The sequence below is a fragment of the Chryseobacterium sp. CFS15 genome (assembly GCF_031118795.1).
In the GTDB taxonomy this organism is placed as follows: Bacteria; Bacteroidota; Bacteroidia; order Flavobacteriales; family Weeksellaceae; genus Chryseobacterium; species Chryseobacterium indoltheticum.
This window is the reverse complement of sequence record NZ_JAVHYL010000002.1, coordinates 519,041-566,796: the sequence shown is the minus strand read 5'-3', so window position 1 is coordinate 566,796 and position 47,756 is coordinate 519,041. Positions and strand designations below refer to the sequence as shown.

At 33.8% G+C, this 47,756-nt stretch carries 48 protein-coding genes (1 of these 48 cut by a window edge); 18 read left to right on the top strand and 30 right to left on the bottom strand.

Features of this window, described 5'->3' with window-relative positions; genetic code table 11:
* Positions 1-82: 82 nt before the first annotated feature.
* The 4 genes from OH814_RS05170 to dnaA form a co-directional block, all read right to left on the bottom strand.
* On the bottom strand, positions 83-460 hold the full coding sequence (locus OH814_RS05170) for a hypothetical protein (RefSeq protein WP_279195540.1): 378 nt from the start codon (positions 458-460) through the stop codon (positions 83-85).
* Between the two features lie 187 nt (positions 461-647).
* Positions 648-1,346, bottom strand: a complete 699-nt coding sequence (locus tag OH814_RS05165; protein ID WP_076559672.1) for an SAM-dependent methyltransferase — start codon at positions 1,344-1,346, stop codon at positions 648-650.
* Positions 1,347-1,370: 24 nt separating this feature from the next.
* The gene (locus OH814_RS05160; RefSeq protein WP_308827374.1) at positions 1,371-1,841 is read right to left on the bottom strand and encodes a low molecular weight protein-tyrosine-phosphatase; all 471 of its coding nucleotides are present in this window, start codon (positions 1,839-1,841) and stop codon (positions 1,371-1,373) included.
* Positions 1,842-1,941: 100 nt separating this feature from the next.
* Complete coding sequence (dnaA, locus tag OH814_RS05155; protein WP_076559668.1) at positions 1,942-3,396, bottom strand: chromosomal replication initiator protein DnaA; 1,455 nt, start codon at positions 3,394-3,396, stop codon at positions 1,942-1,944.
* A 134-nt stretch (positions 3,397-3,530) separates the two neighbouring features.
* Between dnaA and OH814_RS05150 the strand changes: the two genes are divergently transcribed.
* From OH814_RS05150 to OH814_RS05135, 4 genes are all read left to right on the top strand, one after another.
* Positions 3,531-3,941 carry a thioesterase family protein gene (locus OH814_RS05150; RefSeq protein ID WP_308827373.1) on the top strand — a complete coding sequence of 137 codons (411 nt, stop codon included), beginning with the start codon at positions 3,531-3,533 and terminating at the stop codon, positions 3,939-3,941.
* Between the two features lie 190 nt (positions 3,942-4,131).
* Positions 4,132-4,827, top strand: a complete 696-nt coding sequence (locus OH814_RS05145) for a hypothetical protein (protein ID WP_308827372.1) — start codon at positions 4,132-4,134, stop codon at positions 4,825-4,827.
* A 170-nt stretch (positions 4,828-4,997) separates the two neighbouring features.
* Complete coding sequence (locus OH814_RS05140) at positions 4,998-7,124, top strand: DUF2339 domain-containing protein (RefSeq protein ID WP_308827371.1); 2,127 nt, start codon at positions 4,998-5,000, stop codon at positions 7,122-7,124.
* Between the two features lie 113 nt (positions 7,125-7,237).
* Positions 7,238-7,672 carry a hypothetical protein gene (locus OH814_RS05135; RefSeq protein WP_076559660.1) on the top strand — a complete coding sequence of 145 codons (435 nt, stop codon included), beginning with the start codon at positions 7,238-7,240 and terminating at the stop codon, positions 7,670-7,672.
* Between the two features lie 54 nt (positions 7,673-7,726).
* On the opposite strand, the gene OH814_RS05130 is transcribed toward OH814_RS05135, so the two are convergent.
* The gene (locus OH814_RS05130) at positions 7,727-9,004 is read right to left on the bottom strand and encodes a replication-associated recombination protein A (RefSeq protein WP_123884781.1); all 1,278 of its coding nucleotides are present in this window, start codon (positions 9,002-9,004) and stop codon (positions 7,727-7,729) included.
* Between the two features lie 148 nt (positions 9,005-9,152).
* Between OH814_RS05130 and yidD the strand changes: the two genes are divergently transcribed.
* Both yidD and lgt read left to right on the top strand, forming a co-directional pair.
* The gene (gene yidD / locus OH814_RS05125; protein ID WP_308827370.1) at positions 9,153-9,395 is read left to right on the top strand and encodes a membrane protein insertion efficiency factor YidD; all 243 of its coding nucleotides are present in this window, start codon (positions 9,153-9,155) and stop codon (positions 9,393-9,395) included.
* A gap of 430 nt (positions 9,396-9,825) precedes the next feature.
* The gene (lgt, locus tag OH814_RS05120) at positions 9,826-10,692 is read left to right on the top strand and encodes a prolipoprotein diacylglyceryl transferase (RefSeq protein WP_374990553.1); all 867 of its coding nucleotides are present in this window, start codon (positions 9,826-9,828) and stop codon (positions 10,690-10,692) included.
* A gap of 30 nt (positions 10,693-10,722) precedes the next feature.
* Here the strand turns inward: lgt and OH814_RS05115 are convergent, their stop codons facing one another.
* Positions 10,723-12,240 carry an NAD(P)H-hydrate dehydratase gene (locus OH814_RS05115; RefSeq protein WP_308827369.1) on the bottom strand — a complete coding sequence of 506 codons (1,518 nt, stop codon included), beginning with the start codon at positions 12,238-12,240 and terminating at the stop codon, positions 10,723-10,725.
* Between the two features lie 126 nt (positions 12,241-12,366).
* On the opposite strand from OH814_RS05115, the gene mscL reads away from it, so the two are divergent.
* Positions 12,367-12,753, top strand: a complete 387-nt coding sequence (gene mscL / locus OH814_RS05110; protein ID WP_308827368.1) for a large conductance mechanosensitive channel protein MscL — start codon at positions 12,367-12,369, stop codon at positions 12,751-12,753.
* Between the two features lie 58 nt (positions 12,754-12,811).
* Here the strand turns inward: mscL and OH814_RS05105 are convergent, their stop codons facing one another.
* Entirely contained in the window at positions 12,812-13,771 is a 960-nt protein-coding gene (locus OH814_RS05105; RefSeq protein WP_308827367.1) for a D-2-hydroxyacid dehydrogenase, read from the bottom strand.
* Between the two features lie 95 nt (positions 13,772-13,866).
* Complete coding sequence (locus OH814_RS05100) at positions 13,867-14,271, bottom strand: phosphoheptose isomerase (RefSeq protein WP_076559648.1); 405 nt, start codon at positions 14,269-14,271, stop codon at positions 13,867-13,869.
* Positions 14,272-14,511: 240 nt separating this feature from the next.
* Here OH814_RS05100 and idi point away from each other — a divergent pair, with 240 nt between their 5' ends.
* From idi to gcvT, 3 genes are read left to right on the top strand one after another with little or no spacing between them, the layout of a single operon-like run.
* On the top strand, positions 14,512-15,021 hold the full coding sequence (gene idi, locus OH814_RS05095) for an isopentenyl-diphosphate Delta-isomerase (protein ID WP_115621997.1): 510 nt from the start codon (positions 14,512-14,514) through the stop codon (positions 15,019-15,021).
* A gap of 8 nt (positions 15,022-15,029) precedes the next feature.
* On the top strand, positions 15,030-15,506 hold the full coding sequence (locus OH814_RS05090) for a hypothetical protein (RefSeq protein WP_308827366.1): 477 nt from the start codon (positions 15,030-15,032) through the stop codon (positions 15,504-15,506).
* A 14-nt stretch (positions 15,507-15,520) separates the two neighbouring features.
* Positions 15,521-16,597, top strand: coding sequence for a glycine cleavage system aminomethyltransferase GcvT (gcvT, locus tag OH814_RS05085; RefSeq protein WP_308827365.1), 1,077 nt, complete (start codon positions 15,521-15,523; stop codon positions 16,595-16,597).
* 251 nt (positions 16,598-16,848) lie between these two features.
* On the opposite strand, the gene OH814_RS05080 is transcribed toward gcvT, so the two are convergent.
* A complete protein-coding gene (locus OH814_RS05080; protein ID WP_115621994.1) occupies positions 16,849-17,202 on the bottom strand; it encodes an arsenate reductase family protein in 354 nt (117 codons plus the stop codon).
* A 166-nt stretch (positions 17,203-17,368) separates the two neighbouring features.
* Here OH814_RS05080 and OH814_RS05075 point away from each other — a divergent pair, with 166 nt between their 5' ends.
* Positions 17,369-17,836: an acyl-CoA thioesterase gene (locus OH814_RS05075; RefSeq protein ID WP_076559639.1), complete on the top strand. Its 468-nt coding sequence runs from the start codon at positions 17,369-17,371 to the stop codon at positions 17,834-17,836.
* 52 nt (positions 17,837-17,888) lie between these two features.
* Here the strand turns inward: OH814_RS05075 and OH814_RS05070 are convergent, their stop codons facing one another.
* From OH814_RS05070 to OH814_RS05035, 8 genes are all read right to left on the bottom strand, one after another.
* A complete protein-coding gene (locus OH814_RS05070) occupies positions 17,889-18,080 on the bottom strand; it encodes a hypothetical protein (RefSeq protein WP_115621993.1) in 192 nt (63 codons plus the stop codon).
* A 246-nt stretch (positions 18,081-18,326) separates the two neighbouring features.
* Positions 18,327-18,515 carry a hypothetical protein gene (locus OH814_RS05065; protein WP_308827364.1) on the bottom strand — a complete coding sequence of 63 codons (189 nt, stop codon included), beginning with the start codon at positions 18,513-18,515 and terminating at the stop codon, positions 18,327-18,329.
* A gap of 216 nt (positions 18,516-18,731) precedes the next feature.
* The gene (rny, locus tag OH814_RS05060) at positions 18,732-20,303 is read right to left on the bottom strand and encodes a ribonuclease Y (RefSeq protein ID WP_076559633.1); all 1,572 of its coding nucleotides are present in this window, start codon (positions 20,301-20,303) and stop codon (positions 18,732-18,734) included.
* A gap of 224 nt (positions 20,304-20,527) precedes the next feature.
* Positions 20,528-20,815, bottom strand: a complete 288-nt coding sequence (locus tag OH814_RS05055; protein WP_076559631.1) for a cell division protein ZapA — start codon at positions 20,813-20,815, stop codon at positions 20,528-20,530.
* The gene (locus tag OH814_RS05050) at positions 20,815-21,117 is read right to left on the bottom strand and encodes a hypothetical protein (RefSeq protein WP_076559629.1); all 303 of its coding nucleotides are present in this window, start codon (positions 21,115-21,117) and stop codon (positions 20,815-20,817) included. Before OH814_RS05050 ends, OH814_RS05055 begins: the two co-directional genes overlap by 1 nt.
* A gap of 137 nt (positions 21,118-21,254) precedes the next feature.
* A complete protein-coding gene (locus OH814_RS05045) occupies positions 21,255-22,037 on the bottom strand; it encodes a porin family protein (RefSeq protein ID WP_115621992.1) in 783 nt (260 codons plus the stop codon).
* A 3-nt stretch (positions 22,038-22,040) separates the two neighbouring features.
* Positions 22,041-22,772, bottom strand: coding sequence for a bifunctional demethylmenaquinone methyltransferase/2-methoxy-6-polyprenyl-1,4-benzoquinol methylase UbiE (gene ubiE / locus OH814_RS05040; RefSeq protein ID WP_308827363.1), 732 nt, complete (start codon positions 22,770-22,772; stop codon positions 22,041-22,043).
* A 3-nt stretch (positions 22,773-22,775) separates the two neighbouring features.
* On the bottom strand, positions 22,776-23,345 hold the full coding sequence (locus OH814_RS05035) for a hypothetical protein (protein WP_076559623.1): 570 nt from the start codon (positions 23,343-23,345) through the stop codon (positions 22,776-22,778).
* 100 nt (positions 23,346-23,445) lie between these two features.
* Between OH814_RS05035 and OH814_RS05030 the strand changes: the two genes are divergently transcribed.
* A complete protein-coding gene (locus tag OH814_RS05030) occupies positions 23,446-24,513 on the top strand; it encodes a 3-oxoacyl-ACP synthase III family protein (protein ID WP_123884770.1) in 1,068 nt (355 codons plus the stop codon).
* A gap of 64 nt (positions 24,514-24,577) precedes the next feature.
* Positions 24,578-25,786 carry a metallophosphoesterase gene (locus OH814_RS05025; RefSeq protein ID WP_279195548.1) on the top strand — a complete coding sequence of 403 codons (1,209 nt, stop codon included), beginning with the start codon at positions 24,578-24,580 and terminating at the stop codon, positions 25,784-25,786.
* Between the two features lie 64 nt (positions 25,787-25,850).
* Here the strand turns inward: OH814_RS05025 and OH814_RS05020 are convergent, their stop codons facing one another.
* Positions 25,851-26,603 carry a polysaccharide deacetylase family protein gene (locus OH814_RS05020; protein ID WP_308827362.1) on the bottom strand — a complete coding sequence of 251 codons (753 nt, stop codon included), beginning with the start codon at positions 26,601-26,603 and terminating at the stop codon, positions 25,851-25,853.
* 210 nt (positions 26,604-26,813) lie between these two features.
* Complete coding sequence (locus tag OH814_RS05015) at positions 26,814-27,779, bottom strand: NAD-dependent epimerase/dehydratase family protein (RefSeq protein ID WP_308827361.1); 966 nt, start codon at positions 27,777-27,779, stop codon at positions 26,814-26,816.
* A gap of 90 nt (positions 27,780-27,869) precedes the next feature.
* Between OH814_RS05015 and ggt the strand changes: the two genes are divergently transcribed.
* Positions 27,870-29,555, top strand: a complete 1,686-nt coding sequence (gene ggt / locus OH814_RS05010; protein WP_308827360.1) for a gamma-glutamyltransferase — start codon at positions 27,870-27,872, stop codon at positions 29,553-29,555.
* A gap of 164 nt (positions 29,556-29,719) precedes the next feature.
* Positions 29,720-31,000, top strand: a complete 1,281-nt coding sequence (locus tag OH814_RS05005; RefSeq protein ID WP_201133900.1) for a dicarboxylate/amino acid:cation symporter — start codon at positions 29,720-29,722, stop codon at positions 30,998-31,000.
* 136 nt (positions 31,001-31,136) lie between these two features.
* On the opposite strand, the gene OH814_RS05000 is transcribed toward OH814_RS05005, so the two are convergent.
* The 5 genes from OH814_RS05000 to gyrB form a co-directional block, all read right to left on the bottom strand.
* The gene (locus tag OH814_RS05000) at positions 31,137-31,988 is read right to left on the bottom strand and encodes a diacylglycerol kinase family protein (protein ID WP_076560000.1); all 852 of its coding nucleotides are present in this window, start codon (positions 31,986-31,988) and stop codon (positions 31,137-31,139) included.
* A gap of 44 nt (positions 31,989-32,032) precedes the next feature.
* The gene (locus OH814_RS04995) at positions 32,033-32,857 is read right to left on the bottom strand and encodes an RsiV family protein (protein ID WP_308827359.1); all 825 of its coding nucleotides are present in this window, start codon (positions 32,855-32,857) and stop codon (positions 32,033-32,035) included.
* Positions 32,858-32,933: 76 nt separating this feature from the next.
* Complete coding sequence (locus tag OH814_RS04990; RefSeq protein ID WP_308827358.1) at positions 32,934-34,871, bottom strand: transglutaminase domain-containing protein; 1,938 nt, start codon at positions 34,869-34,871, stop codon at positions 32,934-32,936.
* Positions 34,872-36,767, bottom strand: coding sequence for a DUF3857 domain-containing protein (locus OH814_RS04985; protein ID WP_308827357.1), 1,896 nt, complete (start codon positions 36,765-36,767; stop codon positions 34,872-34,874).
* A 153-nt stretch (positions 36,768-36,920) separates the two neighbouring features.
* The gene (gene gyrB / locus OH814_RS04980; RefSeq protein ID WP_076559603.1) at positions 36,921-38,855 is read right to left on the bottom strand and encodes a DNA topoisomerase (ATP-hydrolyzing) subunit B; all 1,935 of its coding nucleotides are present in this window, start codon (positions 38,853-38,855) and stop codon (positions 36,921-36,923) included.
* A 230-nt stretch (positions 38,856-39,085) separates the two neighbouring features.
* Here gyrB and OH814_RS04975 point away from each other — a divergent pair, with 230 nt between their 5' ends.
* Both OH814_RS04975 and OH814_RS04970 read left to right on the top strand, forming a co-directional pair.
* The gene (locus OH814_RS04975; RefSeq protein WP_308827356.1) at positions 39,086-40,429 is read left to right on the top strand and encodes a cytochrome ubiquinol oxidase subunit I; all 1,344 of its coding nucleotides are present in this window, start codon (positions 39,086-39,088) and stop codon (positions 40,427-40,429) included.
* A complete protein-coding gene (locus OH814_RS04970; protein WP_308827355.1) occupies positions 40,426-41,433 on the top strand; it encodes a cytochrome d ubiquinol oxidase subunit II in 1,008 nt (335 codons plus the stop codon). Before OH814_RS04975 ends, OH814_RS04970 begins: the two co-directional genes overlap by 4 nt.
* 40 nt (positions 41,434-41,473) lie before the next feature.
* Here OH814_RS04970 and OH814_RS04965 read toward each other — a convergent pair whose 3' ends face one another.
* From OH814_RS04965 to OH814_RS04940, 6 genes are all read right to left on the bottom strand, one after another.
* Entirely contained in the window at positions 41,474-42,334 is an 861-nt protein-coding gene (locus tag OH814_RS04965; RefSeq protein ID WP_308827354.1) for a mechanosensitive ion channel family protein, read from the bottom strand.
* A gap of 96 nt (positions 42,335-42,430) precedes the next feature.
* Positions 42,431-43,249 carry an OmpA family protein gene (locus OH814_RS04960; RefSeq protein ID WP_308827353.1) on the bottom strand — a complete coding sequence of 273 codons (819 nt, stop codon included), beginning with the start codon at positions 43,247-43,249 and terminating at the stop codon, positions 42,431-42,433.
* Between the two features lie 113 nt (positions 43,250-43,362).
* Entirely contained in the window at positions 43,363-45,060 is a 1,698-nt protein-coding gene (gene lysS / locus OH814_RS04955; RefSeq protein WP_308827352.1) for a lysine--tRNA ligase, read from the bottom strand.
* A 244-nt stretch (positions 45,061-45,304) separates the two neighbouring features.
* On the bottom strand, positions 45,305-46,234 hold the full coding sequence (gene rlmF, locus OH814_RS04950) for a 23S rRNA (adenine(1618)-N(6))-methyltransferase RlmF (protein WP_308827351.1): 930 nt from the start codon (positions 46,232-46,234) through the stop codon (positions 45,305-45,307).
* On the bottom strand, positions 46,235-46,597 hold the full coding sequence (locus OH814_RS04945) for a c-type cytochrome (protein ID WP_308827350.1): 363 nt from the start codon (positions 46,595-46,597) through the stop codon (positions 46,235-46,237).
* Positions 46,597-46,809 carry a hypothetical protein gene (locus OH814_RS04940; protein WP_308827349.1) on the bottom strand — a complete coding sequence of 71 codons (213 nt, stop codon included), beginning with the start codon at positions 46,807-46,809 and terminating at the stop codon, positions 46,597-46,599. The genes OH814_RS04945 and OH814_RS04940 overlap by 1 nt, the downstream gene beginning before the upstream one ends.
* 334 nt (positions 46,810-47,143) lie before the next feature.
* Here OH814_RS04940 and OH814_RS04935 point away from each other — a divergent pair, with 334 nt between their 5' ends.
* Positions 47,144-47,756, top strand: the 5' portion of a protein-coding gene (locus OH814_RS04935) for an anthranilate synthase component I family protein (RefSeq protein WP_308827348.1). The gene runs 803 nt beyond the window's last position; the window shows 613 of its 1,416 coding nt (coding positions 1-613); it begins with the start codon at positions 47,144-47,146; its stop codon lies beyond the right edge, outside the window.

Sequence of the window (47,756 nt, the reverse complement as noted above, 5' to 3'; positions counted from 1 at the left end):
GAATAATTTGAACCTAATTCAACATCATAAAAAATCCGAATATCAAATGATATTCGGATCTTTTTATTTAGATGAAACCGTATTAAGCATTAAAATGCGATTTTACAGTTTCTAAAACCTGTTCGTCAGACATTTGCTGAGACGTTTCTAAAGTTATTTTTAAATTTTTAAATTGAGCAGTATCATGAAGATAATGTTTTAATTCTTCCTGAATATTTCCCGGTCCGGTAATCAAAACTTCTTCAGAATTCGTAAGAAGATTTTCTACTTCTTTAAAGAATTTAATCTTATTGGTTTGCTCAGCATTGTTACCTGCATTTTCACTTGAATTACCGTGCTGGATAACGGCTTTCACCGGACTGCAAAGAAAAAATTTGAATGCATTCTGTGCATCGTGATTTTTTACAACTACCGCTTTTTGAGAATCGATCCATAAACCAGCTAATTTTTTTTCAGACATAATATGATTTTTTAAAAGTTATATATCTGAATAGACAAGAATGATGCTAAGGATGTGTTAATGGCTGTTAAATTATTATTTTAGCAAAGAAAAAGCACATTACACAATTCTTGCTGATTACGCAGATCTTTTAATAAATAGAAATCTGCTCAATTTGCTTAATCTGCGAGAGATTATAGAACATCAATTATTTCCCTAAAACAAACACTGCAGGAATTTTATGCAATTCCGGTTTAGCTTTTTGCCAGTCTTTAATAGTCTTTGTTTTGATGAATTCATGGTCAGGATCGTTGATATTTGCTGCGATACAAAGCTTTGTGTTGGGTGATAAAAATTTGGTTAAATCTTCAAAAAGCACATTATTTCTATAAGGTGTTTCCATGAAAATCTGAGAATAGCCTGTTTTCTGAAGCTCACTTTCCAAAAATTGAATCTTTTTCTTCTTTTCACCTTTATCAATCGGTAAATATCCATTAAAAGTAAATTCCTGACCATTGAATCCGCTCGAAATTAAAGCTAATATAATAGATGAAGGGCCAGAAATAGGAATGACTCTAATGTTTTTTTCGTGACACCATTTTACAATTAAATTCCCAGGATCTGCGATGCATGGAAGCCCTGCTTCAGAAAGAAGACCAAAATCCTGACCATTCAGCATTCTATCCTGAGCTTCTTTGATATCGGCATTTTCCGTGTATTTATCCAACAAAAAAAGTTTCAAATCTGACTGCTTTTTTTCAGGTGCAAAAAACTTCACAACCTTTCTTGCGGTTTTTTCATTTTCAACAAAAAAATAATCGGTCTGCATGATATAATCTTTAATCACAGGCGAAAAATGGCTGATTGAAGTATTTTCTGAAAGATAAGCGGGAAGTAGGAAAAGCATTTGTAATAAGTTATGAGTTGTAAATTATGAGTTTTGAGTTTTGGAAATGCGAAGTTTTTGGGCAATTTTTTCGCAGGCTTCATCCAACTGATGATAGACTTTTTCAAAACCGTCGAGCTCGCTCCAGTAAGGATCGGGAACTTCACCTGAAGCATGATTAAGATCTGCTGCTTTCATTAATAATGAAATTTTGCTTCGCTGTTCCTCATTTTGAGCTAAAGAAATTACATTTTCAAAATTGCTCAGATCCATGCAATAAATTTTATCGAAATGATTTAAATCTTCAGTCGTAATGGGGCGGGAACATTGCTTTGAAATATCAATGCCGTATTTGGCAGCAGTTTTCACCGATCTTTTATCGGGATTGCTTCCTTTGTGCATATCAATGGTTCCGGCAGAATCTACAAAAAAGCTATCTGGTAATTTTGATCGCATAATCCCTTCTGCCAAAGGACTTCTGCAAATATTTCCGAGACAGACCATTAAGATTTTCATGTTAATATATTTAAAAAATTTTTAAAAAAACTCGTTAACAAAACTAAATAAAAAAAGGAGAATAAGCTTATTCTCCTTTCTATAATATCGTTGTACAGAATTAATGTTTTATTTTTTCTGTCAATTCTTTTACATATTTTTTTATTTCCTTATCAATTTTAGAAACGTCTTTGATCGTTTCACAGGCGTACATTACCGTTGAGTGATCTTTACCTCCCATTTCTTCACCTATTTTTGTGAAAGTAGCGTTGGTAAACTCTTTTGCAAAATACATTGCCAATTGTCTCGGAAGTGCAATTTCTCTTTTTCTAGTTTTAGATAAAAGCTGCTCTCTTTTAATTCCGAAATAATCACAAACCACATCCTGAATATAAGGAATATTGATGATCTTTTTCTGATTAGCCGCAATTTTATTAATAGTTTCCTTTAATAATTCAAGGCTTAAATCTGATTTATAAATCGTTGAATAAGCAATTACAGAATTAATAACACCAATCAATTCTCTTACATTGGTTTTTGCTTCTGCAGCAAGGAAATCGAGCATATCATCTGTAAGAACGATACCGTCTCTGCTCAATTTATCAACAATAATCTGTCTACGGGTATCGAGATCCGGAGATTTTATTTCTGCAGAAAGTCCCCATTTGAAACGGGAAACAATTCTGTCCTGAATATCCATAATATCAACAGGAGCTTTATCTGAAGTCAGGATGATCTGCTTTCCGTTTTGATGCAAATAATCAAAAATATGGAAGAAGCTGTCCTGAGTTGCAGATTTCCCGGAAAGGAACTGAATATCATCAATAATCAACACATCTACCATTTGATAAAAATTGGCAAATTCTGTTTGTTTATGAGCTTTAGCAGCCGAAATAAACTGTTGGATAAATTTCTCAGATGATAAATAAAGCACTACTTTATCAGGAAATTGGCTTTTCACTTCCAGACCTACAGCCTGACCCAAGTGTGTTTTACCAACCCCATAACCTCCATACAAAAACAAAGGGTTAAAAGCAGTTGCTCCCGGTCTTTTAGCAATTGATCGTGCAACGGTAGAAGCAAATTTGTTGCTTTCACCTTCCACATAATTATCAAAAGAAAAATCTGCTTTAAGATTAGAATCGATGTTTACTTTTTTGATTCCTGGAACTACAAAAGGATTTACAATATTACCGGAAAACCCCTGAGGCATTGTTTCCTGAATTTTTGGTGTGGGAACAGACTTCCCTTTCATATTCATGGTAACCGGTTTTTCTAAGCCGCTTGGCTTGTTTTCCATTACCGAATACCAAAGTTTAACGCCTTTACCAATATTTTTCTTTAGGGCAGCAGAAAGCAATGACAGATAGTTATCTTCAATATATTCTTTGTAAAAATCACTCGGAACCATCAACGTAAGGTTATTGTCAACCAATGAAATTGGCTGTACTTTGTCGAATAGTAAATCGAAAGATTTTTCAAGTTTTTTAAGATCAGAATTATCTTCAGCTGCGTTAAGATTATCTCGCATAAACTGAAGGCACTTCTGCCATATCATCATTAAATTTTCATCCATTTTTATGCCCTGATTAATGCTTTGGTTAGTCGTTTTAGGAGGAAGACAAAGGTCTCATTTTTTATTTTCAAAAAAAAATATTTCGTGTATTGATTATTTAAAAATATATTTGTATGTATAATTAAGAGATAAAAATGATACACTCAACACACTCATTACGAGTACGTTACGCAGAAACAGATCCCATGAAATACGTCTACTACGGCAATTACGCTACATATTTTGAATTGGGGCGCGTTGAACTTTTTCGCAGCATCGGAATCTCTTACGATGAGATAGAGAAGCAGGGAATTTGGCTTCCGGTTTCCGATTATAAAATTAAGTATTTAAAACCAGCATTATACGATCAAAAATTAGAAATTCACACTTTTATGAGAAAACTTCCTGGAGTGCGAATTGAATTTGAATATGAAATTTACAATGAGGAAGGCGTTAAAATCACCGAAGCCTCTACTACCCTTTTCTTTTTAAGTGCCGAAACCAACAGAGTAATAAAATGTCCTGATTTTTTAATGACATTAATTGAGGAAAACTGGAAGGCTTAAATAAAACATTTAATTTAAAATATTAAAACTATCAATTAGTTAACAATTTAACATAATAATTAAATTATACCTAAATAAAAGTATTAAAATATAACTATTTTAATGAAAAACTTGTTTAATATGCGGTTTTTTATTATATTTAAATATGCGGTTTTTTTTAAATCAAGTATTAATAATAAAAAAAGGAGTTATGAGAACAAACTTTTTAATCTTAGTTTTTATCACAATTTTTTATTGTGTATATGCACAAACAGGGAATGTCGGTATTAATACAGAAACTCCCTCTGCAACACTTGACATCAACGGAAATTTAAAAATCCGGGCAACACCAAATTCCGCCGTAGTAGACGGACACAAACTCTTGATGATCGACAATATATCTAAAGAAGTAAAAACTATTGATGCATCTGCGCTTGGCTCATCTACAAATAATTCGATCGCAAAAGCAGAAGCTATAGGCAACGGCGCAGATTTAGGGTTGACATCAAATAACGGATACCAGAAAATAAATTTTCTCAATAGTCCTACATTTTCGGGATCTGCTTTTAACCTTACAAACGATGTATATACCGTTCCAGCTAATGGAATATATGCTGTAAAGTTCATCTATAAATATGGTGACGGGATACAAGCAGGTACTTTGGCAGTAAGCGGCTACCCCAGAATAGGCGTTTTCAACGGAGCCACAATGATAGAAGAGACCAAATTCAGTGTCGTAAATGCAGCTTCACTAAGCATTCTTTCGAGTACTGCCATGATCAGTTCTGTCTTTAGTTTTTCCGCAGGTGACGAGATCAGCTTTCATATGAATCCGGATAATACAAATATCGATTTGCTGAGCAATAACATTCACACTTCTGCTATTATTTATAAGATTTCAGATTGATTTTAAGAATTATCATTATGGTCAGGATTTTTATATTTTTAAAGTTTCTCGTTGTAATTAAGTATTTTTGATAACAAATCAAATCTATGACTTCCCTTTTACTTCTAATCTTCATATTAATCATTCTTGTCTCTTGGGTTTATTACAAACTTAATCGGAGAATTGAAATTTTGGAAAAGCAGATTTCCGATTTATCAAAAAAAGAATCTCAGGAAAATCAGGAAATAAGGGAAACAGAAAATGAGGAAGTTATCTTACCTACACAAGCAACCAGCTATAATTTTACATCTACTGCTACCTCTACAGATCGTATAGAAACAGAACAAGAGATTCAAAAAGACTGGCTGGTTCCTTTTTTTGATTTTATCAAAAACAATATCCTTACGATTATTGGCATCTTTACTTTGGTTTTAGGTATAGGCTATTTTGTGAAATACGCCATCGATAAAAACTGGATTGGTGAGAACTCAAGAATGGGAATTGGTTTTCTGGCAGGATTTATTCTTATCATCGCTGCGCATTTCATCAGAAAAAACTATACTATTTTCTCATCTATAATTATGGGTGGCGGACTTGCTGTGCTCTATTTTACGACCACGATTGCATTCAGAGAATATCATTTGTTTACGCAGAATACCGCATTTCTTATCACTTGCGCGATTACTTTGCTTTCCATATTTCTTTCGTACCGTTACAACAGTGAAACACTGATTGTTTTTTCATTGTTCGGTGGCTTTCTGGCTCCGTTAATGATCAGCACCGGGCAAAGCAATTACATTTTCCTTTTTACCTATCTGTCTTTTTTAAATATAGGAATGCTGATTACTGTTTATCTTAAAAACTGGAAAAGTGTCGGCTGGATCGCTTTTATTTTTACAGGAATCTATCTCTATTTCTGGACTATTCAGAAAACTGATCTTACCACTATTATATTTTACATCGTTACGTATATTATATTTTATGCATTTGCGCTTCAGAATTATTTTAAATACAACATGCTTTCAAAGCTTGATATTTTGATGCTGGTTTTGATTAATTTCACGAGTATCATTGGTCTGGTTTATATATTTAATGTTTTAAGATACGAACCGCTAAGTATTTTCCCGCTCGCTTTTGCATTGATCAATTTATTTTTTGCTTTCAGAGAATATCAGAATAAAAAGTTTGAAAGAAATTATTCTGTTTTTGCAGGAATCAGCATCAGTCTTTTGACTTTGGCGGTGGCATTACAATTTAAAACCCACCTCATCACCAGTGTTTGGGCAATAGAAGCCTCACTTTTGTTGTACATCTGGAAAAAGACTAATCACACCATTTTCAAAGTATTTTTCTACCTGCTTTTTCCGTTGGTTATTTTATCGCAAATGATGACCTGGACGGAATATATTGATAATGAAAAACATTTAACCGTCGTTTTCAATCCTGTTTTTCTGACAAGTCTGGTTGTTATTGCAAGTTGCTTTTTCAATTTAATTTTACTTAAAAAAGAGTCTAAAGAAAAAAGTGATACCGAGTTTTTTGAAAATACTTTTAAAATTTTATGCTTTGGCGTTATATATCTTTCTATTCTGTTTGAATTGATTTACCAGCTTTCATCATTGCATCTTGTCATCATTCTTACATACAGCTTTTTGTACAGCATTGTTTTTACGTGTTTATTATTAAGCATAAAGAATCAATTAAGCATTTCAGAAAATTTAGAAAACCTATTGATTTATGGAGCATTACTCTTGTTTATAGCACATATTTCAAGTTCACAAATCGTAAATGCAGTATTATCAAAAGAAATTGGTCTTAGTTTTTATTGGGTTCATTTAATATATTTGTTGCCGCTGCTGTATTTCATTATAAAGCTGATTCCAAAATCGGAGTTTTTAAAACAGAAAACAAGCTACTGGATCGTATCATTTGTATGTATTATTTCTGTAAGTTGTGAATTGTACAGAATTTATATTTTCTCAAATAATAGTAATTATAAAAATCTCTTTGAACACCAAGAACACTTCCGGGTTCTTTATCTTCCTATTATTTGGGCTGTTTTATCCTGCAGTTTTATTTTTGCAGGTCTTAAAAAGAATATTCCGGAGCTTAATAAAATAGGCTTTAGTTTACTTGGGATTACTATCCTCAAACTATATCTTTTTGATGTCTGGCAAATGGATAATGTTTCAAGAATTATAGCGTTTATTATTTTAGGTATAATTTTATTGATGAGCTCTTTTATGTTTCAAAAATTTAAAAACATGCTAAAAAATCTTGTTGAAAAAGATGAAAACTCGGCCGATGAAGAGATTTAAAATTACTATAAAGACTATATTAATCAACATTTTACAATTATTTTAAAAATTCACTTGATATTTTACAAAAAGTAAGTATATTTATCACGTTTTTAACACTTATATTATTAACTATGAAAAAATTTCTATATTCTCTGTTGATCTTCGCTTCTGCAACATTATTTGCGCAGAAAAATACGACAGTAAAATTTGCCGTTGCAGGAGATATGGTGGGTACAACAACATTGTTTGAAAACCAAAAAGAATATGTACAAAGTACGCAGGCATATAAAGCTGCCAATTTACCTCAAAAACTGAAAAAATTTAGTTTTATAGCAGATCAGGGGCTTTCTGAGGTTAAGTTAAAAAACAATCTAGGTCCTTTAGACAATGCAAGCTTATCTCAGTATAATGAGCAAAGCAACCTTCCTAAAGACACTCCTGTAATCATTGAAGGTTATGAATTCAAGGATACGAATATGAGAATTTATGCAGGAATTGTACAGCAGCTAGAAGTTAAAGACTACAATGGTGTAAAATCTGTATTTATTACAACTACAGCAAAATAAAAAATCAAATTATATTTAAAAACGGATGTTCTTTCGAGCATCCGTTTTTTGTGATTAATATTTGTTATTCCACTTTTTCTTTAGTTCGTCGTAGATTTTCTTTTCGGTAGCATTATTTCCTGGTTCGTAGAATTTAGCATCTTTTATTTCTTGCGGCAAAAAATCCTGATCCACAAAATTACCTTCAAAAGAATGGGCATATTTGTATTCTTTACCATAATCTAAATCCTTCATCAGCTTCGTCGGAGCATTTCGTAAATGCAAAGGCACAGGCAGATTCCCGGTTTTCTTTACAAACGCTAAAGCTTCATTAATCGCAGCATATGCCGAGTTGCTTTTTGGAGAAACTGCAAGATAAATAGCCGTTTCACTCAATAAAATTCTTGCTTCAGGATTCCCGATGACATTAATTGCCTGAAAGCAACTGTTGGCAATAACCAAAGCATTCGGATTGGCCAGACCAATATCTTCCGAGGCGAGAATAAGCATTCTTCGTGCAATAAATTTAATATCTTCTCCGCCAGCAATCATTCTTGCAAGCCAATAAACTGCACCATTAGGATCGCTTCCGCGCATCGATTTAATAAAAGCCGAAATAATATCGTAATGCTGCTCTCCATTTTTATCATACAACGCCATCGTTTCCTGAAGAACCGACATCACATCATCATTGGAAATCTCTTTATTGTCTGAATTTTTAAACTGATTAAGCACCAACTCTACAGAATTGATCAACTTTCTGCCATCACCACCGGAATACTGAATGAAAGCCTCCTTTTCTTTAATCTTAAAATCAGTTCTTTCATCTTTATTAAATCGTTCTGAAGCAATATCAATAAGCTCTTCCAGCTTTTCGTGACTTAAGGCTTTCAATATATAAACCTGACTTCTCGAAAGCAATGCAGAAACCACCTCAAAACTAGGATTTTCGGTAGTTGCGCCAATAAGAACCACCCAGCCTTTTTCTACAGCATGAAGTAGAGAATCCTGCTGAGATTTATTAAAACGGTGTATCTCATCAATAAATAGAATCGGAGACTTTCCTGAAAAAAGATTTTGTTTTTTTGCATCTTCTATCACATCACGCACATCCTTTACCCCCGAAGAAACAGCCGAAAGTTTAAAAAATTTCCTTCCTGATTTTTCAGAAATAATTTCTGCCAAAGTCGTTTTTCCAGTTCCCGGTGGCCCCCAGAGAATAAGAGAATTTAAGGCATCGTTTTCCAGCATCTTTCTGATTGTGCCTTTTTCACCGGTAAGATGCTCCTGCCCCAAAACTTCATCTAAGGTTTTCGGTCTTAATCTTTCTGCTAAAGGAGTATTATGATTCAAGATTTATCTATTTGAATTTAAAATATTTGTGAAAGTAAACAGAAATGAAAAAACCGATTAAGCTATCCGAAGGATCATCTGTTTACCGTCTGAAACTTCAAACAAATTTAAACTAAATTTCAATTTTTTACCCTACTTTTGCAATGTTTTGAAACCTTCATTTAATAAAATCATTACTTCACCCTTGGTAATTCTCATTAAATTTTACCAATGGTTTATCTCGCCTTTACTTCCCAAGAATTGCCGATACGAACCTACCTGTTCGCATTATATGGTAGAATCTCTGCAGGTACACGGCATTTTTAAAGGATTTTGGATGGGTGTAAAAAGAATTTCAAAATGTCATCCCTGGGGCGGAAGCGGCTATGATCCGGTTCCTCCAAAAAATTAAACTATTCAATAATAAACAAATAAAAATGAGTACTATTCTCTTTCGAACTTATCTTGTTGCATTTGCATTGATTTCGCAATGCTTTTTCTCACAATACTATAAAGATGGTTTATCAGACGGAACTTTAAAGGTCAATTCCCAAGATATTCCTGTGAAGATTTTTGCAACTTCAGAACCTTATGAGCTAGATTCTTTTGCACAGGTTAATAAAAACCCAAGCACTTTGGTTATCCTCAACAAATCTAATGTTGAAAAATCACGTTTTATCAGCAGTTCGATGATTTTGGCTAATTATAAAAATGCAAAATATCAATTTTTCGATAAAGAATTTAAGCTGATAGACAATGTTCCTGTAACTGCTGATAATATCGAAACGCTAAAATATGTGGTAAGAACTGAAAAACCTATTGCTTCAGCTGATACCGTATCTTTGGAAACACCTTTTAAAATCTGGGATCCTACTTCAGGAATTGAATTGGGACCGATAACGCTTCATTTCTACAGTTTGATGTTTATTTTCGCATTTGGTCTGGGATATGTCTTAATGACCAAAATGTTTAATACGGATAATGTAAACCTTAAATATCTTGAACCTCTTTTTACATGGACTTTAATCGGGACAATTTTGGGAGCAAGAATGGGGCACGTTATTTTTTATCAGCCTGAACTATTCAAAGAAGATTTTTGGAGTGTATTTTTACCGATCAGTACAAAAAATGGGTTAAAATTTACAGGATTTTCAGGACTGGCGAGTCACGGAGCTACAATTGCATTAATTTTCACAACGCTTTATTATTCATTTAAAATCATCAAGAAAAATCCGTTTTGGGTATATGACAGACTTGGAATCGTGGTTGCAATTGGAGGTGCATTTGTGAGAATGGGTAACTTCTTCAATTCTGAAATCGTTGGTAAACCAGTTGATCCTAATTCTCCTTTTGCCTTACTTTTCCCACAACAAAGCAGTGAATACGGAATTACCGTTCCTCGTTATCCGACGCAGTTATTTGAAGCAATCGGTTACGTTTTATTATTCATTTTACTTTGGGTTTTATACAAGAAAACTGATAAAAAGTATCAGCAAGGTTGGCTATTTGGTTTATTCTTCATTATTCTTTGGGCGATCAGATTCTTTGTAGAATTCCTGAAAGAGCCTCAAGGCGATGAGTTTATTTCTTTTGCAGGATTAAATACGGGGCAGATTTTATCAATCCCATTCATGATTGCAGGATTTATAATAATGATTTATTCTAAAAAATTCAAAATTACAGAAGCTGAAAATGCTAAACCTGAATAATTTTTTTTTATCAAATAAAAAATATGAAAGTCACAACTGAGTTGTGGCTTTTTTGTTTAAGTCGAGAAAGACGTTTCCGAGTTCATTAATTACATCAGTGGGCTGCATTGCTTCTTTTGAATATTTTTCGGCAGCAAAATCAGCAGCTTTTCCGTGAAGCCAAACTCCTAAAACGGCAGCTTCTTCTTCAGAATATTTTTGGGCTAAAAGTGAAGTGATAATTCCGGTCAAGATATCTCCGCTTCCCCCTTTTGCCAAGCCTGAATTTCCGGTGATATTGTAGAAAACATTTCCCGAGGGTGTTATAACTTGCGTGTGATGATCTTTTAAAACAATATAAATCCCCAAGTCTTTTGCTTTTGTTTTGGCTAAATCTAATCTATCAAATGAGTTCTCCGTTGTACCGAACAGTCTTTCAAATTCTTTCGGATGCGGCGTAATAATTGATTTTTTGGGAATCAATTTCATGTAATTCTTGTCTTTAGAAATAATATTTAACGCATCAGCATCCAAAATTAAAGGAGATTGATGATTTTCAAGAAATTCTACCAATGCTTTTTCCGTTTCTTTTTCCGTTCCGAGACCGGGGCCCATTCCGTAGACCGTATTTTCCTGTTCTTCAATTTGATTAATATTTTTTTCGCCACCATTCATAAACATTGCTTCAGGAGCATTTGTCTGTAGTATTTCGTAACCACAATTGGGAGCGAGGACAAACGTCAGACCTGAACCGGCTTTTAAAGCAGATTTCGTAGCCAACATTACAGCTCCTATTTTCCCGTAACTTCCGCCTACAATAATTGATTTACCATAAGTACCTTTATGGGCAAAATCTTGTCTAATTTTAAAAATATTTTTAATGACTTCATCATCAATTACAAAATCATTACTTGAAGTATTTTCAATAAATTCCTGAGATAAATTGATATCTAAAACAACCACTTTTCCTGTAAAACTTCCGGTTTCCGGATGAAGGAAAGCCTTTTTCCAAAACTGGAAAGTCAACGTGTAATCTGCTTTGAATATCGTTGCATTTTCATTATTGATTTGATCGGCAAACATTCCCGATGGAATATCAATTGATATTTTGGGATTAACTTTTGAATTTAAAATTTCAATCACTTTTTTGAAAATCCCTTCCGGGTTTCTTGATAATCCAGTTCCGAAAAGAGCATCGATAATAATTGTTTTCTCATCAAAATTGTATCTTTCGATCTCATGAAAATCTTTCAGCGAAATTCCTGAAATATCTTTTAATTTTTTATAATTTACTAAAGCATCATCAGAAAACTTAAGATGATCCTTATTAATAAAAACGTCTATATCAAAACCTTTCAGATACAACATTCTTGCAATGGCAAAACCGTCACCGCCATTATTTCCGTTTCCGCAAAATACGGCAAACTTTGTATGATTTTTACAGTTTAAATAAATCCATTCAGCACAATTCAGAGCAGCTCTCTCCATTAACTGAACAGATGAAACCGGCTCATTCTTAATCGTATATTGATCAGCCAATCTGATATTTTCAACAGTAAAAACTTTCATATGGATCTTTTTTTCTAAGTGTAATTATATATTATAATGATTAAAGCAAAAAAAATACCCAAAAAATATTTAAAAATTATTATATTTAAATGATACTTTTGTGTAAAACAACTAAAAATATAAATTATGGGATTTGCTAAAGAATTTAAAGATTTTGCATTCAAAGGGAATGTTGTAGATCTTGCTGTCGGTGTTATTATCGGAGCAGCTTTCAGTGCGATTGTAAAATCATTTGTAGACGATATTATTACACCATTGCTTCTAAACCCTGCTTTAGAAAAAGCGAATGTGAAAAATATAGCCGAACTTTCCTGGAACGGGGTGAAATATGGTAATTTTCTATCATCCGTAATTAGTTTCCTAATTGTAGCTTTTGTTTTATTCATGCTTATTAAAGTAATCAGCAGGCTCAACAGAAAAGAAGAAGTGCCTGCAGCTCCTGCCGGACCAACTGAAGACCAAAAATTATTAATGGAAATCAGAGATTTGTTAAAAACAAAAAATAATATATAAAATAAAAAAATGCCGCAAAATCTCTGCGGCATTTTTGTTTATTATTAAAGATTCAAAATTAATGAATCTGCAAAATACTTGAGATCTGTTCTGCTAAAGACAGCCCGATTCTATCCTGAGCTTCCAAAGTTGAAGCACCTGTATGCGGAGTTACAGAAATTTTAGAATGCGTAATAATTTCTTTTGAAGGAGTCGGCTCATTAATGAAAACATCTAGACCTGCAAACCTTACTTTACCTGAATCCAGCGCTTCAATTAAAGCAGTTTCATCAATCACACCACCTCTTGAGCAGTTAACGATGGCAACACCGTCTTTCATCATTTCAAACTCAGATTTACCAATCATGTAGCCGTCTTTCTGAGCCGGAACGTGAAGCGTAATAAAATCTGAATGTTTTAAAACCTGTTCCAAAGGTTCAGTTTCTATATCAACATTGATGAACTGATTGTTGTAGAAAGTTACTTTAATACTCGCTTTTCCTACCATATTATCAGCAGCGATCACTCTCATTCCCAAACCTAAAGCGATTTTGGCAACTTCCTGACCGATTCTCCCCATTCCTACAATTCCGATGGTTTTTCCTTTTAATTCAATCCCTGCAGCATACGCTTTTTTAAGCGATGCAAATTCGGTATCACCAACCAAAGGCATTTTTCTGTTTGAATCCTGCAAAAATCTTGCTCCTGAAAACAAATGCGCAAAAACCAATTCAGCAACCGATTCTGAGGAAGCAGAAGGCGTATTGATCACATGAATTCCTTTTTCTCTTGCATAATCTACATCAATATTATCCATCCCAACTCCACCTCTTCCGATGATTTCCAGTGACGGACAATTGTCGATAATATCTTTTCTCACCTGCGTCGCACTTCTTACCAATACAGTACGGATCTTGTGCTCGTTAATGTAATCTAAAAGAAGCTCCTGAGGAACTTTTTTTGTAATTACTTCAAAGCCTTTCTCGGTTAATGCATCAACTCCTGATTGATCTAAACCGTCGTTTGCTAAAACTTTCATACCTAATAATCTATTTAAAAATGTAAAAAGATTTAAAAATTAAAAGAATTTCTGGTTTTTCACCTTTCGTTTAATCTTTAAATCCTTTCTATGATTTAATCTTCTTTAAAAACTTCTATTGTAACCTGCTTTTCAACCAAATCGGTAAATTTGCCTTTGTATCTTGTAGCTCTTACGAGGTGATTATCTATCCAGTGATAATTTCCGCCTCTTGGTTTACCACACAAAACACTGTGATATTTGAAGCCGTGCTTGTCTAACCAATCTATCGTAATCTGTTTTAAATTTTCAGTTCTTGAAGTAAAAAAACAAATCTGGTGTCCTTCGTCATACCATTTATTCACAGTTGCCAAAGCATCAGGAAAAGGCTCGCACGTTACCATTCTTTCGGGTTCTTCGTTGGGAACATCTTCTGTAATTGTTCCGTCTATATCGATAAGATAATTTTTAATTCCATCTTTCAGAATCGGACTGATATGCTCAATATAATCTAGCTCCATCGTTCAAAATTTTAAAGCGCAAAGTTACACTTTATCATTCAAACAGTTATATTAATCTTAGTTTATGTTAAAATTTTAACACAAAAACAAGTTTAAAAATAATAAAAATTAACCTTTCATTGCATTTTTCATAAATAATGCGAATGTTTTTCACTTCCGCAAAAGCCAATATTTCATAAATAATTAAAAAAAATAAAAATTTATTTTACAAAATCACGTTTTAAACTTAAATTTGTAGGAATGGAAGAATTGGTCGTATTAGTAAATCCCGAGGATGAAGTATTAGGTTTAATGGAAAAACAGCAGGCTCATATTAATGGTTTGCTCCATCGTGCTTTTTCCGTTTTTTTATTTAATGAAAACGGTGAAATGCTTTTGCAGAAACGTGCTGCCAACAAATATCATTCTCCGCAACAATGGACCAATGCCGTTTGTTCTCATCCAAGAATTGAAGAAACGTATCTTGAAGGTGCAAAAAGAAGGCTGAAAGAAGAACTGGGAATTGATGCCGGGCTTTCAGAAAAATTTCATTTTATTTATAAAGCAGACGTTGGAGGCGGACTTTGGGAGCACGAGCTCGATCATGTTTTTAGCGGAACTTACAATTCAGATTTTAGTCTGAATACTGATGAAGTGGAAGAAGTGCGCTATATTTCACCGGAAGATTTAGATAAAGAAATTTCGGAACATCCCGAGCAATTTACAGAATGGTTTAAAATTATTCTGGAAGAATATAAACATCATTTTTAAACACAATTATGAAAAAATCTATTTTAATTACGGCACTTCTGATAAGTGTCTACTCATTTTCCCAAGATCTGGTCAAAGAACGTTACGAAAGCGAAAACTATTCGATTTCTATGCCCGATACCTGGAAGGCAACCGATGATGAAGGCATTGTAAATATCTTTCCCACCAATGAGATTGGCGCAATTACCATCTCAGAATATCACAATCTGGATCTGCCAAAAACAGATGTTAAAAAATTTATTCTTGCCTTATACAATTCTCCCGATGAAGAGAAAAAAGTAAAAAATACAGGCAGTAAAAAAGGATATTCTGAATATCAGTATGAATATTTTGATGAGAAAGAAAAGCTTTTCTGGGTGACAAAATTATATCAGAAAGACAAAGACATCTTCCTTGTGAGCATCAATTGCCAGCAAAAACACTGGAACGGAAATTATATGAAAGTTTTCAACGAAGCTTTTGAAAGTTTTAAAATTAAAAAATAGAAATAAATCTACCTATGAAAAAAACAGCATTGTACGACAAACACGTTTCTTTGGGAGCGAAAATAGTACCTTTTGCAGGATTTGAAATGCCTGTACAATATTCCGGAGTAACGGAAGAACACTTTGCAGTAAGAGAAAAAGCAGGAATATTTGACGTATCTCATATGGGACAGTTTTTCGTTGAAGGAGCTGGTGCAAAAGATCTTTTGCAGTTTGTGACGACCAACAATGTAGATGTTTTAGAAAACGGAAAAGCTCAATACTCTTGTCTTCCAAACGAAAACGGAGGAATTGTAGACGATCTTATCGTTTACAAAATGGAAGATGAAAAATATTTTGTAGTTGTAAATGCTTCAAATATAGATAAAGACTGGGATCATATCTCAAAATACAACAGTTTCGGCGCGAAATTAACCAATGCTTCAGACGAAATGTCTCTATTGGCAATTCAGGGACCAAAAGCAACTGAAATTCTTCAGAAATTAACAGAAACTAATCTTTCTGAAATCCCTTATTATAACTTCACTGTAGGAACCGTTGCCGGAGTAAGCGATGTGATCATTTCAAATACAGGTTACACAGGAAGCGGTGGTTTTGAAATTTATTTCAACAACGAATCTGCAGAAAAACTTTGGGATGCTATTATTGAAGCCGGAGCAGAAGAAGGCATTATTCCTTGTGGATTGGCTGCAAGAGACACTTTAAGATTAGAAAAAGGATTCTGCCTTTACGGAATGGATATCGACGACACAACGTCTCCTATTGAAGCCGGATTGGGATGGATTACCAAGTTTGATAAAGACTTTGTTTCTAAAGATATTTTCGCAAAACAAAAAGAAGAAGGTGTTACCAGAAAATTGGTTGGTTTCGAATTGACAGACAAAGGCGTTCCGAGACATGATTATCCTGTGGTAGACGCAGAAGGAAATGTAATCGGGAAAGTAACTTCAGGAACTCAGTCACCGATGAAAAAAATCGGTTTGGGAATCGCTTATGTTGATAAACCGCATTTCAAATTGGGAACTGAAATCTTTATTCAGGTAAGAAATAAAAATATTCCGGCGAAAGTGGTAAAAATGCCATTCGTATAATTAGAAATATTTTAAAATATAAAACCGCAGATTCAGTCTGCGGTTTTTTTGTTATGATAAGCTTCGTTATAAAACAATTTTTTAGGAGCTATTTCCCGCTTTACATTGCAATCTTTTTTTTGCAAAAAAGGATTTCCATTGCAATCGGGGCTAGGATTTTTGTCTTTTTTTTAGCGTTTGTCACTAAAACAAAAAATTACTCGTAAAAAAAATTAAAGGTTGCTTCGTCGCTCCTCGCAATGACAAAACAATTAATCAGCTCTGAAGAATGCCTTCAAGGCATCTACGTTCTTTTTATCACTTCCGATAAAAATCTCTTTATCTGTAACAAAAACCGGACGCTTAAGGAATGTATAATGATCTAAAATAAGCTCTTTGTAATCACTTTCTTGTAAAGTTTTAGGATCTAGCTCTCTTAATTTAATTTGAGTAGATTTTTTACTGAACAATTCTTCGTACGAATTAGTTATACTGTACATTTGTTCCAGCTCTTCTATGGTAATCGGTTGTTTTTTTATTTCTCTTAGCTCCCAATCTGAAAGATTAAAGTTTGCCAAAATCTTCCTGCATGTATCGCATGTATTGAGATAAAATACTTTTTTCATAATATAATTACATATTTTTTTAATGTTAAATGAAATGCCACCTTTATTTCAGAACCAATTATTGATGAAATATGGCCGTTTCACTGATAAAAATTTAATCTTCAAAAGTAAGGCTAAATATAAAATTTTGAAAATTATTAAATACCTTTATTAAAATTAAAAAAAAATGGATAACAAACCTGTTACTTTTCAATTTATTTCTGAACCTTCAGATGTTAATTATGGTGGAAATGTACATGGCGGAAGTGTAATGAAATGGATAGATCAGGCCGGATACGCTTGTGCAACAACCTGGAGCGGAAATTATTCTGTAACGGTATATGTAGGCGGAATTCGTTTTTATGAACCTATTAAGATCGGTGAAATAGTAAAAGTAGAAGCGCAGGTAATCTATACGGGCTCTTCGAGCATGCATATTTCGATCAACGTTTTTTCGAGAAACCTAAAACAACCTACTTTTGACAAGAAAACACATTGCATCATTGTATTTGTAGCCGTTGACGAAAACGGAAAGAAACTTCCTGTTCCCAAATGGGTTCCTGAAACTGAAGAAGAAAAACAACAGGAGAAATATGCCAAAAGGCTGATGGACTTGAGAGCCCAAATTGAAAATGAAATGAAACCTTTTTTATAAGAATTATTTAAAGTAAAAACCCCTTCCAAAGATGTGGAAGGGGTTTAATATTTTAGTCTTTGCAATTATACACTTGCGGGCATCCCATGTATTGCGTGCAATATAAAGGACCCGTAACGGCTCCCGTACAACTGCATCCACAAAGAGATAAATCCGGAGTTCCTACTTTACCTATTCCTCCGACAATGTCTTTAAGGTCAGACTTTTTAAGTTTTTTCGCGTTTTTCAGAATGTTGTTTGTCATGTGATTTGATTTTAATTATTAATATAGTTTGAATATCGAATTTACTATTATTTATAAATATAACGCAAACAAACAATAAATATTATCCAAATTTCTACACATAATTAAAGACAAGCCGAACTAATTCATAATAATTTTTAAACCGGCTGAGACTTAAATAAAAAAACCTTCCATTAACTAGAAGGTTTTATGCATATTTTTATTTTTAAATCTACCTTAAAACTAAAGAAGATCTATTTTTTATTTTTAATATACGTCTTTGCAAGTGTATACTTGAGGACAGCCGATATACTGTACGCAATAGTAAGGACCTGTAACCGCTCCCGAGCAATCGCATCCACAAAGAGACAGATCCGGGTTTCCGCTAACTCCTCCGATGATGTCTTTAAGATCGGACTTTTTTAATTTTTTCGCATTTTTTAAAATGTTTGCCATGTGATTTGTTTTTTAATTAATATAGTTTGAATATCAAATTTAAATATTATTTATCAACTCACAACCAAAAAATCAAAAATATTATCAAAGTTTTAAATATTATCAGAATTAGACTATAATAATGTATACGGTAATTTAATGTGGATTAAAATTAAAATTAAAAAAACCTTTCAAATACTTGAAAGGTTTTATACATATTCTTGTTTTAAACTTTAATTATCTTGCGATATTTACAGTTCTGGTTTCTCTGATTACCGTAACTTTTACCTGTCCGGGATACGTTAATTCATTCTGAATTTTCTCAGAAATATCATAAGAAAGCTGAGAAGACATTTCGTCGTTTATTCTACTACTTTCTACCATTACTCTCAATTCTCTACCTGCCTGAATTGCGTACGCTGAAGAAACACCTTCAAAACTCAATGCTGCAGCTTCAAGATCTTTAAGTCTTTGGATATAAGATTCCAAAACCTGTCTTCTTGCTCCTGGTCTTGCCCCTGAAATCGCATCGGCAACCTGAATGATCGGAGATAATAGAGACGTCATTTCCACTTCGTCATGGTGAGCACCGATCGCATTGATCACTTCTGCGTTTTCACCATATTTCTCTGCCCATTGCATTCCTAAAAGTGCATGTGGAAGTTCAGATTCCTGCTCAGGAACCTTTCCGATATCGTGTAAAAGACCTGCTCTTTTGGCTAATTTTACGTTTAATCCTAATTCAGCAGCCATTGTCGCAGCAATATTGGCAACTTCTCTTGAGTGCTGTAAAAGGTTTTGCCCATAAGAAGAACGGTATTTCATTCTACCAACGATTTTTACCAATTCCGGATGTAAACCGTGAATTCCCAAATCAATGATCGTTCTTTTACCAACTTCTATAATTTCTTCTTCGATTTGCTTTCTTGTTTTTTCTACAACTTCTTCAATTCTTGCCGGGTGAATTCTACCGTCAGTAACCAATCTGTGAAGCGATAGTCTTGCAATCTCTCTTCTTACCGGATCAAAACATGAAAGAAGAATAGCTTCCGGAGTATCATCAACAATGATCTCAACACCGGTAACTGCTTCCAAAGCACGGATATTTCTACCTTCTCTACCGATAATTCTACCTTTTACTTCATCAGATTCAATATTAAATACCGAAACCGAATTTTCAATCGCCTGCTCCGTTCCAATTCTCTGAATGGTCTGAATAACGATTTTTCTCGCTTCACTTTTAGCATTCAACTGAGCTTCTTCCATAATGCTCTGCACGTGTGCCTGAGCTCTGGTTTTTGCTTCAGCTCTCATGGTTTCTACCAATTCGGCTTTCGCTTCTTCTGCAGTATAGTTTGAAATTTTCTCAAGCATTTCAACTTTCTTGGCAGTTGCCTGCTCTAGATCGCTTTGCTTTTTCTCTAAAATTTCGTTTTTCTTAGCATAATCAGCAATCTGTCTGTCAAGATCTTTTTCTAATTTCCCTGCTTTGCTAAGTTCGTCATTCAGCTTATTTTCTTTGTCTTTCGTTCTTTTTTCAGCGTCCTGCATTTTCTTTTCGCGAGCCTGAATATCTGCATCGTGCTGTGACTTTAGTTCCAAGAATTTTTCTTTAGCCTGAAGATTCTTTTCTTTTTTTATGGATTCAGCTTGTACATTAGCTTTTTCTATTAAATTATCTGCATTTTTTTGTGCATCGTCTATAATAAATTTTGCCTTGGTATTGAGAGAGCTTTTTGAGAAAAACATCCCTGCTACTGCACCGATTACTAAGCAAATTACGCCTATAATAATAGCGGTTGTTGTCATATATATTGAGTTTTAATTGTCTTGTTAATTTAAAATAAAAAACCCACAGTAATTCAGTGATTTAGAGTAAACTCCGGATCTCCACGATTTGATCTGATTTCTTCTCTCTGTAATCTGCGTAAAGCAGCACGCCATTGAAAAGACTTTCGACCGTTAATTGTTTAGTGTTGAGTTTACCTTAATGTGTTAGAATTACTGTAGGCAGTTTTTTCCGGAAAAAGTTTCTATTTTCCTATATCACCCAGCGACTGATTAATATTCACTAATCTTTCGTTGGTTGATTTTATATTTTTTTCATGATTCAGAGCAACTACTTCTGCATTGGTTCCCAATTTCAGGGCACACATTGCCAAAGCATCTTGTTTATCTCTTACATCAAAATTTTGTTCAAAATCTTTAATCATATTTTCAATCTGCTTCCCCACTTTGCGCAAAGTTTCTTCTTCTGCTGCGGGTACATTTAGCGGATATACTCTTCCTGCAATGTTGATGGTTATTCTCCTTACCTCCATTATAATCCACTGTTTTGAAGCTGTGCAATACAAAAGTCTACTTCTTTTACCAATCTGTTGATATGGTTTTTCATGAGTCTGTTGTGTTCAGGATTTCCTGATATTGCTGAATACAATTTTATATTTTTCTGTTCTTCTGCCAATACCTGATTTTTTTTTCTTTCCTCATCATATTTCGTCTTCAGCTCAGCATGCTCTTTATTTAATTCTAAATATTTTTCAGATATATTTTGATGGCTTTTTTGGAGGCTCAAAATCTTTTTCTCTAATTCTGAAAAATTATTTTCTAATTCTTGAAGCATTTCAGGTTTATAAATTTTCTAACTATTAGCAAAAATAGGAAAATATTAGTACCGACAAAAATAATAGTCTCTATATTTTGACAAAAATAAAAAAGGAGATGCCAGGCACCTCCTCTTTATATTAATTTTTTATTATATTATTCAAATTTCAAAACAAACATTACTGCTCTTGTCTGTAATGTAGAAACTGCTGCAGACCAATATGGAGGCGTTGTAGCATTATCTGCAACCATTTCGTTATTCATAAAGAATGTACCTCTGATTGCCGGAGTTAATTTAAATTTATTAAAATAGAATTGAATTCCCATTTCTGCAGACCACGCAAAATTGTGTGTTGTAGATCTGAAAACCTGTTGCATGTTATCATCCTGAGAATCTGAGTTTGACTGTAAATTAACAATATAATTCACACCAGCCGAAACATACGGTCTCGAGTTGTACCATCTTTCACCGTGTAACTCCAACATTACAGGGATATCGACCAAAGTAGATTTAATATCTCTCACTCGGTCTTTTTCTGTTAAAGCAATCGGAGCAAAAGGAGGATTCGTCAAACTTCCATCCTGATACCTTGAATTAGTATCTGTATTAAAAATCAATTGTCTTTGAGCAAACTGCAAACCTGGCTCTAATCTTACGTCTAAATAATCATTAAGTCTGAACTTGGCAATAAGACCGGCTCCGAAGCTCGTGCTTTCTTTTGAAGATACTAGATTATAATTTTCATACATTCCATATCTTGGGTTGAGCACAATTCTATAATCCAGTAAATTACCATTCAGATAAAACCCCCAACTGACTTTTTTCTGGTCAAAGTCTTCCAACCTGTCCATCCTGTTACGGGTTCTAAATTGAGCATTTGCAACCGTTGCAATGCTTACTGAGGCTAAAACCAGAGCTTTTAATAGAAATTTATTCATAGGTTATTTTGTTGCTTTATAAATTGTGGCTATACCTAAACTTAATTTTTTGTATTCTACTTTTTTAAATCCTGTATCTAAAAGAATTTGTCTCATCTTTTCTCCAAATGGAAATGCATTTACAGAATCGGGAAGATAAGTGTACGCCCTATTATCTTTAGAAACCAGTCTGCCGATTGCCGGCAATATATTTCTGAAATAAAACATATAAAATGGTCCTAAAAAACCCTCTACCTTTGAAAACTCCAGAATATAAACACTTTTATTTTCTTTAACCACTCTTCTCAGCTCTGCCAAACCTTTAGTAAGATTCTCAAAATTTCTCACTCCAAAAGCAACGGAAACTGCATCAAATCTATTGTCCTCGTAAGGTAAATTTTCTGCATCGCCCTTTTGCATGGAAATTTTGCCGTCTAAATTAAGTTTTTTTATTTTAACAATGCCAACATTTAACATTTGTTGCGATAAATCTAATCCCACCACTTTTGCACCGGTTCCTTTTTCTACCGCAATAGCTAAATCTCCTGTTCCTGTGGCAACATCCAATGTTTCTTTTGGGCTGTCGTTATTCATCCATTTTACCAATTTGTTTCTCCAAAGCACATCTATTTTCATAGAAAGTACATGGTTTAATAAATCGTATTTGGGCGCAATGTTGTCGAACATATCCTCTACCTGACTCTTTTTGCTAGATTCAGAATTGTAGGGTGTTACTTGGTTGATATCTTTTGTCAAAACTTAAAACTTATAGTATTCTTTATAATAATTCAGATAATCCTCCTTGCGGAAAATCTTTGTACGGGATTCTACTTTCTGAATATTTTTGATCATCTGATCATAATCTTCATCTACATTATAATAAAAATCTTCTGTATATAATTTATTAAAACGTTTGGCCCCCCCATAATATTGTTTCCCGTCGATCATTGTTTTATCCAATGCCAAAAGTAATGAATCTTTTTTAAGATTGTACCCATAATATTGCTCATTGATGTAATAATCTTTATGGGCAATATTTAAAAGACCACGAATTTTATTAACCTCAAAAGCAGAGTCATAAAGCATTTTCTTATTCTGATCAAAAACCTTGATAGAATTTTTCCCTTTCTGCAAATCTACCTGCACAAACTGACCTGCCGAAATAATACCTTCAGAGCCGTTATTGATTTTAAAATAATATGTATTGGGAGTAGGATTATCTACGAGATAATAATTTTTCTTTGCCAAAAAGAAGTTGTACACAGCGAAAGCACCGATAAATACCACAACAGCAATAATTAAACCTTTTAAAGATGGATTGTTTTTCATAGATTGGCTGAAACAATTTTTGCAAATTTAATAATATTTTTAATTCTTTCTTATTAATATTAATTATTAACTTTGCATCTTTAAAAAATTACATAAGCGAATGCCAAATACGATCATTATTGGTTCCGGATCTTATCTTCCGAATAGAGTAATTGGAAGGGATTTTTTCTTAGATTCAGAATTTTATACAGAAGACGGTATAAAGATTGACAAGCCTGCTGAAGAAACTATTGCAAAATTTGTAGAAATTACAGAGATAGAAAACAGGAGATTTATAGATGAAGATCTTTCAAATTCACAAATCGGTTTTGAGGCTGCAAAGCTTGCTATTGCAGATGCAAATGTAGATCAGGAGGAGCTTGATTATATTATTTACGCCAGTAATTTTGGCGAAGTTACCGTAAATGGTTACGCTGATTTTATGCCGACAATGGCAGCAAGAGTAAAAAATAAATTGGGTATCAAAAACAGAAAATGCGTTACGTATGATATGCTTTTCGGTTGCCCGGGCTGGGTAGAAGCCATGATTTTATCAGATAACTTAATTAAAGCTAAAGTTGCCAAAACAATCCTTGTAATCGGTGCTGAAACTTTGAGCAGAGTGACCGATCCTCACGATAGAAACAGAATGATTTTTGCTGACGGAGCGGGAGCTGTAGTAGTAAAAGCTACTGACGAAGAAAATGTTGGGATTATTGCCCATAATACGATTTGCGATAATGGCATTGAGCTTAATTATCTTGCAAACGGCCCTTCAATTAATAAAGAAGCAGATCAAAAACGTCTATATGTAAGAATGTTGGGAAGAAAAATTTATGAGTACGCTCTAAAAAATGTTCCTGCAGCTATTAAAGAAACTATTGACGACGCCGGCTTATCTATTGAAGATATCGACAAAATACTTATACATCAGGCAAACGCAAAGATGGATTATGCGATGATTGAAAGACTTCATAAGCTTTACGACATCAAAGATTACGATCACGCGATATCTCCAATGACGATTCAGGAGTTCGGAAATTCTTCCGTGGCAACAATTCCTACCATGTTTGATTTAATAATTAAAGGAAAAATGAATGGTCATTCGTTTAAAGATAAAGGTAACATTGTGATGACATCGGTAGGTGCCGGAATGAACATTAATGCTATCGTTTATAAATTTCCCTAAGAATATTAATTAAAAATATAAAAAGCACAGGAAATTTATTTTTTGTGCTTTTTTTTACCTTATTATGCAGAAAAACTTCTTATTCATTGCCGCAATCTTCTTGTTTCTAGAAGTTTATATTTTTCAGGCAATAAGAACCTTAACAGATAATTTCTGGATAAGACTCGGCTATGTTATTTTATCTTTGGCTATTTACAGCGTTCTTGCATACGAAATAACTCATTTTCAAAGAAGTGACAGAAGTACGGTAAGAGCACAAATATCGATCTCTTTATTTTTAGTTTTTATTTTACCTAAAGTCTTTATTGTTCTGTTTTTATTGGTTGACGATATCTTCAGAACAGGAGGTTATTTGGTAGGACTTACCACTAAACCTGCCGAAAACTTTTTCCCCGAAAGGCGCAAGTTTCTAAGCTTAATCGGATTAGGATTGGGAGGTGTGCTTTCTGCACTTTTCATAGACGGAATTACTTTTGGAAAATACCGTCATACCGTGAGAAGAGTAAAAGTGAAATTTGCCAACCTTCCCAAAAGTTTTAAAGGATATAAAATCATTCAGATTTCAGATGTTCACAGCGGAAGTTTTTCTGACCCAGGCAAATTGCAGCACGCCATTGATTTAATTAATGAGCAAAATCCGGACTTAGTTTTATTTACCGGAGATATGGTGAATAATGTTGCCGATGAATTCAAACCTTTTATTCCTTTATTTTCTAAAATAAAAGCTAAAGACGGAAAATTTGCAGTCTTAGGAAATCATGATTATGGCGATTATGTAAAATGGAATTCTAAGGATGAACAAAAGAAAAATCTTGAAACCTTAATTGATTATCAAAGACAAGCCGGATTTGATATGCTTCGTAATGAAAACCGAATCATTGAAAAAGATGGTGAAAAAATCTACATTTTAGGTGTCGAAAACTGGGGATTAAAGCCATTTCCACAATATGGAGACATTGACAAAGCATTGGAAAACGTACCGCAAGACGCTACAAAAATATTAATGAGCCACGACCCTACTCATTTTGATTACGTAGTGAAAAAACATCCTAAAGACATTCATTTGACGCTTTCAGGTCACACGCACGGAATGCAGTTTGGTTTAGATTTGAAAAATATAAAATGGTCTCCTGTACAATACCGTTATCCGAAATGGGCAGATTTGTACGAAAGTGAAGGTAAAATGCTTTATGTGAATCGTGGTTTCGGAGTTTTAGGTTATCCAGGAAGAGTTGGGGTGTTGCCGGAAATTACTCTTTTTGAATTAGGTTAAAAAAGTTCAATATTTTTAGTTTAAAGTTTTAACCAAGCCCTAAAACCTAATTCCTTCAACCTATCTAAAAAATATAATCCTTCATTCTTGAAGTCGCCAATTCCTTTTCATTAATCCAAGAAAGAAAAGCTTCGAGCTTATCCTCCATCTTTTTTCCTAAATAAAAACTTCGGTAAACCGGAACTTTAAACTGATATTTTTTGATATCGGTAAACTGCCACGATTCTAGATAGACCAAAACAAAATCATCATTTTTCAAGGTTTCAAAAACCATATTCTGATAATACTGCATCGGCAAGATCTGAAAAACAAAGTCATTATAAGGCAATTGACTGTACGGAGAAATACTTTCCGGAACAACACTCAGTCCGTTGTCTTCGATAATTTCAGAGGTTCTTTTTAAACGCTTAAAAGGAAACAGAATATCTGCGTGATCAATATTTGAGATATAATTAAAACCGATTAATTTTAATTCTTCCAAAGAAAACTGGTTGTCTTTTTGGCGAATTCCTTTGATCTGTTTTTCAAGAAATTCCTGAGTCGATTTTTTTACCTGATCGATTTTTTCAAGGCTCGAATCTTTATTATAAAAAGCAATTTCGTGCCCTTGAGCAGAAATTGCTTTTAGTAAATTCTGAAGTTTTTCTGCAAAAGAAATCTCTACAAAAAAACTCGCTTTTATATCGTGAAGATCTAAAATCCTTAGAATTGCTTTGGTATTACTTTCGGTAATTTTCAATCTTTCTTCATCAGAAATAGTGATGCTGTTTTTAGTTTCAGCCTCAAAATTTACGATGTTAAAAGTGAGCAATATCATTCAGTATAATTTTAGATGAAAGTAATCATTAATAAAGGGATAAACTAATTTAATCAAAATTGTTTCCCCGACCCTAAAGGGAGTAATTTTGAGTAAATTTTCAAGACATTTTTTCGCCCTTTAGGATTGGGGAAAAGAAAAATGCCTTGAAAATTTATTTTGAATAGTTTTTAAACAAACTTAATTATAACTGATTGAAGGTAACCAAGATTAATTTTTATTCAGTTTTACTTTTAAATTCTTGATCATATCTTTTGACATCTCAGAAATTCCGAAATCGTAAGATAATCCCCAATCTTTTTTCGCTACAGAATCATCAATTGAAGCAGGCCAGGAATCTGCAATTGCCTGTCTGAAATCTGGTTTGTAATCAATCTCAAATTCAGGAATTTCCTTCTTAATTTCAGCTGCCAATTCTTTCGGAGTGAAAGACATTCCACCTAAATTATAAGAAGAACGAACCGTAAGGCTTTCTTTTGGGGCATCCATTAACTGTAAAGTTGCATTGATCGCATCATCCATATACAACATCGGCATTCCTGTATTTTCAGAAATAAAACTTATATATTTTCCTTCTTCAATTGCTTCGTAGAAAATCTCAACCGCATAATCGGTAGTTCCTCCACCTGCAGGAGTTTTCCAGGAAATTAAACCGGGATAACGAATACTTCTTACGTCTACTCCATATTTATCAAAATAATATTCGCACCATTTTTCACCTGCCATTTTAGAAATACCATACACTGTTGTAGGGTTTAAAACTACATCCTGACCAACGTTTTCTTTTGGAATTCCTTTCCCGAAAACAGCGATAGAACTTGGCCAGAAAATCTTTTTAAGTAAACCTTCTTTCGCCAGCTCACAAAACTGAAGAAGTGGCTCCAGATTTAGTTTCCATGCAAAAATAGGCTGCTTTTCTGATGTTCCCGACAAAAGAGAAGCCAGATGATATACTGTTGTAATTTCGTAATCTTTGATAACTTGTTTTACCAATTGCGTGTTGGTAACATCCATCCTTTCATAATGCCCGGCTGAAGTAATATCTTTCTGATATCTGTCTAGACCCGAAGCAACCACATTATCAGCACCATGTATTTCTACCAATCTATTCGTAAGCTCAGTTCCGATTTGCCCTAAAGCACCTGTAATCAATATTTTTTCCGTATAAGACTCCATTTTACTTTTTATTATTATGATAAAAGCAAAAATAGAAATTTTAGACCCTATTTTAAAACAAAATTGTAAATTCGATTACAATTTTTACAAATGAAAAAAATTATCATTTCATTCATTTTGCTTTCTTACTCGCTTTCAGCACAGTACACTGATATTAATATTGTAAAAGAAGTTAAGGTAAAAAATAAAGGAGTTGTAGTTTCTGCGCATCCTTTAGCAAGTGAAGCTGGGGCAAAAATGCTTAAAATGGGCGGAAATGCTTATGATGCAGTGGTCGCTACACAATACGCTTTGGCTGTTGTTTATCCTCAAGCCGGAAATATTGGCGGTGGCGGTTTTTTGGTGGGTGTAAAAAATAACGGAGAAAAATTTACGCTCGATTACCGTGAAACGGCTCCTAAAAACGCTTCCAAAAATATGTATCTCAATAAAAACGGAAAAGCCAATACTGATTTGTCTCAAAACGGAAGATTAGCGGTTGGAATTCCTGGAAGTGTGGCGGGATTTTTTGCAACTTTAAAGCATTGCAATCTTCCGATGGAAAAACTGATTCAGCCGGCAGTAGATTTGGCTGAAAAAGGTTTTGCAATTACCGAACAGGAAGCCAAATTATTAAATTCCCATAAAGAATATTTTCAAAAATATAATAAAACTTCCAATGCATTTGTAAAAAACGAGGTTTGGAAATCAGGGGATATTCTGATGCAGAAAGAATTGGCAGAAACATTAAAATTGATTCAAAAATCAGGATTAAAAGGGTTTTATGAAGGGAAAACTGCCGAACTTCTGGTTTCAGAAATGAAAAAAGAAAAAGGAATCATTACTTTAGAAGACCTGAAAAACTATAAAGTTGCTGAAAGAAAAGCACTTGAATTTGATTACAAAGGGAACAATGTTATTTCGATGCCTTTACCATCAAGCGGCGGAATTCTTTTGGCGCAGATGCTAAAGATGTCGGGTTATGAAAATCTAGAAAATTATCAGCAAAATTCTACGCAAGCGGTTCAGATTATGGTGGAAGCAGAAAGGAGAGCCTTTGCAGACAGAGCCGAATATATGGGAGATCCCGATTTTATTCAGGATAAAACAGCCTATTTAATTTCTGACGATTATTTGAAAAACAGATGGAAAAGTTTTAGTTTTAGTGAAGCTACGCCAAGTTCAGAAGTTGGAAAAGTCATTAATCTAACTAAAGAATCTACGGAAACCACACATATTTCAGTGATTGATAAAGACGGAAATGCAGCTGCTGTTACCACAACTTTAAATGGTTTGTATGGAAGTAAAGTTGTTGTTTCTGGAGCTGGTTTTTTCCTAAATAATGAAATGGATGATTTCTCGATAAAACCAGGTGTTCCCAATATGTTTGGTGCAGTTGGCGGTGAAGCAAACGCAATTCAGCCTAATAAAAGAATGCTTTCCTCGATGACACCAACCATTGTTTTGAAAAAAGGAAAACCTTTTATGATTGTAGGAACTCCGGGCGGAACAACCATCCCTACTTCTGTTTATCAGTCTATTGTGAATGTAATTGATTTTAAACTGAATACCAATATGACCGTTAATTCTCCAAAATTCCATCATCAATGGCTTCCTGAAACAGTATCTTTTGAAAAGAATTTTCCTGAAACAACGATTAAAGATTTAGAAAAATTAGGTTATAAAGCTGAAAGAGTGAATCAGTTGGGAAGAACGGAAATGATTTTAATAGATGATAATGGAAATATTCATGCTGTTGCAGATGGTCGTGGTGATGATTCTGTTGCAATAGAATAAATTTTATTTGAGGTTCGAGATTCAAGGTTAAGATTGTAGATTTGGGGAATTACGTGACAATTTAATTGAAGCTTTTAAATTGAATTAAACTTTTCACCAAATTAAATTAAAGTTTGTTTCAAATTTTCCTATTTTTCGTTCTTAAAAAAGTAAATCCATCTCTTTTGAAAGCAAAAAAATTCTACCAGCAACTCTATTTCCAGGTAATTATTGCCATTACTCTGGGAATTCTTTTAGGAAATTTCTACCCGGAATTGGGCGAAAAAATGAAACCTTTAGGCGACGGTTTCATCAAATTGGTAAAAATGATTATTGCTCCTGTAATTTTCATTACGCTTACTTTAGGAATCGCCCACATGACAGACCTGAAAAAAGTAGGACGAATTGCCATAAAAGCAATGCTCTATTTTTTCACGTTTTCAACATTAGCGCTAATTATCGGTTTAGTTGTAGGAAATATCATTCAGCCCGGAGCAGGTTTAAACATCGATCCTGCAAGTTTATCGGGAGACGTTTCTCAATATCAGCAAAAAGCACACGACACCACGCTCACCGGATTTATTATGAATATTATCCCGGAAACATTATTCAGTCCTTTGGTTGGAGACAACATTCTTCAGGTACTTTTGGTGGCTATTTTAATGGGAATTGCTTTGGTTTTAACGAAAGAAAAAAGTGGAAAAGTAACTGAGTTTTTACAGGTTCTGGCTGCTCCTGTTTTCAAAATCGTTCATATGCTGATGAAATTAGCGCCAATCGGAGCTTTTGGAGCAATGGCTTTTACGATTGGAAAATATGGTTTAGGATCTGTTTTAAATTTAATTTTTCTTGTAGGAACTTTCTACATCACTTCTATCCTATTTGTCGTTTTGGTCTTGGGAGCAGTTGCATGGTACAATGGTTTTAATATTTTTAAACTGATGTATTATCTGAAAGAAGAACTTTTACTGGTTTTAGGAACAAGTTCGTCAGAGTCTGCCCTTCCCGGAATAATGGAAAAGATGGAGAAAGCCGGCTGTTCCAAAGCAATTGTAGGCTTGGTGATTCCCACCGGATATTCTTTTAATCTTGATGGCACCAATATTTATATGACTCTCGCCTCGTTATTTATCGCACAGGCCTTAAACATTGATCTTTCCATTGAAAAACAATTGATGCTTCTTTTGGTCGCAATGCTAAGCTCGAAAGGTGCTGCAGGAGTTACAGGAGCCGGTTTTGTTACTTTAGCAGCAACTTTGGCCGTGGTTCCTGAAATTCCGATTGCGGGAATGACTTTAATTTTAGGAATTGATAAATTTATGAGTGAATGCCGTGCTTTGACCAACGTCATCGGAAACTCTGTAGCGACCGTAGTTGTAGCCAACTGGGAAAAACAATTGGATAAGGAACAGCTTCAATATTGCCTTGCCAATCCTAATGAAATTGAGAAAAAACTGGAGGTTTAGACGTTTTTTATGATTATAGCCATAAAAATTTCAATTTCTAAGTATTTACTTTGTAACAGATCATTATCATAATGATAACTTTTTCATCATTTGTGTTTTAGCCTTCTTTACGGAAGGCTTTTATTTTTACAATGAATTATATTAAAATATTCAGGCTTGAAGGCTGAACTTTCACGTGAATCGGAGATTTTATTTTATTAAATTCCCCATCAAGATGCCAGTTTTTTGTATTTACTTTAAATTCGATTTCTGAAACCGGAAGATAAGTGATATAATCATCCTCTTTCAATTTTTTAGTAAACATTCTGAAAGCAAAAAGTGGTGAATAAGTCAACGGAAATTTTTTCACCAAAACCATATCAACCAAACCATCACTCTTACTCGCCATCGGTGCAATGTATGCGTTGTTACCAAACTGACGCGTATTTGCAATATTAATCATCAAATACTTCCCGTTATATTGTTTATAATTTTCGTCAAAAAATTTAAGCTTTATCGGTTTATAATTAAAAAAAGTCTTCAAAGAAACTTTAATGTAATTCTTAAATCCACGGTTCGTTTTTTCAAATTCTTTCACAACTTTTCCGTCAAAACCAGTTCCTGAAACATTGATCGAAAGCCTGTCGTTTACGGTGAAAGTATCTATTTTTCGAGATTTTTTAGCCTTTAATTTATTTAATAATTCATCTAAATTTTTGCTGAATTGCGTTTCATTAGAAAAACCATTTCCAGAGCCTGCCGGAAAAATAGCAAGCACTTTTTCGGTGCCGATAAGCTTTTTGGCAACTGTAGAAATAGTTCCGTCGCCTCCGATAGCCACAAAAAAATCAACATCATCAAAATGACTTTCGATAAAATCATCAGTTCCCAAAATAGACTCAGAAATGTAGTACAAAGGGTTTTGCACTTTACTTTTTAGTTCATTCAAAAAGGGCTGATAATTTTTTTTTGCCGAAAAAGGATTAATAATAAAGGCAACTTTTTCCATGGTCACAAAAGTAAAAAATGCTTCCTGATTTGGAAGCATTAATATTAGTTAATTTTCATTCTCTTTTTAAATTCCGGATTAATGGTTCCGTCTAGCTCTTTCCAAGAGACGGGAATTACAATATCTCCGGCTGCAAAAGCTGCAATTTCGTACGGACTGTAATGGAAATAGAGGTTTACATTATCAAAATAAAAAGCTTGGTTTGCAGGAATTACATCTACCAAAAGCATATCTGAATTTTTCACCGGACCATCAGAATCAGTCGTTCCGCTCGGCAGTTTATCAAGATTTTTCATTAAAAGTTCTTCAAGTCTTGCTTTGGGCATTGTGGTGATATCTTTTAGATCTAATTTTTTATTGTTTTTCAAATCAAAAACTTTTGCACCGAAAGAATAATTACTGTGCGCTCCGCCCTGATAAGAAGTATGTAAATATTCAATCTGAAGAAAATCATCATTTTGAGAAATCAGCTTCATAAACGAGCCGGCTTCCCAGGTTTGTGGATTTTGTATATCTGAAATCCATTCTTTACTATCTTCTTTTACTGATGCGTAAAATTCGGTTTTATCTTTGTCTAAAAAGCTCTGTAATCCTTGTTTTGAGTAATCGGTAATCCCTTTTTTATCATAATAAATACTGTCTAAAAGAGCTTTATCTTTTAAAGTTGGGAAAATTAATACTTTTGATGCGTAATTCACAGAAAGCTTGTCATTAATCCTCATAGAATCATTTACTTTAAGAGAATCTACGGTAAATTTTTCAAGACTTTTATTTTCTGTTTTTACATTCACTGTTTCTGATTCTGTCTTTTTGCAGGCGGCTAAAAGAAAAGCGCCGGAGAGTAACATTATTGCAAATTTATTTTTCATAATAGTTTATTTTTCGACTAGAATGCAAAAACCATTCACAAAATGAATGGTTTTTAAAATTTGTATCAATAATCGATTATTTCTTAATCAAACTCATTACCTGACTTTCAGAATCTGAAATTACTTTCCAGATTTGTTTGAATGCTGGATAATATTCTTTAGGATAATCTGCACTTGCAATTTTTACTTCTGATGTTACTGTAATTTTATTGTCTTTATTTTCCACCACATAAGAATATGAGATCTCTTTATCATCTGTTGTAATCTTTTTACTTTTTGGTAAATCGGCTACCGTATATCCTTCAGGAATTTCTATTTCTACTTTTTTAGTTCTTGTATAAGGCGAAACAAAATTGATCATGTATTTTCTCTCTTCAGTATCATTAAAATCATTGGCAGACTGATGAAGAAACAACAAAGGATTAAAAATTTTCTTTTTCCCTACATTATCAATTAAGCTATTGGATGAAAACTTCATTTTAGACTCAAAATCACCATTATTAGTGACAGAAGAATTGATATCTGAAAAATCTATAGCATAACTGTCTTTATATTGCTTTTTATACTTATCCGGGTTTTCGTCATAGCTTTCCTTAGCATTAAGAGCGAAAAGTCCGGCATCTTTATCTTCATAAGTTCCACTTACAGTACCATCATCATTAATTTTAGCTTTCGTAAGATATTTGCCATAACTCATTTTAGCATTAAACATCGTAATTACTTCTGCCTTATCATCTTTCACCAAAAGTCCGTTATTATTCCAAACTCTGGATGGCAAAAGATTAGCCTGTGACTGTTTTGAAGTGGCATCAAAAAGATAAAATCTATTGTTGATTTCGGTTCCTACCACTACATAGTTAAAATTACCCAAATTTGGAAAAGCTAAATTTAAATTTCCATTTTTCACGGTAGATATTAGTATAGGATATGCCGTAATACCGGCACTTCGAAACATAGCTGCCAACATCAAATTGAGATCTGCATCATTCCCTGTTTTATTTTTTATAAGATCTTTAATTCCGTTTTCCGCGTAAATACCATTATTATAGTTCCATGTAAAATTAGTTTTCACATAATCTAAAATTTTATTGGCTTTTGATAAATCATCTTTTTCATCAGCAATTCCTGCAGGTAATAGCTCTTTTACCAATCTGTCTTTTTTATACAGTGCCCCAAAATCATCATGATCCCAAAGTTTCTTTCTAATGTCTTCCCAAGTGGAAGTGTACATTTTAAGGTTATCACCAAAATAAGTTGAATGAAGCTCTGCTCGTATTTTTGTTCTGTAATTATCATTATTTTTCACATACTTTTCAGTTTTAAAGCCTTTCAGATTATCATAACCGAATCTATACGTTTTATGTTGTGAGCCATAAATAATATCTTCTTTCACAATTTTATATTTCGGCGAAAGACTTCCCGTAAAATCTACACTGTAAGACATTTGTACTGGAGTATCAAAAACATATTCCGTATAGACCGAAGGAATATCCAGTTCGATATAGATCAACGGAATTTCGTATGTAAATGGTGACGAAACTTCATAATGATATTCTATAACCGAACCATTCTTTATATTTGGAAAAGCATATTTACTAACTGTAACATATTTATTTTCTTTTGATTTAAATTTTGAGCTTTTATCAACTTTAGTTTCCACTACATTGTCGCCTTCAAGATTATAGACCAAAGCCTTCATATTCACCAAAACTTCACGGTCTCCGGAATTGTTATCATACAAGGAAACCTCCAGATTGTGCCAATCTTCAGATTTTTCTTTTTCATAAATTTTCACACGATACGTGTATTCCTTTATAAGATTTCCTGTTCTATTATCTATTCTGTAATGTATAGCGCGATAAAGCAATTCTGCAGGAGCTTTAGGATCAATCTCTGATTTTTCTTTTTTTAGATCTTCCTTATTAAACTTAGGAACCTTCAGAAACTGTTGATTCTGTGCAAAAACAGTTGCACTGATCAAAAAAAGAGACAATAAGGTTATTATGTTTTTCATTTATGATTTTTTTGAAATTAAAATTTTTGAGTTATCAGCATTCATTATTTTCTTTCTGAAACTTACATAGTCATTGTACTTTTCTTTAGAATGGAGTCCTTTTTTGATCTGAATAAACCTTTTTACAATCAACTTTTCATCTTTTTTCTCAAAAGAGATTCTGTATGTTCCAAAATCTGAACTCAAAGTACTGTTATCCGGCATTTCTTCAATGATATAGCCTGCAGGAAGCTGATAAATAATTTCATATTCGTCTTCAAAAGAGAAACGGTTTTCAAAAGGGAGATTTCTGTTTTCGTCCTGATGATATGAAGCATTCGAGTAAATAGGAACCGCCCTGAAAATATAGCTGGAGCCCACCATTTTGGAATAATTGATCGCTTTGAAATTTAAATCGAAATCGATTGTTGCCAGATCTCTGTTATTTTTGAAATCAGACATTTCAATTTTCTCAAAATCTAATGTAGAAAATGCATTTTTTATGGCATTATTTTTTTCAGTCTGTCCAAGCCCCGCATAGGCTAAATTAAAATCATACTGATTTCCTGTGTAAGTAAATTTACCATTCCCGGTAATCGTTTTATCAGGATTTAGCTGAATATTTAATACCTGCTTTTCTTTATTTTGCTGTGAAGAATAACTTGGCGTTTCCATAATCTCAATTCCTTCCGGTTTTACTGCTAAAACATTCCGGTCTGTGGTATTAAAACTTAAATGATTGTAAGCTATTTCCTGAGAAGTATTTTCAAGCCAGATATTTCCTTTTTCTGTTGGGATAACCAATATGACATGATTTCCTCCCATTTTTGGAAAATCAGTATCAAAACTTATCGGTGAAGAATTAGAATTAATAATTGCATAATAAGATTTTATGCCCGCCTCATCCAAAAGCGTTTTCATATAATTGGTAAGGCCTTTACAATCACCGTAACCTTTCTTCTGTACCTCATCGGGCATCATGGGCTGCCAACCACCAATTCCCAAGGCTACAAAAACATATCTTGTTTTACCTTGCATATACTGATAAATCTTTTTCACTTTTTCTTCTGTAGATCCTGAAAGATTAAGTGCTGTAATTTCAGATTTTATCTGTGGGGTGGAAGCTGCAACCGGTGTCAATAAACTATTATAATACCATAAACCGAAATCTTTCCAGGTGGTAATATTCCCTTTTTTTCCGACCAGACTAAACTGATCCAAAGAAAAACTCACTTTTGGTAAAATCTTTTGTGGATTAGGAACCATATTTTCATTATCAATTGCAGGAATGTTTTGATAAGTATATAATTTTCCTCCGTCTTCTTCTGAAGTATTTACCGAAGCAAATCCGAAAGGCGAATCATAAGTTTTCGATCGTAAATTGATTCCTGATTTATTAATAATCTTAAAACTGCTTTTCTGTAAAGAAATATTAAAATCATTATAAGGTGTAAAATCCGGGATAAAAACCGTATTCTGATCTTTTTGATCGTAACTAAACTCAGTAGTATAGGGATAACTTGTAGGCGTATAAGATAAATACATCATTCTATTATCCGAATAAAACGAGCCTTGCGAGTTGGCTGCAACATCAGTAAAATCACTTTTGGAGTAGCTTTTTATTTTAGCTCCTTTTTCATCATAGACAGTTACTTTGACGTTGGAAACTGTATTTCCCTTTTCGTAATATATTTTGGGTAAAGAAAAGCCAACCGCATCTTTGTTGATTACAGTTATTGCTGAAGAATTTCGGTAAACAATTTCATCCACTTTATTGATTTCCAAAATTGTGCTTTCGTTTCGGATGACCGCACTTGCATTCTTCTTTAAAACATCACTAATTTCTGACACCGGATAACTTTGTGCATAGTAAAAAGAAGCTAAAGTAAGCGCTCCTACACACCATAATTTCATCATTCGTAAATATTTTCTCCAAAAATATAAAAAATCTTAATAAAATCTTAATAAATGTTAAAAAAATTATCATAAATATGAGAATTATTACTTATTTAAGGCAAAAAAAAGACTCCACAAAAAATGGAGTCTTTGAAATATTATTCAAAAGATGATTTAGACATCAATCTTAGCATACTTTGCATTTTTCTCAATAAATTCTCTTCTTGGCGGAACCTCATCTCCCATCAACATTGAGAAAACTGAATCTGCTTCTACAGCATTATCAATGGTTACCTGCTTCAAAATTCTGTGTTCAGGATTCAATGTAGTTTCCCAAAGCTGCTCCGGGTTCATTTCCCCAAGACCTTTATAACGCTGAACTTCTACCCCTTTTCCGTCCGGAGACATTTCTAGAGTTAACTCTTCACGCTCTTTTTCATTGTAAGCGTAAACTTTCTTATTACCCTTTTTTAATAAGTATAAAGGCGGTTGTGCAATATAAATATATCCGTTCTCAATCATTTCCTTCATAAAACGGAAAAAGAAAGTAAGAATTAGTGTAGAAATGTGAGAACCATCAATATCGGCATCGGTCATGATCACTACTTTATGATATCTTAACTTCGCCATATTTAAGGCCTTGCTATCTTCTTCAGTTCCTACAGATACACCTAAAGCGGTATAAATATTTTTAATCTCTTCGTTATCGTAAACTTTATGAAGCATTGATTTCTCAACATTCAGAATCTTACCTCTCAACGGAAGAATTGCTTGAAAATGTCTGTCTCTACCTTGCTTTGCAGTTCCACCTGCCGAGTCTCCCTCGACTAAGAACAATTCAGATTCTGCAGGATCTTTTGATGAACAGTCAGATAATTTCCCTGGTAAACCAGAACCTCCCATCGGAGATTTTCTCTGAACCATTTCACGAGCTTTTTTCGCAGCCTGTCTTGCTTTTGCAGCCAAAACAACTTTCTGAACGATAATTTTTGCTTCGTTTGGATTCTCCTCCAAGAAGTTGGTAAGCATTTCACCTACAATTTTATCAACCGCACCAGAAACTTCAGAGTTTCCTAATTTAGTTTTTGTCTGTCCTTCAAACTGAGGCTCCATTACTTTTACAGAAATTACAGCCGTTAAACCTTCACGGAAGTCATCTCCGGTAATTTCTACTTTTTCTTTTGCAGGAATCCCTAAATCATCTGCATATTTCTTCAATGTTCTCGTCAAAGCACGTCTAAAACCTGCCAAGTGAGTTCCCCCTTCATGAGTATTGATATTATTAACGTACGAGTGAAGATTTTCGTTAAAAGATGTATTGTAACGCATCGCCACTTCTACAGGAATATCGTCTCTTTCACCTTCCATGAAAATTACATTTTCCATGATCGCTTCACGGTTTCCGTCAATGAATTCTACGAATTCTTTCAAACCACCTTCAGAATGGAAAACTTCAAACGCAAAAGTGCCGTCTTCATTTTCTTCTCTTTCGTCAACAAGTGTAATTGTAATACCTTTATTCAAGAAAGATAGTTCTCTTAATCTTGAAGCCAGTGTATCATAATTATACACCAATTCTTGAAAAATAGTTCCGTCTGGTTGGAAGAAAACCTCAGTTCCTCTCTCATCCGTAGTTCCTATTTCAGCAACATCAGCCAAAGCTTTACCTTCAGAATATTTTTGCTGGTATAATTTACCGTCACGGCTAACTGTAGCTACCAACAAGGTAGAAAGTGCATTCACACAAGAAACACCAACACCGTGAAGACCACCGGAAACTTTGTAAGAATCTTTATCAAATTTTCCACCCGCTCCGATTTTGGTCATTACAACCTCTAAAGCTGATTTTTGTTCCTTTTCGTGGAAATCTACAGGAATCCCTCTACCATTATCTTTTACAGAGATACTCTCTCCTTTATGTATTGTAACTAATATTGTATCGCAATGACCCGCAAGCGCTTCGTCAATAGAGTTGTCTACTACTTCATAAACCAAATGATGAAGACCTCTCACTCCTACATCACCAATGTACATAGATGGTCTTAGTCGAACGTGCTCCATGCCTTCTAATGCTTGGATACTACTAGCTGTATATTGTTTTTGACTCATATAAATTGAATAAATTTGCTTAATGCAAAGACCCACAAATATCGTGATTTTTTTCGACTTATCAAAGTAATTTACATCTTAAAATATCAGAATTTATCCTAAAATTTGAGCGATTCATTCAAGAAAAAAAACAATAAAGTTACAATCCAAATTTGAATTGACCGGAATGTTTTAAATCATATTTAATCTCAGCAATTTATCCTTAACTTTAAACTGAAAAATTAAATTTTATGGATGACTTTATTGCTGCACGTGCCCAAATGGCGCTTTCTTTAGGTTTTCATATCATCTTCGCCTGCGTCGGAATGGTCATGCCTTTTTTAATGGCATTTGCACACTGGAAATATCTTAAAACCGGAAACGAAATTTATAAAGGGCTCACCAAAGCGTGGAGCAAAGGAGTTGCTATATTATTTGCAACAGGAGCAGTTTCGGGAACGATGCTTTCATTTGAACTCGGATTGCTCTGGCCGGGATTTATGAAACACGCCGGACCTATTTTCGGAATGCCTTTTTCTCTTGAAGGAACCGCATTTTTTATTGAAGCGATTGCCATCGGATTTTTTCTTTACGGTTGGGATAAATTCAATAAATGGTTTCACTGGTTTTGCGGATTTTTAGTTGGCTTAAGCGGTTTAGCTTCAGGCATTTTAGTGGTTGCTGCCAATGCATGGATGAATTCACCAACCGGATTTGACTATATCAATGGACAATACGTAAATATAGACTCTATAAAAGCAATGTTTAATGACGCTTGGTTTCCACAGGCATTACACATGACGGTTGCCGCTTTTTGTGCGACTGGATTTGCAGTTGCGGGAGTTCATGCTTTTTTAATTATGCGAAAGAAAAATGTAGAATTTCACACTAAGGCATTTAGAATTGCTGCAGCTTTTGCAATGATTGGAGCATTCGGTGCTCCTTTGAGTGGTGATGTTGCCGCAAAATCTGTTGCAGAAAGACAACCGATTAAATTAGCAGCAATGGAAGCTCATTTTGAAACTGAAAAAGGAGCAGCTTTTGTATTGGGTGGAATTCCCGATGAAGAAAAAGGGGAAATTAAATATGCTATAAAAATTCCAAAAGTTTTAAGCTTTTTGGTGAGTAATGATTTTAATGCCGAAGTAAAAGGACTGAATGATTTTCCAAGAGATGAATGGCCACCTGTTGCCGTTGTGCATTATGCTTTTCAGATTATGATTTTCTTTGGTGTTGTCATGATTTCCATTGGATCTCTTTATCTTTATGCTTTCTTTTTCAAAAAAGATTGGCTGACAAAAAACTGGCTGTTAAAAACATTCCTTTTCGCCACACCATTTGGTTATATTGCTTTGGAAGCAGGGTGGACAGTCACAGAAGTAGGCAGACAACCTTGGATTATTTACGGAATTATGAAAACGGTTGATGCTGTTACACCGATGCCGGGAATTCAGTATTCGTTTTATTTTTTCACAGCAATTTTTATTTCATTGTCATTAATTATTATTTTTCTTTTAAGAAGACAGATACAAATGGTTCCCAAACTTTATGATCCTACAGACCCTCAGTTTAATTCTAAAAACAAAAAATCATGATCTACGTTGTAATTGGTTTTCTATGGCTTTCCGTATGTCTTTATGTGATTTTGGGTGGTGCAGATTTCGGAGCCGGAATCGTAGAATTGATGACCAAAAAGAAAAACAGAAAGTACACCGAAAAAATAATGTACGAATCGATTGCTCCTGTTTGGGAAGCCAATCACATGTGGCTCATCATTGCCATTGTTATTTTATTTGTAGGATTTCCTGAAATCTATACGACCCTTTCTACTTATCTCCATATTCCGTTAGTATTAATGCTTGTTGGAATTATTGCGAGAGGAACAGCCTTTACGTTTAGACATTACGATGCTGTTGAAGATCGTTGGCAGATTATTTATACTCAGATTTTCTATTATGCAAGTTTGTTAACACCTTTTTTCTTAGGCTTAATAGCGGCTGCAACCGTTTCACAATCAATAAACCCTGATGCAAATAACTTTTTAGATTTATATGTTTTCAGCTGGCTTAATTGGTTTGGCGTTGCGGTAGGATTATTCACCGTTTCACTTTGTGCCTATTTAGCGTCCATTTTTTCGTTAAGGGAAACCAGCGATCGTTTAGAATTAGAATTGATGATCAGAAAATCGCACCAGACGATGCTCTTTGTAGTAGTTACCGGTTTATTGGTTTTTCTAGCAGCCTATCTTTCTGATATTCCGCTAACAAAATGGATTTTCTCAAAATATCTGGGTGTGATGGCGATTACTTTTGCAACCGTGGCTTTAGGATTAATTTTAAGAGCGATGCATAAGAAAAAACTGCTTCCGGTAAGAGCTTTAGCTGGGTTTCAAATCATTATGATTTTAGTGGCAGCAACTTATCAGCACAATCCGGATATTATTTTATTAGGAAACGGACAGCACCTTTCTTTACTGAAGCATGTTGCAGCTCCAAAGACGATTTCAGCATTAGGTTGGGCCTTAGTTTTGGGATCACTTTTTATTCTTCCTTTTTTGTTTTATCTGATGTTTTCATTTTCAAAAGCATCAAAGAAATAATTGATTTTAAATTTTGATTATTTTAAACTCCGGAAAATCGCTACAGTTTTTCCGGCCAGTTGACATCCAGCGTTCTAACAGGAAACGGAATGCTTATTTTGTGCTGATCAAAAGCCTTTTTTATGGAAATAATTGCATCATGACCCATTTTCAGATAATCTATCTGCTCCGTAGATCTACACCACAAACGGACTGTAAAGTTGATTGAACTATCGCCAAATTCCTGATAAAAAAGTGTAGTTTCTTCTCCCGAGGCGAGGCCTTCAATATTTTTTAAAGCATCTAAAGTCACCTGAGCCACTTTTTCAAGGTCTGCATCATAAGAAACACCCACTTTCAGATCGAGACGTCGTTTGCCAAGAAGTGAATAATTCTCTACCGGATTCTGAAAAACCTCCTTATTGGGAATAATGACCATTTTCCCCTGAAAAGTTTTAATAAAGGTATCACGAAGATTCACCTCCATTACTTTTCCCATATAATTTTTTACCGAAACAATATCACCTATATGCAGAGGTTTACGGAACGAAATAAAAATACCGGAAATAAAATTGGATGCGATATCCTGAAATGCAAAAGCCAAAGCCAGCCCGAAAATTCCGGCTCCCGCAAGAATTGACGTTACCGCTTTATCAAGTTTCAAAATACTCAGTGCTGTAAAAAAAACAATACCGAGAACAGTGATATAAATAAAAGTACTGAAAAGATTGGTTATGGTATGATTAGAGGAAATTTTACTAAAAATTTTTAACGTCAGTTTCCGGATCCATTTTGCAATGAAGAATCCAATTACGAGGATAAGTGCTGCCAAAAGCAGATTTGGTAAAATTTTTACAATTTCGCGGAACCAAATTTCAAGTTTTTCATCAATTAGCTCAATAGCTTTGTTTAGGTCAAACATAGATAAGATTGTGTTTTTATTGGCCATTCAGCCATTATAAATTTATAAAAAATATTTGAGTTTGAATATTTTTTAACAATCTTAAATTTTAAAGCCTTATTTCTTAAGTAAAACCACTTCTACTCTTCGATTTTTAGTTTTATCTAATTCTGTTTCTTCGGGATATGCAACAGGATTGAGATGGCCGAGTCCTTTTGCAGTAATTCTGTTGGAATTGATTCCGTTTTTCAATAAAAATTCTTTGATTGCATTGGCTCTGGTAAAAGAAAGATTGAATGTTTTTAAATCTAAATCTTCACCATCAAAATTTTCGTAATCACAGCAAATATGTCCCTGCAATTCGATTTTTAATGTAGGATTTTCTTTCAGTATTTTTAAAAGTTTTACAATCTCAGATTGTCCTTTCGGAAGCCAAACATGACGACCGCCAACAAAATTGACATTCGGAAGCGCAAAAGTATCTTTCACTTTCATCTGAGAAATTTCCGTACTTAAAAAACTGGGCAAAGCATTTCTTGAAATTTTCTCTCCCTGAACAAAAGCTTTTTCAATAAAAATATCAACTCTGCGGTTCTTCCCACGCAACTCGTCGGTACTGTTATCATTGATTTGTTTTTCTTCACCTAAACCAACAGCATTGATTAATTGAATATTTTCTGAAATTTTATTCTGAAGATAATTACGAACGGTATTTGCCCGGTTTTCCGAAAGTTTACTATTATATTCATTCGTTCCGGAAGAATCACAGTTTCCAAAAATTTTAAATTTTAGGCTAGTTTTCAATTGTGCTAAGCTATCAAGTTTTTGTTTAGATTCGGGATTTAGTTCGTAAGAATTGTGTACAAAATAGACAGAAGTCATCATTTGCGCCTTATATCCAATTGAGATCAAAAAAAATAATACAAAATATTTCATCAGATTTTGAGTTTTATTTAGAACGGAGAAATATTTAATTATTGTTTCAGAAAACAAAAAATTCCTGAAAATAGTTTCAGGAATTTAAATATAATTTTGTTTGATAATTAAGCTTAAACCAATTTCATCAAAACAACGTCGTCAATCTTCTCTACTTTCACCAAGTTTCCTTTCGTTAAAGTTTTTGAAGCCTTATCCCATTTTTTACCTGAAAGTTTAGACTGCTCTTTTACAGTTCCTAAAGCGATTTGCTCACCAGACTTTAAAATTTCTAGAATAATCTCTTCATCTTCTCCCAATTCGATTTGAGGAACCAATTTTTCAGGCTTCATTTGAGGGAAGAATAACACTTCCTGGATCGATGGATTGTTGGTTAAAAACATAATCAATCTGTCCATTCCGATTCCTAAACCTGAAGTTGGTGGCATCCCATATTCCAGAGCTCTTAAGAAGTCTTCGTCGATAAATCCTGTTGCTTCATCATCACCTTTTTCAGCCAATTTCAGCTGATCTTCGAAACGTGCTCTTTGATCGATTGGGTCATTCAGCTCGGAATATGCATTGGCAATTTCTTTACCGCAAACCATTAATTCAAAACGCTCAGTAAGACCTTCCTGACTTCTGTGTTTTTTGGTTAAAGGTGACATTTCTACCGGATAATCAGTGATAAAAGTTGGCTGAATGAAGTTTCCTTCACATTTTTCACCAAAAATCTCGTCGATTAATTTTCCTTTACCCATTGTTTCGTTTACTTCGATTCCGATAGATTTAGCAAAGTCGAACAACTCCTGCTCAGTCTTTCCTGTAATATCAAATCCTGTATATTTCACAATTGCTTCCGTCATAGAAACTCTTGGGTAAGGTGCTTTCCAGTTGATTGTATGTTCTCCGAAAGTAGATTCTGAAGATCCGTTAACTTGAGTTGCACAGAACTCTAGTAACTTCTCTGTAAAATCCATCATCCAGTTATAATCTTTGTAAGCTACATAGATTTCCATGGCTGTAAATTCCGGGTTATGCGTTCTGTCCATCCCTTCATTTCTGAAGTTTTTTGAGAATTCATAAACCCCGTCAAAACCACCAACGATTAATCTCTTAAGATATAATTCGTTCGCAATTCTTAAATATAATGGAATGTCTAAGGCATTATGATGCGTGATAAAAGGACGCGCTGCTGCTCCACCGGGAATAGATTGCAAAACAGGTGTTTCTACTTCAAAATATCCAGCGTCGTTAAAGAAATTTCTCATAGCGGTGAACAATTTTGTTCGTTTCATGAAAATTTCTTTTACATGAGGATTCACAATTAAATCTACATAACGCTGTCTGTATCTCAATTCAGCATCATTGAAAGCATCGTGCACCACTCCATTCTCGTCAGTTTTTGCCTGAGGAAGAGGTCTTAAAGTCTTCGTTAAAAGTATAAAGTTTTTCACCAAAACCGTCATTTCACCAACCTGAGTTGTGAACAATTCTCCTTCGATTCCGATGATATCACCAATATCTAAAAGGTGTTTGTAAACGTCGTTGTATAAAGTTTTATCTTCTCCCGTACAGATTTCGTCTCTGTTGAAATAGACCTGAATTTTCCCTGTAGAATCCTGCAACTCAGCAAAAGAAGCCTTCCCCTGAATTCTACGAGACATCAATCTTCCCGCAATCTTCACCTGTTTACTTTCAGAAAAATTCTGTTTTATAGATTCTGTAGTATCTGTAACGTTGTATTCTTCTGCAGGGAACGCGTTGATTCCCATTTCAACAAGCTTATTCAGCTTTTCTCTTCTAATGATTTCCTGTTCTGATAATTGCATTGTAATTCAATTTTTTCGAATTGCAAAAATAGTGAATTTTATAGGTTTATGGAAGTTAAATTTTATGACCTTAATTTATTTGGAATAATACAATTAAAATTAAACCATTAAGGTTTTATTAAGAAGTAAAGAAGTATTAAGACAATATCTAAAGATATTTTTAAGTGCTGTGCAAAATTAAATTGTTTTTAAATCTTAATTAAACGCATACACACTAAATCTTAATAGTTTAAAAATTCGAAAATTATTTAAACCGATCTTTCCTGTTTTCTTTTGGAATAAATGTCCACGCTAAAATTCTGCTGATTTTCTGACCTTGTGCCATATCGATTGTTTTTACTTCAACAGCTTTTACTTTTTTTAAAAGTGAAGTCAGTTTAAACAAATTTTCTTGCTTAGAAACCAGACACGTAAACCATAGAATTTGGGATGAGAATAAGGCACTTTCTTCAATCATTTTTGAGATAAAAGCCAATTCGCCACCTTCACACCATAACTCAGATTGTTGTCCTCCGAAATTGAGATTGGTTTTGGGAGTCTTTGATTTTTTAAGATTTTTTGTCTTCCTAATATTTCCTTTCATTGCAGACTCTTCAGAATCATGGAAAGGTGGATTGCACATTGAGAATGTGAATTGATCTTCAGGAGAAAGAACATTTTTAAATATAAAATTTGAATCCGGTTGAAATTTCAACTGAATATAGGATGAAAAATCAGGGTTCTCATCTAAAATCTTCTGAGCATTTTCCAAAGATTTTTTGTTAATATCGGTTCCTAACATTTCCCAACCATAAGATTGATGCGCAATTAAAGGATATACCAAGTTGGCGCCTGTTCCAATATCGAGGCCTTTTACGGAAATACCTTTTGGAATTTCTTTAGAATTTTCAGTCAATAAATCTGCGAGATAATGAATATAGTCTGCTCTTCCCGGAATGGGCGGACAAAGATTTTCGTCAGGAATATCCCAGTTTTTAACGCTATAAAAATGCTGCAACAAAGCTTTATTCAACAGTTTTACAGCTTTTGGAATACTGAAATTAATAGTTTGATTTCCGTAAGAATTGATGAAAACATAATGTTTCAATTCCGGCACACAAGAAATCAGCTGTTCAAAATCATAAGAATTTCGGTGCAGATTTCTTGGGTGCAGAGTTGATTTTTCGGCAGTCATTTATTTCTTTTGACTCAAAATAAATTCAACCATTTTTTTTGCATCTTCTTTTGAAACTTGTGGATGAGGCTGCATCGGAACGCTTCCCCAAACTCCACTTCCGCCCTCTATAATTTTCGATGCCAATATTTCAATATCTTTATCAGAATATTTTTCGGCAATTTCTTTATAAGACGGGCCTATCGTTCTTTCCACAGCATTATGACACGCCATACAATCAGAAGCTTCTATTAAATCTTTTCCTGAAGCATTGGTCGCAACAGGTGTGGAAGTATCTGAAGAAGGCTGTATTTCTGAATTTTCTTTTTTAGAACAAGAAATTATAAGTAGACTTACAATCCCTGTTAAAAACAGTTGTTTCATTATTTTGTCGCTGTAGAATCTGTTGTTGCAGGTGCAGGTGTTGCCGCCGGAGCCGGTGTAGAATTGGTTTTCTTAGCTGTAGAATCTACAACTGTGGGTGCTGCAGGTTCTTCTAACATAATATTGCTGTCTTGAAGAGATTTATCTGCTTTTTTTGAACAGCTTACCGCTACTAAACTTCCTAAGAATACGATTGCTAATACTTTTTTCATTGCTTTTCTAATTTGGTCACAAAAATATAAAAAATAAAGTTTTAAATGTGAGATTTAGGGCTATATTAAATCATATTTAAACTGATTCCAGAGAAATAAAAAATATATTTCAGCTTTTTTAAATTTTTTGTTTTTGATATTAAAAAATTATCTACATTTGTCACATGATTATTTCTAACAACAAAAATTGGTGGTGGCACTCAAACTCTTCGTCGGGTCTGATGCTATTGTCGTGTTGTTAAAATTACAACTGGAATTCTATAGAAAAACATACAGAGACTTTGACGATTGCGTTGAAGTCTTTTTTTTGTTCATTACTTAAAAAAAATATAAAATGTTTAAGAATACAATCAATATAAAAACCACCTCAAAAAAAACACTGGGCGACCTGCAAACCCCGATGAATATTTATCTTCAGATAAGAGATAAATTTCGCGATACGATTTTGCTTGAAAGTTCAGATTCAAAAAATATCGACAATAACTTTTCTTTCATTGCTGTAAACGCGATTGCCGGAATTGAAATCAAAAATCTTCATGAATATGAAATTAAATTCCCTAATGAAAATCCGGAGAAAAAATCTCTGGAAAACATTAAAGTCACCGATTTACTAAATCAATTTTCTAAAGTTTTTGTTTGTGAAAAAACAAATGACAACATAGAAGAAACTGCACAAAGTCTTTTTGGATACACAAGTTTTGAAGCCGTTCCACTTTTTGAAAATATCAGTTTCAAACCTCAAAGCAAAGAAGTTGAAATCCCGATTCTTCGTTACAGACTGTATCAATATGTGATTGCCATTAATCATTTTAATGATGAAATGCATTTTATCGAAAACCAAATTGCCGGCGTAAAATCTGAAATGCGATTGTTACAGGATTTAATTAAAAATAAAAATGCGCTTGTTTATCCATTTGAAAAAGACGGTTCAGAAACCTCAAATCTTA

What these genes read in the sequence shown, in the direction of transcription:
- OH814_RS05105 (WP_308827367.1), bottom strand. Translation starts at nt 13,771, where the DNA reads ATGAAAGTTTTAGCAAACGACGGTTTAGATCAATCAGGAGTTGATGCA.
- OH814_RS05000 (WP_076560000.1), bottom strand. Translation starts at nt 31,988, where the DNA reads ATGGAAAAAGTTGCCTTTATTATTAATCCTTTTTCGGCAAAAAAAAAT.
- OH814_RS04960 (WP_308827353.1), bottom strand. Translation starts at nt 43,249, where the DNA reads ATGAAATATTTTGTATTATTTTTTTTGATCTCAATTGGATATAAGGCG.
- rny (WP_076559633.1), bottom strand. Translation starts at nt 20,303, where the DNA reads ATGACAACAACCGCTATTATTATAGGCGTAATTTGCTTAGTAATCGGT.
- ggt (WP_308827360.1), top strand. Translation starts at nt 27,870, where the DNA reads ATGAAAAAAATTATCATTTCATTCATTTTGCTTTCTTACTCGCTTTCA.
- OH814_RS05160 (WP_308827374.1), bottom strand. Translation starts at nt 1,841, where the DNA reads ATGAAAATCTTAATGGTCTGTCTCGGAAATATTTGCAGAAGTCCTTTG.
- OH814_RS04940 (WP_308827349.1), bottom strand. Translation starts at nt 46,809, where the DNA reads ATGAAAAAAGTATTAGCAATCGTATTCTTAGGAAGTTTAGTAGCGGTA.
- OH814_RS05030 (WP_123884770.1), top strand. Translation starts at nt 23,446, where the DNA reads ATGCCAAATACGATCATTATTGGTTCCGGATCTTATCTTCCGAATAGA.
- OH814_RS05170 (WP_279195540.1), bottom strand. Translation starts at nt 460, where the DNA reads ATGTCTGAAAAAAAATTAGCTGGTTTATGGATCGATTCTCAAAAAGCG.
- OH814_RS05035 (WP_076559623.1), bottom strand. Translation starts at nt 23,345, where the DNA reads ATGAAAAACAATCCATCTTTAAAAGGTTTAATTATTGCTGTTGTGGTA.
- OH814_RS05020 (WP_308827362.1), bottom strand. Translation starts at nt 26,603, where the DNA reads ATGATATTGCTCACTTTTAACATCGTAAATTTTGAGGCTGAAACTAAA.
- mscL (WP_308827368.1), top strand. Translation starts at nt 12,367, where the DNA reads ATGGGATTTGCTAAAGAATTTAAAGATTTTGCATTCAAAGGGAATGTT.
- OH814_RS05025 (WP_279195548.1), top strand. Translation starts at nt 24,578, where the DNA reads ATGCAGAAAAACTTCTTATTCATTGCCGCAATCTTCTTGTTTCTAGAA.
- OH814_RS05135 (WP_076559660.1), top strand. Translation starts at nt 7,238, where the DNA reads ATGAAAAAATTTCTATATTCTCTGTTGATCTTCGCTTCTGCAACATTA.
- OH814_RS05055 (WP_076559631.1), bottom strand. Translation starts at nt 20,815, where the DNA reads ATGGAGGTAAGGAGAATAACCATCAACATTGCAGGAAGAGTATATCCG.
- OH814_RS05100 (WP_076559648.1), bottom strand. Translation starts at nt 14,271, where the DNA reads ATGGAGCTAGATTATATTGAGCATATCAGTCCGATTCTGAAAGATGGA.
- OH814_RS05080 (WP_115621994.1), bottom strand. Translation starts at nt 17,202, where the DNA reads ATGAAAAAAGTATTTTATCTCAATACATGCGATACATGCAGGAAGATT.
- OH814_RS05115 (WP_308827369.1), bottom strand. Translation starts at nt 12,240, where the DNA reads ATGAAAGTTTTTACTGTTGAAAATATCAGATTGGCTGATCAATATACG.
- OH814_RS05015 (WP_308827361.1), bottom strand. Translation starts at nt 27,779, where the DNA reads ATGGAGTCTTATACGGAAAAAATATTGATTACAGGTGCTTTAGGGCAA.
- OH814_RS04945 (WP_308827350.1), bottom strand. Translation starts at nt 46,597, where the DNA reads ATGAAACAACTGTTTTTAACAGGGATTGTAAGTCTACTTATAATTTCT.
- OH814_RS05045 (WP_115621992.1), bottom strand. Translation starts at nt 22,037, where the DNA reads ATGAATAAATTTCTATTAAAAGCTCTGGTTTTAGCCTCAGTAAGCATT.
- OH814_RS05075 (WP_076559639.1), top strand. Translation starts at nt 17,369, where the DNA reads ATGGATAACAAACCTGTTACTTTTCAATTTATTTCTGAACCTTCAGAT.
- OH814_RS05090 (WP_308827366.1), top strand. Translation starts at nt 15,030, where the DNA reads ATGAAAAAATCTATTTTAATTACGGCACTTCTGATAAGTGTCTACTCA.
- gcvT (WP_308827365.1), top strand. Translation starts at nt 15,521, where the DNA reads ATGAAAAAAACAGCATTGTACGACAAACACGTTTCTTTGGGAGCGAAA.
- OH814_RS05145 (WP_308827372.1), top strand. Translation starts at nt 4,132, where the DNA reads ATGAGAACAAACTTTTTAATCTTAGTTTTTATCACAATTTTTTATTGT.
- OH814_RS05165 (WP_076559672.1), bottom strand. Translation starts at nt 1,346, where the DNA reads ATGCTTTTCCTACTTCCCGCTTATCTTTCAGAAAATACTTCAATCAGC.
- dnaA (WP_076559668.1), bottom strand. Translation starts at nt 3,396, where the DNA reads ATGGATGAAAATTTAATGATGATATGGCAGAAGTGCCTTCAGTTTATG.
- idi (WP_115621997.1), top strand. Translation starts at nt 14,512, where the DNA reads ATGGAAGAATTGGTCGTATTAGTAAATCCCGAGGATGAAGTATTAGGT.
- OH814_RS04975 (WP_308827356.1), top strand. Translation starts at nt 39,086, where the DNA reads ATGGATGACTTTATTGCTGCACGTGCCCAAATGGCGCTTTCTTTAGGT.
- OH814_RS04970 (WP_308827355.1), top strand. Translation starts at nt 40,426, where the DNA reads ATGATCTACGTTGTAATTGGTTTTCTATGGCTTTCCGTATGTCTTTAT.
- OH814_RS05070 (WP_115621993.1), bottom strand. Translation starts at nt 18,080, where the DNA reads ATGACAAACAACATTCTGAAAAACGCGAAAAAACTTAAAAAGTCTGAC.
- rlmF (WP_308827351.1), bottom strand. Translation starts at nt 46,234, where the DNA reads ATGACTGCCGAAAAATCAACTCTGCACCCAAGAAATCTGCACCGAAAT.
- OH814_RS04965 (WP_308827354.1), bottom strand. Translation starts at nt 42,334, where the DNA reads ATGTTTGACCTAAACAAAGCTATTGAGCTAATTGATGAAAAACTTGAA.
- OH814_RS05065 (WP_308827364.1), bottom strand. Translation starts at nt 18,515, where the DNA reads ATGGCAAACATTTTAAAAAATGCGAAAAAATTAAAAAAGTCCGATCTT.
- OH814_RS04990 (WP_308827358.1), bottom strand. Translation starts at nt 34,871, where the DNA reads ATGAAAAACATAATAACCTTATTGTCTCTTTTTTTGATCAGTGCAACT.
- OH814_RS05050 (WP_076559629.1), bottom strand. Translation starts at nt 21,117, where the DNA reads ATGCTTCAAGAATTAGAAAATAATTTTTCAGAATTAGAGAAAAAGATT.
- lysS (WP_308827352.1), bottom strand. Translation starts at nt 45,060, where the DNA reads ATGCAATTATCAGAACAGGAAATCATTAGAAGAGAAAAGCTGAATAAG.
- gyrB (WP_076559603.1), bottom strand. Translation starts at nt 38,855, where the DNA reads ATGAGTCAAAAACAATATACAGCTAGTAGTATCCAAGCATTAGAAGGC.
- OH814_RS05150 (WP_308827373.1), top strand. Translation starts at nt 3,531, where the DNA reads ATGATACACTCAACACACTCATTACGAGTACGTTACGCAGAAACAGAT.
- OH814_RS04995 (WP_308827359.1), bottom strand. Translation starts at nt 32,857, where the DNA reads ATGAAAAATAAATTTGCAATAATGTTACTCTCCGGCGCTTTTCTTTTA.
- OH814_RS04985 (WP_308827357.1), bottom strand. Translation starts at nt 36,767, where the DNA reads ATGATGAAATTATGGTGTGTAGGAGCGCTTACTTTAGCTTCTTTTTAC.